General features: G+C 47.0%; 45 protein-coding genes, 2 pseudogenes and 1 riboswitch (1 of these 48 running past the window's edge). Of the genes and pseudogenes, 24 read left to right on the forward strand and 23 right to left on the reverse strand.

What is annotated here, in order from left to right; genetic code table 11:
• The first annotated feature begins 604 nt into the window (after window positions 1–604).
• Complete coding sequence (locus tag QT996_RS01380; protein ID WP_333044103.1) at window positions 605–1,798, forward strand: glycosyltransferase family 2 protein; 1,194 nt, start codon at window positions 605–607, stop codon at window positions 1,796–1,798.
• A gap of 63 nt (window positions 1,799–1,861) precedes the next feature.
• Here QT996_RS01380 and QT996_RS01385 read toward each other — a convergent pair whose 3' ends face one another.
• Window positions 1,862–4,144 (reverse strand): hypothetical protein, encoded by a 2,283-nt coding sequence (locus tag QT996_RS01385; RefSeq protein ID WP_333044104.1) that lies wholly within the window; start codon window positions 4,142–4,144, stop codon window positions 1,862–1,864.
• Between the two features lie 167 nt (window positions 4,145–4,311).
• Window positions 4,312–6,036: a peptidoglycan DD-metalloendopeptidase family protein gene (locus QT996_RS01390; RefSeq protein WP_333044105.1), complete on the reverse strand. Its 1,725-nt coding sequence runs from the start codon at window positions 6,034–6,036 to the stop codon at window positions 4,312–4,314.
• Between the two features lie 569 nt (window positions 6,037–6,605).
• On the opposite strand from QT996_RS01390, the gene pgeF reads away from it, so the two are divergent.
• Together pgeF and QT996_RS01400 are read left to right on the forward strand one after the other, a co-directional pair.
• On the forward strand, window positions 6,606–7,484 hold the full coding sequence (pgeF, locus tag QT996_RS01395) for a peptidoglycan editing factor PgeF (protein WP_333044106.1): 879 nt from the start codon (window positions 6,606–6,608) through the stop codon (window positions 7,482–7,484).
• A 244-nt stretch (window positions 7,485–7,728) separates the two neighbouring features.
• Window positions 7,729–8,340, forward strand: coding sequence for a CPP1-like family protein (locus tag QT996_RS01400; RefSeq protein WP_333044107.1), 612 nt, complete (start codon window positions 7,729–7,731; stop codon window positions 8,338–8,340).
• A 198-nt stretch (window positions 8,341–8,538) separates the two neighbouring features.
• On the opposite strand, the gene QT996_RS01405 is transcribed toward QT996_RS01400, so the two are convergent.
• On the reverse strand, window positions 8,539–9,237 hold the full coding sequence (locus QT996_RS01405; protein ID WP_333044108.1) for an HAD family hydrolase: 699 nt from the start codon (window positions 9,235–9,237) through the stop codon (window positions 8,539–8,541).
• Between the two features lie 496 nt (window positions 9,238–9,733).
• Here QT996_RS01405 and QT996_RS01410 point away from each other — a divergent pair, with 496 nt between their 5' ends.
• Window positions 9,734–11,860: a diguanylate cyclase domain-containing protein gene (locus QT996_RS01410; protein ID WP_333044109.1), complete on the forward strand. Its 2,127-nt coding sequence runs from the start codon at window positions 9,734–9,736 to the stop codon at window positions 11,858–11,860.
• Window positions 11,841–12,374, forward strand: coding sequence for a GNAT family N-acetyltransferase (locus QT996_RS01415; protein WP_333044110.1), 534 nt, complete (start codon window positions 11,841–11,843; stop codon window positions 12,372–12,374). Before QT996_RS01410 ends, QT996_RS01415 begins: the two co-directional genes overlap by 20 nt.
• Before the next feature lie 20 nt (window positions 12,375–12,394).
• Here QT996_RS01415 and hppD read toward each other — a convergent pair whose 3' ends face one another.
• The 8 genes from hppD to pstS form a co-directional block, all read right to left on the reverse strand.
• Window positions 12,395–13,456 carry a 4-hydroxyphenylpyruvate dioxygenase gene (gene hppD / locus QT996_RS01420; RefSeq protein ID WP_333044111.1) on the reverse strand — a complete coding sequence of 354 codons (1,062 nt, stop codon included), beginning with the start codon at window positions 13,454–13,456 and terminating at the stop codon, window positions 12,395–12,397.
• A 400-nt stretch (window positions 13,457–13,856) separates the two neighbouring features.
• Window positions 13,857–14,564, reverse strand: coding sequence for an SDR family oxidoreductase (locus QT996_RS01425; protein ID WP_333044112.1), 708 nt, complete (start codon window positions 14,562–14,564; stop codon window positions 13,857–13,859).
• Window positions 14,565–14,646: 82 nt separating this feature from the next.
• Window positions 14,647–16,056 carry an NYN domain-containing protein gene (locus tag QT996_RS01430; protein WP_333044113.1) on the reverse strand — a complete coding sequence of 470 codons (1,410 nt, stop codon included), beginning with the start codon at window positions 16,054–16,056 and terminating at the stop codon, window positions 14,647–14,649.
• Between the two features lie 42 nt (window positions 16,057–16,098).
• Window positions 16,099–17,370, reverse strand: a complete 1,272-nt coding sequence (locus QT996_RS01435) for an APC family permease (protein ID WP_333044114.1) — start codon at window positions 17,368–17,370, stop codon at window positions 16,099–16,101.
• Window positions 17,371–17,543: 173 nt separating this feature from the next.
• The gene (pstB, locus tag QT996_RS01440) at window positions 17,544–18,395 is read right to left on the reverse strand and encodes a phosphate ABC transporter ATP-binding protein PstB (RefSeq protein WP_333044115.1); all 852 of its coding nucleotides are present in this window, start codon (window positions 18,393–18,395) and stop codon (window positions 17,544–17,546) included.
• 56 nt (window positions 18,396–18,451) lie between these two features.
• Window positions 18,452–19,432, reverse strand: a complete 981-nt coding sequence (pstA, locus tag QT996_RS01445) for a phosphate ABC transporter permease PstA (RefSeq protein ID WP_333044116.1) — start codon at window positions 19,430–19,432, stop codon at window positions 18,452–18,454.
• Window positions 19,433–19,572: 140 nt separating this feature from the next.
• Entirely contained in the window at window positions 19,573–20,574 is a 1,002-nt protein-coding gene (gene pstC / locus QT996_RS01450) for a phosphate ABC transporter permease subunit PstC (protein ID WP_333044117.1), read from the reverse strand.
• A gap of 280 nt (window positions 20,575–20,854) precedes the next feature.
• Window positions 20,855–21,883 (reverse strand): phosphate ABC transporter substrate-binding protein PstS, encoded by a 1,029-nt coding sequence (gene pstS / locus QT996_RS01455; protein WP_333044118.1) that lies wholly within the window; start codon window positions 21,881–21,883, stop codon window positions 20,855–20,857.
• Window positions 21,884–22,169: 286 nt separating this feature from the next.
• Here pstS and QT996_RS01460 point away from each other — a divergent pair, with 286 nt between their 5' ends.
• Window positions 22,170–23,678 carry a UbiD family decarboxylase gene (locus QT996_RS01460; protein ID WP_333044119.1) on the forward strand — a complete coding sequence of 503 codons (1,509 nt, stop codon included), beginning with the start codon at window positions 22,170–22,172 and terminating at the stop codon, window positions 23,676–23,678.
• A 184-nt stretch (window positions 23,679–23,862) separates the two neighbouring features.
• Here the strand turns inward: QT996_RS01460 and QT996_RS01465 are convergent, their stop codons facing one another.
• Entirely contained in the window at window positions 23,863–24,075 is a 213-nt protein-coding gene (locus QT996_RS01465; protein ID WP_172192515.1) for a helix-turn-helix domain-containing protein, read from the reverse strand.
• 129 nt (window positions 24,076–24,204) lie between these two features.
• Between QT996_RS01465 and QT996_RS01470 the strand changes: the two genes are divergently transcribed.
• Both QT996_RS01470 and QT996_RS01475 read left to right on the forward strand, forming a co-directional pair.
• Complete coding sequence (locus tag QT996_RS01470; protein WP_333044120.1) at window positions 24,205–24,447, forward strand: hypothetical protein; 243 nt, start codon at window positions 24,205–24,207, stop codon at window positions 24,445–24,447.
• Window positions 24,448–24,686: 239 nt separating this feature from the next.
• Complete coding sequence (locus QT996_RS01475) at window positions 24,687–25,472, forward strand: DUF4058 family protein (protein ID WP_333044121.1); 786 nt, start codon at window positions 24,687–24,689, stop codon at window positions 25,470–25,472.
• 99 nt (window positions 25,473–25,571) lie between these two features.
• On the opposite strand, the gene QT996_RS01480 is transcribed toward QT996_RS01475, so the two are convergent.
• From QT996_RS01480 to QT996_RS01490, 3 genes are all read right to left on the reverse strand, one after another.
• Window positions 25,572–26,270: an energy-coupling factor ABC transporter ATP-binding protein gene (locus QT996_RS01480; RefSeq protein WP_445304534.1), complete on the reverse strand. Its 699-nt coding sequence runs from the start codon at window positions 26,268–26,270 to the stop codon at window positions 25,572–25,574.
• Window positions 26,267–26,536 (reverse strand): hypothetical protein, encoded by a 270-nt coding sequence (locus tag QT996_RS01485; protein WP_190663726.1) that lies wholly within the window; start codon window positions 26,534–26,536, stop codon window positions 26,267–26,269. Before QT996_RS01485 ends, QT996_RS01480 begins: the two co-directional genes overlap by 4 nt.
• Window positions 26,537–26,610: 74 nt before the next feature.
• Complete coding sequence (locus tag QT996_RS01490; protein WP_333044123.1) at window positions 26,611–26,862, reverse strand: hypothetical protein; 252 nt, start codon at window positions 26,860–26,862, stop codon at window positions 26,611–26,613.
• 89 nt (window positions 26,863–26,951) lie between these two features.
• Here QT996_RS01490 and psbD point away from each other — a divergent pair, with 89 nt between their 5' ends.
• From psbD to QT996_RS01525, 7 genes and pseudogenes are all read left to right on the forward strand, one after another.
• A complete protein-coding gene (psbD, locus tag QT996_RS01495; protein WP_006635450.1) occupies window positions 26,952–28,010 on the forward strand; it encodes a photosystem II D2 protein (photosystem q(a) protein) in 1,059 nt (352 codons plus the stop codon).
• An 880-nt stretch (window positions 28,011–28,890) separates the two neighbouring features.
• Window positions 28,891–29,173: pseudogene (locus tag QT996_RS01500) on the forward strand (4a-hydroxytetrahydrobiopterin dehydratase).
• 160 nt (window positions 29,174–29,333) lie between these two features.
• Complete coding sequence (locus QT996_RS01505) at window positions 29,334–30,983, forward strand: HD domain-containing phosphohydrolase (RefSeq protein WP_333044124.1); 1,650 nt, start codon at window positions 29,334–29,336, stop codon at window positions 30,981–30,983.
• Between the two features lie 292 nt (window positions 30,984–31,275).
• Window positions 31,276–33,474 carry an iron uptake porin gene (locus QT996_RS01510; RefSeq protein ID WP_333044125.1) on the forward strand — a complete coding sequence of 733 codons (2,199 nt, stop codon included), beginning with the start codon at window positions 31,276–31,278 and terminating at the stop codon, window positions 33,472–33,474.
• 403 nt (window positions 33,475–33,877) lie between these two features.
• Entirely contained in the window at window positions 33,878–34,318 is a 441-nt protein-coding gene (locus tag QT996_RS01515; protein WP_333044126.1) for an Rrf2 family transcriptional regulator, read from the forward strand.
• Window positions 34,319–34,372: 54 nt separating this feature from the next.
• Window positions 34,373–35,335 (forward strand): cysteine synthase A, encoded by a 963-nt coding sequence (gene cysK / locus QT996_RS01520; RefSeq protein ID WP_333044127.1) that lies wholly within the window; start codon window positions 34,373–34,375, stop codon window positions 35,333–35,335.
• A 438-nt stretch (window positions 35,336–35,773) separates the two neighbouring features.
• Window positions 35,774–36,454, forward strand: coding sequence for a J domain-containing protein (locus QT996_RS01525; RefSeq protein ID WP_333044128.1), 681 nt, complete (start codon window positions 35,774–35,776; stop codon window positions 36,452–36,454).
• Window positions 36,455–36,466: 12 nt separating this feature from the next.
• On the opposite strand, the gene QT996_RS01530 is transcribed toward QT996_RS01525, so the two are convergent.
• A complete protein-coding gene (locus QT996_RS01530; RefSeq protein ID WP_333044129.1) occupies window positions 36,467–36,640 on the reverse strand; it encodes a hypothetical protein in 174 nt (57 codons plus the stop codon).
• Window positions 36,630–38,129 (reverse strand): cyclic nucleotide-binding domain-containing protein, encoded by a 1,500-nt coding sequence (locus QT996_RS01535; RefSeq protein ID WP_333044130.1) that lies wholly within the window; start codon window positions 38,127–38,129, stop codon window positions 36,630–36,632. Before QT996_RS01535 ends, QT996_RS01530 begins: the two co-directional genes overlap by 11 nt.
• A gap of 433 nt (window positions 38,130–38,562) precedes the next feature.
• Between QT996_RS01535 and QT996_RS01540 the strand changes: the two genes are divergently transcribed.
• The 5 genes and pseudogenes from QT996_RS01540 to thiC all read left to right on the forward strand — a co-directional run bounded on the left by QT996_RS01540 (window position 38,563) and on the right by thiC (window position 45,450).
• Window positions 38,563–39,435: a 6-carboxytetrahydropterin synthase gene (locus QT996_RS01540; protein ID WP_333044131.1), complete on the forward strand. Its 873-nt coding sequence runs from the start codon at window positions 38,563–38,565 to the stop codon at window positions 39,433–39,435.
• Between the two features lie 216 nt (window positions 39,436–39,651).
• On the forward strand, window positions 39,652–41,928 hold the full coding sequence (locus QT996_RS01545) for a tetratricopeptide repeat protein (protein ID WP_333044132.1): 2,277 nt from the start codon (window positions 39,652–39,654) through the stop codon (window positions 41,926–41,928).
• Between the two features lie 326 nt (window positions 41,929–42,254).
• The gene (locus QT996_RS01550) at window positions 42,255–42,815 is read left to right on the forward strand and encodes a Uma2 family endonuclease (RefSeq protein ID WP_333044133.1); all 561 of its coding nucleotides are present in this window, start codon (window positions 42,255–42,257) and stop codon (window positions 42,813–42,815) included.
• Between the two features lie 159 nt (window positions 42,816–42,974).
• Window positions 42,975–43,793: pseudogene (locus QT996_RS01555) on the forward strand (Uma2 family endonuclease).
• 179 nt (window positions 43,794–43,972) lie between these two features.
• Window positions 43,973–44,069: riboswitch (TPP riboswitch) on the forward strand.
• Between the two features lie 7 nt (window positions 44,070–44,076).
• Window positions 44,077–45,450: a phosphomethylpyrimidine synthase ThiC gene (gene thiC, locus QT996_RS01560; RefSeq protein ID WP_190741580.1), complete on the forward strand. Its 1,374-nt coding sequence runs from the start codon at window positions 44,077–44,079 to the stop codon at window positions 45,448–45,450.
• Window positions 45,451–45,577: 127 nt separating this feature from the next.
• Here thiC and QT996_RS01565 read toward each other — a convergent pair whose 3' ends face one another.
• The 3 genes from QT996_RS01565 to pyrE all read right to left on the reverse strand — a co-directional run bounded on the left by QT996_RS01565 (window position 45,578) and on the right by pyrE (window position 47,606).
• Entirely contained in the window at window positions 45,578–45,766 is a 189-nt protein-coding gene (locus QT996_RS01565; RefSeq protein WP_333044134.1) for a hypothetical protein, read from the reverse strand.
• A 418-nt stretch (window positions 45,767–46,184) separates the two neighbouring features.
• Window positions 46,185–46,637, reverse strand: a complete 453-nt coding sequence (locus tag QT996_RS01570) for a hypothetical protein (RefSeq protein ID WP_333044135.1) — start codon at window positions 46,635–46,637, stop codon at window positions 46,185–46,187.
• A gap of 393 nt (window positions 46,638–47,030) precedes the next feature.
• The gene (pyrE, locus tag QT996_RS01575) at window positions 47,031–47,606 is read right to left on the reverse strand and encodes an orotate phosphoribosyltransferase (protein WP_333042585.1); all 576 of its coding nucleotides are present in this window, start codon (window positions 47,604–47,606) and stop codon (window positions 47,031–47,033) included.
• Between the two features lie 84 nt (window positions 47,607–47,690).
• Between pyrE and QT996_RS01580 the strand changes: the two genes are divergently transcribed.
• The gene (locus QT996_RS01580) at window positions 47,691–48,218 is read left to right on the forward strand and encodes a hypothetical protein (RefSeq protein WP_333044136.1); all 528 of its coding nucleotides are present in this window, start codon (window positions 47,691–47,693) and stop codon (window positions 48,216–48,218) included.
• A 178-nt stretch (window positions 48,219–48,396) separates the two neighbouring features.
• On the opposite strand, the gene QT996_RS01585 is transcribed toward QT996_RS01580, so the two are convergent.
• The gene (locus tag QT996_RS01585) at window positions 48,397–49,143 is read right to left on the reverse strand and encodes a pentapeptide repeat-containing protein (RefSeq protein WP_333044137.1); all 747 of its coding nucleotides are present in this window, start codon (window positions 49,141–49,143) and stop codon (window positions 48,397–48,399) included.
• A 20-nt stretch (window positions 49,144–49,163) separates the two neighbouring features.
• Window positions 49,164–49,808, reverse strand: coding sequence for a hypothetical protein (locus tag QT996_RS01590; protein WP_333044259.1), 645 nt, complete (start codon window positions 49,806–49,808; stop codon window positions 49,164–49,166).
• Between the two features lie 322 nt (window positions 49,809–50,130).
• On the opposite strand from QT996_RS01590, the gene QT996_RS01595 reads away from it, so the two are divergent.
• Window positions 50,131–50,460, forward strand: coding sequence for a WGxxGxxG family protein (locus tag QT996_RS01595; protein ID WP_333044138.1), 330 nt, complete (start codon window positions 50,131–50,133; stop codon window positions 50,458–50,460).
• A 385-nt stretch (window positions 50,461–50,845) separates the two neighbouring features.
• Here the strand turns inward: QT996_RS01595 and QT996_RS01600 are convergent, their stop codons facing one another.
• Complete coding sequence (locus tag QT996_RS01600; RefSeq protein ID WP_333044139.1) at window positions 50,846–56,203, reverse strand: PAS domain S-box protein; 5,358 nt, start codon at window positions 56,201–56,203, stop codon at window positions 50,846–50,848.
• Window positions 56,204–56,383: 180 nt separating this feature from the next.
• Here QT996_RS01600 and QT996_RS01605 point away from each other — a divergent pair, with 180 nt between their 5' ends.
• A complete protein-coding gene (locus tag QT996_RS01605) occupies window positions 56,384–57,235 on the forward strand; it encodes a creatininase family protein (protein ID WP_333044140.1) in 852 nt (283 codons plus the stop codon).
• A gap of 234 nt (window positions 57,236–57,469) precedes the next feature.
• Window positions 57,470–57,671: the 5' portion of a DUF561 domain-containing protein gene (locus QT996_RS01610; RefSeq protein WP_333044141.1), read on the forward strand. Its footprint extends 554 nt past the window's final position; only the first 202 of its 756 coding nucleotides appear in the window; it begins with the start codon at window positions 57,470–57,472; the stop codon falls past the right edge of the window.

The raw sequence follows: 57,671 nt of genomic DNA on the forward strand, positions 1-57,671 counted from the left end.
CTGCCATTTTTTCAGAGTGGTTTGAGAGCTATGTCCTTGATTTTATCAGGATTTTGACTCTGTTGTCACCCCGTCAGGTATTGTACTCACATCTTTTCGAGGTATTGACAATAAAAATATTTTGTACGCTTCTAATTTTTAGACTCGATAATTTAAATTATTGACAATTAGTAAAACTAGAGAAATGAGACGAAATAAAATTATATAAAATTAAACTTTTAAAAAATTTAAACATTTAACAGGTTTATAAGCTTAGTTTACAGGTAAGTAAATTTGTGTACTATTAAACAATTATGGTTAAGAACAAATTGTTGTAACTTCGGAAGCTTTTCTGTGTTCTCAGGAATTTTACAAATTGACATTTTTTTATTTCTACGAATATGACTTTTTGTTTGAGTAAATCATCATTATCTTGATTTGCACAACTCATTTAAACGTGCTATCTCCCATTGACGTTTAACTAATAATGCGGTAGAATTATTTATTATTAGCAGCTCTTGGCTGTCTCTTTCACCAACTGTGTAAGTCCTGACTGCGAGGAGGGTAAGGTAGAGCCGCCAATCGAGAAAGCAACAAAAATTTTGAAAAACCTTCTTAAAAGCCAATGCAGCCTGATTCTCAAAAATCCCTCTCTTTGCCTCTCGTCTCAGTCATTATCCCTGCATATAACGCTGAGCCCTTTATTGAAGAAACTCTGAAATCTGTTCTCGCTCAAACTTATTCCGCAATTGAAGTTTTAGTAGTCGATGACGGTTCCCAGGATCGAACCCCTGAAATTGTCGAAAAAATCAGCCAAAAGGATTCTCGCGTCCTGCTTGTGAAACAGCAAAATGCTGGAGTCGCTGCTGCTCGAAACTTCGGAATTCAGAAGTCGAGAGGAGAATATATTGCCCCCATTGATGCCGATGATATTTGGTATCCTGAAAACATAGAAAAACAAGTTAAATGTATGTTGGAGGGAGGGGAAGAAGTAGGGGTCGTCTATTCGTGGACAGTGGACTTGGATGAAAAAGGATTGCTAACAGGAGGATTCCGGTCTTATAGAATTGAAGGTGACGTGTACGCGACCCTCATCTGTCACAACTTTATAGGAAACGCGAGTGCTTCTCTGATCCGTCGCAGTTGTTTGGAAAATGTGGGGGTTTATGACAAGACATTGAAGGAAAGGAATGCTCAAGGCTGTGAAGACTGGGACTTGTACCTGCGGATAGCAGAGATTTATCAATTTCGAGCGGTGCCGGAATTTTCAATTGCCTATCGCAGGATGTATAACACTATGTCTACCAACTATACGGCAATGGCGAATTCTCAATCTTTGATGCTGCAAGCTGCCAAGCAACGGCATCCCGAAATTCCCGATTTCCTGCACCGATTATCTACCAGTAATTTTTTGCTGTACTTAGCGCACCAAAGCAGCCGCAACGGCCGCGATCGCACTGCACTATTTTGGTTATTCCAAGCTTTAAAAACTGAGTGCATCTCACCCTTATTCCGTTCTGGCTTTTACACACTATTGGGAAGGAGCATTTTCAACCTGTTATCCCAGCAGTTTTGGAAACATCAGGATGCTCTAGATGCACCTGTGAGAGGAGAAAATACGCCATCCTCTGATAACCAACTGATCAGCCGGGAGGTGTTGGTAGAGATCCGGCGTAAAAAGATCGAATTAATGGTAACGATAGGGAACATTTTTCACCGCTCAATTTCCCTCCTTGTCAAGCGAAATCAAACAAATATTGACACGCTTCCTCAAGTGAACATTAGCGCCACGCCACCGACAAAGGCAGAGTTGTCTTAATGAAAAAAGAAATTAAGGCTATTAAAACGTAACTACTCACCGCCACTGCGCTGCTGTGAGTAGTTACCAATTTTTCAAGCGATACAACACCGACTCAGTATTAATATTTTTTCCGAAAACTGGTTGCAGCGGGCCCTCGGTACTTGTCAGCCAAGATAGAGCTTTCCTAGTAGCTGCGTCTGTCGCAGTCAGGGGCCCGAATCCCACAGTCCTAATTTTATTTTGTCGCAGGTTGTCAATCCATGCCGAAAGTCGATCGGCTCTAAAAGGCACGTATAAAACTTGTCTGTCCAAATTTCTCCCGTAAAACAGGTAGCTGCGGGAACTCAAAAAGAAGCCTATTCTTTCATCTGGTACTGTATTTTTGTCAATATATTCGTAAATACCGCTATATAGTTCTGTACGTGCAACATCTCGCTTTTCCCTCCAATGACCAATTAATATCAATCCTATACAGACACCAACTATAAGTATGTAAATCGATTTTTTTCGGGTGGCAAATAGGTGATTGATCTCTCCTAATCCCGGATTGATTTTCAACAGTATCGAAGCCAGCGTCAGTGACAAAAGATAAAATATCGGATAGGGTAATATATATTGCCAACTCGGAGCTAATATTTTTCCAATACTCTTAATAGCTTCTACTGGATTAGACTTAAAATTGTCTATCAACAAACTCCCCCAAACAATACTATCTCCCGTGAAAGAAGCATTTTTAATATAATCAAAAATTGTGTTGCTAATAATTCCGAAAAAACCACTAACCAAAACCACGGCCAGAACAACTTGATTTTGAGTTTTCAAGAGACTTGCTGTAGCTGCTGCTGCGATGGCGAGTACGCTTAAAAAGGGAAATCCGTATCTGAGGTTAAAACCGAGTATAGGGCTGAGTTGACCGATCGACTCTCCCGCAGTACCCGACGTGTAAGGTGTAATTAAATACAAAATTCCGGTGCTGGCGAGAACTACAATTAAAATGATATTATTTTGATCGATTATTCGGGTTTTTCCTCTGATAAAAGCCATAGGTGCTGCCAATACCTGAAGTGCGATCGCCAGAAATGGCAGTTGCAATCTAATGATAATTTGTAAGCCGACAGTTTGCCAGTGGGAAATATTGCTGGGATTAAATTGAGCTGCTAAAGTGCTTTGCCAAATTTTTAAAAGTGGCGAAGCGGGTGGCTGCTGTACCGGAGGTGTTTGCCCAGGTATGGGAGACGGTAAGGGAACAGGCTCTAAGGGAATTTTAATATCGCCGACTTCGCCGACAGGATAATTGATTTGCAGCAAGTTTCTCGCATACCAAAAACCTCCTAAAAGCAAGCAACAAGCTATGCCGCACAGTAACACTGGTTTGATAAAGTGGCGAATTCTAAATTTAGCGGGTGTAGATTTTTTATTAACCGCGAATCTTTTAAGTTCTAATATTGCTAATCCTCCTAAAAGTGAGGCAGCATAGACTATTCCCGTAATTTTTATTCCGGCTAGCATTCCTGTGGCTGCCAAAAATAGGGAGAGTTCCGATTGCGATCGGCTGCTATGATATGATAAACCTACATACAAACCGACTGTAAATATTGCAGCTAGCGGTAAGTCGGGGTGAATGGTGTTAACTTGGTTGAGCACCATCGGTACTGTCAATACTAAAGATGCTGCTGCCATACCGTGAATTCGGGTTGCTCCGAATTTTACGCTTAATAGATAGACTGCAATTCCCTCAAGTACCCACGCAATTAGCAGGGGGAAAGCTGCTAGAAAATCTTCTCCAAAGGGAAGCACACACAAAGCAGATAAAACGTGCCAATTGTAGGGATAGACTTTGGCTTGTTCTTGTTCAAAAATCCAATTTCCCGCAGCATCTAATAATGTAAATGAATGGGTTTGATACCATCGGGCGATCGCAGGTAGGTGAAACCACAATGAATCATAATTGGTTGTGGGTTTGGTTGCGAGAGTTTCCAACAGCACAAATCCTGCAACAGCGGTGGCAACAATAATTAGATATTCTGATTTGCTCAGAGGTTGCTTGAGTTGGGGAATCTGCCACTGCGAAAAGGTAAAATTTCTGTGGTTTTTGGTATAAATCAGGATTACGCCGATCGCACAAATCAGCATTTCTGCTATAATCACCGCAGCAATATTTAGGCGATCGGCGCTTCCTAAAATCAAGCCGATACAAACTTGTGCAATGCTCCATCCCGTCAGGAGTACGAGGAGAAAATGGGGAAATGAATAGTTCTTGTTTTCGTTCTGATTCTCGAAGGCAAGAGACAAGCTTAGGGGAACCGGGCCGACTACAATAATCAGAAATAAAATTAATTCCCACAAATGCTGCGCTATTAGCATAAGCTGCAAGTTACCCTTTTTTATAAGTTTTTCCTCGTTACCCGAAACAGCCTGGTAACGAGGAAAAGCAACGAGTTCGCGTGCTGGTTGTACAAAACATTAATTTTCTTGTGGGGTGCGCTTTTCGAGCGTTCCACAAGAAAATTCATCTAGGCAATCCCCAACTTTTACCTGTTAGCTTGCTTCTGAATTTTTGGTTTGACGGCTTCGGCATCTTTGGGCTTAGAAGTATCAGCTTTTAACAGTTCCGGGAATGGCGGCTGGAGGTTGTGAACTTCGATGTCCATTCCCAGCGGCAGAGGTGGAAGCTGAGGCAGATCGTTTTCCAAATCCTTGAGTCCGCTAGCGGTTTGTATTTCGACCATTTTTGGCATTTGCGGTACTTTGGCGGTTTCCAAAGTGCCGATCATTTTTGCCAGAGCGAATTCTAGCTGAGAGCCCGGGTCGATCGCCACCCAACCCTGGTCAGTCATTTGCCGGATCTCGAAGTGGAGGTGAGGCCCTGTAGACATTCCTGTACTACCGACGCGGCCGATCGTCTCTCCCTGTTTGACCCACTCTCCCGGTTTCACAAACAGTTCCGAAAGGTGGCCGTAGAGAGTTTCTTGAGACTTTTTGTTGTGGTCGAGAACCACAGTCAAACCGTAGCCGCCCAACCAATCGGCGATCGCCACTTGACCCGCATAGGCTGCTAGTACGGGCGTTCCCATCGGGGCCCCTAAGTCCGTTCCGGTGTGAAACCTGCCGTAGCCCATAACCGGATGAGTTCGCCACCCAAACGGCGAAGTAATTGCCGAAGCAATAGATAGCGGAAACAGCAAGCTGGTGTTGCCATTTCCGGGCAGGCCTGCGGGACGCGGCGTGAGATTGTAGTAAGCAAAACCGGTATTGCTGTCACTGCTGACACTAACCGCACCGACTTGAACCGGCCCGAGTCCCATACTGGGCGCTGGAGGGCCGCCACCGTAAGATGCAGATCCGGCATAATACCCAGCGTCTGCGGAGTAGCCGACGTTAGCCGAGTATCCACTGTCTGCCGAGTAGCGCGGGGGTACGTAACCAGATTCCGGTGGGTTTGAACCCCCCCAAACCTTGCTGCCTATTTGTTGAACGGCTTGACCGATTTTACTGACAGGATTCCCGCTACTATTTCCGGCTACAGTTTCCCGAACATTGTCTGGAATGCTTTCTGGCAGATTTCGACGAGGAGGGGCTGCAATATAGCCGTCGTCTGCCCTCGGAGTTTCCTGTCTGTAGTTTGGTTCTCCGGCATCTGCCGTCACTGGCTCGGAAACACGAGGAGGCGCGCACACACCGCCTTCTCCTTGGCAGCCGGTCGATCTTTCTGCAAACTCTATTCTGGTTGGCGCTTCGTAGTCGCTGGTAGCGCCAACACTGTAGTCTGTTTTGTCGATTTCAGCGTGGGCTGGGTTAACTGGCGCTTCAAAAGGCGGCTCCTGGGCCGTCGCTTCGGGCAGGGGAATCAGCGCGGGTTCCGGCAGATAATATTGGGTGGGAGGTTGTTCGGTGGCGTACTCCGGCTCCCTGGCCGGTGCGGCATAGGCAGGCTCGGGCGGCGGCACTTCTGCCTGCGGTGCAGGGTCTGTTTGTGGCGACCCTTGGCTGTATGAGGGTTCCGGGGGCGGGAGAGGAGCTTCAAATAAGGGCTGGAGGTCTGCTGCGCCGGGGACGGCTTGTTCTGCTGGCGGAGTTTCGGCTTGAGCCCAAACTACGCCTTTGCTGAGCAGTCCCAGACTGGCAAGGCAACCCAGTCCCACCAGCAGTGAGCGATCGGACAAAAGGCGCGATCGAGTCCGGGCGCCTGTAGGGTTCTTTTTTTGCTGTTTGGTGTTCAAATGGGCTGTTATTTGCTTGTCTGGAACTGGTTTCACGATTTTTTTTCCCAACTCAACAGGGGGCACAAGGATCTCGAAGTCAGGATCGAATGTATGGCAATCCTTGTCTTTATATACAGGCCTAACTGATTTTACCGGGCTTGAGGCAATTTTTTTTGCACATAGAACAAGCTCGAAGGCCTTACACATGCAGTCGCGATCGATATCCGGTTTTTTTGATCCCGATGGCAGTTGCCTAGAAGTCTGTGACGGCCACACTGATGATAGCGCTTTGGCGTTCCTCTATGTTAATTAGTTGCCTATATTTCTCAAATTCTGCAATATTTCGGCGCAGTCGGTCGTCCTGAAATATTGCACCATTCTCAATAATCTTTTCAGGGCGGGCTATCCTGCCCAACCCCTACTCCCCACAAGAAAATCTACTCTTTGTGGAACAGGTCGTCGGGCCTGTTAAGCGAGAATGGTGCAAGATGTGAGTTGTTCTAAAACCGCCAACTCATCGCGATTTTTTCCTGCAACCTGGCCCTGTCTTTAAACTTCGCGGACAAAATTTTTGATTGTTTAGAATACAAGCTAAATGATTCGCTTGGGTAAGGATAGGTTTCATGACTGTAGCTGGCGATCGCTTGACAAATTTTCCTGACTCTGAATGCGCCGGACAACCTGACGGTATCAGTTGGGACTGGCAGAGCTGGCAAGGCTTGCCTTATCTGACTTGTAGCTTGCTTTCTCGATGGTCTCACGGCTTTTTTACTCGCGATTTCTCGCCCCAGGGGCCGATCGATCTGACGGCAGTTCTCGAACCTGGAGCTAAGGTTTACCGACTCCAACAGGTACACGGCAATGGGGTACTCAAAACGAGTGAGTTGTCCCCGGTTGTGGCTCTGGGCCCGGAAACTGCTGCCCCAAGCTATGCTGAGGCTGATGGCTTGGTTGCCGAGCGAGAATTGGAGGCGCTGTGGGTTTGCTCGGCTGACTGTGTGCCGGTGCTGATTGCTGACGATCGCACGGGACTGGTTGCCGCAGTTCACGCGGGTTGGCGCGGGACTGCTGCTAAGATATTACCAGAGGCGATCGCTCAACTTGTGGCACAAGGCAGTCAACTAGAAAATCTGAAGATTGCTATGGGGCCGGCGATCGCTGGAAAGGTTTACCAGGTATCTGTGGAAGTAGCAGCGCAACTGGGAGCCACTATAGCTCCTAAGAGTGCCGTTAGTGCGACAGCCGACGGCATCTGCGAGTTTTTGCACCAACTGCCGGAAACGCCTGTCTTGGCCGATCCAGAACCGGGAAAAGTACGCTTGGATGTTCGCCTCTGCAATGCTCTGCAATTGCAGCAGTTGGGAATAGATTTTTCTCAAGTGGCGATCGCTCCTTTCTGTACTTATTCTGACTCGGCTCGCTTTTTTTCGTACCGCCGCGATCGACTTAAAAAAGTCCAGTGGTCGGGAATTGTGAGTGCCTGCGGGACAAGTTCCTTCTGAGGGCATTTGGCAGAAGGTAAAATTTTAGACGGCAAAGGTAAAAATAAAAATCTTTGGATTCATTATTTTTTATTTACGAATGCCAAATGCCTTCTAGTTTCTATTTTCGTAAGGTTTGCTGGTTCCTGTTTTAAAGCACCAAAAACTAGCAGCAAAACTTTTGGGAAAGCGGCGATCGCCCCCGCCCCGCTTTCCTCTCTTGTTAAGATTACTCTATAACGAGAGTCTTCAGCGGGTTATTACAATGAGTGAGCCAACTCCCTATCAACTGCTTGAAGTCGATGAAGATGCTTCCTTTGATGAAGTGCAAGAGGCCCGCACGCGCCTAGGTGAGCAGTACAGCGGTGACAAGAAACGTTTGGAATTGATCGAAGCAGCTTACGACGCGATCCTTATGGATCGCCTGCGGCAGCGACAGGAAGGCAAAATAAAAGTACCAGAACGCATCCGCTTTCCCGAACGGCTGACTCCCGCACCCCCAAGCTTTACTCCGTCTCCTCCTAGTGGCAGCCCAGCTTGGTTGCAGCGGCTAATCGATACTCCTACTCGATCGGACATTTTGTGGCCGGCTGGGGTGTATGTGGGGTTAGGTGGACTGAGTATTTATCCGGCGGCTAATGATGGTTTACTACAGTTGACTCTGGCTCTTGGGGTCGGGTCTTGTCTTTATTTTGTTAATCGCAAGGAACAAAAATTTGGTCGGGCTGTGCTGCTTACTGTGGCTGGCTTGGTTATAGGCTTGTTGCTGGGAGGCTTTTTGGGTTCTTTGGTCAGTCCGGCATTTATAACAACAGAGAAATTTATCGCTTTGTTTACGTTTTTAATTCTCTGGCTGGTAAGCGGTTTTCTGCGATAGTCAGTTGACTGTTGACAGTTGACTGTTGTCAGTTGTCAACAGTCATCAATCATTAGTCAACCATCAACAGTCATTAGTTATTGGTAATTGTTAAATGGTAATTAGTAATTGGTAATTGGTAACAATCAACTAACTACTAACACCTAAAACTTACGAACCAACCAATAACAATAATTAACCACTGCCAACTGTCAACTGTCAACAGTCAACTGACAACTGACTATCTAAAATAATCTCAACTGCTTCGCTCAAATTGTTGGCAATTAAATCCGGTTGCTGCATTTCTAGTTGGGTGCGATCGCGAATTCCGCACAACACACCAATTACCTTGACACCGTGGGTTTTTGCGGCAACAATGTCCGCCTCCGTATCCCCAACCATCCAAAGGTCAGAAGCCGGCGGCAGTTCGGCGAGAGCTCTCGCCATCAGCAGCGGCTTATCTTTGACATCCCCGGTTTTAACGTAATCGTTGGGGAGGCAATAGCGGCGGTTTTCTGGGAAAAATTGCCCTAAATTACAGCGGTTGAAGGCTTCATCTAGTTCCCTAACGCGACGCATGGTCATCACCGCTAAGTCTACTCCAGCGCGCTGCACCTTTTCGAGAGTTTCCACAGCGGTGGGAACTGGTTGATCGTAAATCATGTAGGGTAGGGTGTGGACGGTTTGACGGCGTTTCTGGGCAAAATCGCGGGCTTGGGCAGCGTCTAATCCTGAGAGGATGGCGATTTCGGTTTCGGGAACCCGCGCACGCTTCAGGTCCCAAAACTCGGCTTTCGGGAGTTCGCGCACTGGTTGGCCCGAACGCTTAGTCTCGGCGAGACACTCCTGGTAAACTCGGTAGTAGCGATCGGACACGTCCATGATCGGGCCGTCAAAGTCGGTAATAAGTCTCAGCATTTAGCAGAGTGTTTTTAAGTTTTTATACAAATTCTTCGATACTATATCATTTAAAGGTAACACTTTCTTTACAAAAATTGACACAAATACCTAGGGGAGGTAAGGTCTATAGGAATGGTGCTAATTAAAGGAAACTTTTGAATTAAACTGTGCTGTTCCTTAACTTTAGCGGTTGTAACCCATATCGGGGAATTTAAAATTAAAATGTGTCGCACAAATAGTGTAAACCGCTACATATTCTTCATAAATCTCAACCTCAATCGAGGCTGATTTTGACTGCGCTTTCTCCAAAAAAGTTGATCCTATTAATATTTGGTCCCATTTTTAAAATAAGCAAAAAACTGCTTGGAGAATCCAAAGTGTACTGTTTGCATAAATTAGCCAGCGGTACCAGGTGAAGACATATGCCAGTATAAAAATTCCCATGATAAATCGCAGCCAAACAACAACTAACTTTACCGGCTAACCTTTGAGAGAGATGCTCTACAATAACGAGATGCTTCCCACATTAACTGTAGAGAGCAGCCCAAGAAGTATTAATATTCTTCTTTATAAGCTGTTATCCTTACGCAGGATTGAATACCTCACAGTCGATCGCGAACTTAAGATTAAAGAAATATCTTTGAAAGTGCAAGATTTTGCCTTTCATGAGGAAGTAGGCGCAGGAAAAGACGTGCGCGATAGTTTTCCCGAACTGATTGGGATTGAAGGACTCCTTGAAGATATTATTGAAGAACGACAGCAAGATTGTCAGTTAAAATCAATTAGCCGAGTTCTCAAAGACGGATCTTATTTGTATCTAAACTTGTACATTTTTGGTTATAAGGGGCAAGCCAATGCTGACAGATTGATTATTTTATGCGAAGATGTGACAGATAGCATTGGCTCTCAGCCAACCATCGTTCTGACTGCCAAGAAAACAAGTATTAAAGGCGATAACTTAGCTGCGGCTGGCGATTATATTGACAAAATTATTAATTCCCTAGGGGATGTTTTGTTCGTAACAGGAACATCGGGCCAAATCAAAAAAGTGAATCAAGCTGCACAGCAATTATTTGGATATACCGAATCGGAATTAATCGGCCAATCCATATCAATGATTACGGCTGAGGAGGAATTGTTACGCAAAGTCAGCCAGCTACCTCCTGCACTTAAAAGCGAATATTGGCCTCAAGTAAAAGTAGCTTGCCAAACGAAAATAGGTTTAAAGGTGATTGTTGCGTTTTCATGCTCTAATTTTGAGACAAGCACAGGAAGCAAGGATGCAGATAGGGAAGTTATACAAGATTTTGTTTATATCGGCAAAGACATTACCAAGCAACAACGCATAAAAAAGTGTCAAGAAGCACAGTATGCTGTGACTCATATCCTGTCAGAATCAACTTCTCTAGATAGCGCAACTCCGAAAATTTTGCAAGCTATTTGCCAAAGTTTTGGGTGGGATTTTGGCGAGCTTTGGACGCCTGCAGAGGGGGAGAAAGAAACTCGATTGGGTGAGGAAATAAAATCTGAAAAAGATCCGCTTTGGTGCCTGCCGCTTTGCTGTCCGATCGAGGAAAATCCTTGTTGGCGGCGGGTGGCAGTTTGGCAGGCAGCGGATGAAGTTAGGGAGTTTGCCGAAAACGATCAGCAGATTATTTTGGCTGCGGGTGAGGGTTTGCCGGGAGCGGTTTCCAGAAGCGGTTCTACGCAGTGGATTACTGATCTTGTGGGCGATCGCAATTTCGTGCGATCGCGCTTGGCCGAGGAAGCGGGACTGCGATCGGGATTCGGTTTCCCCATTCACGCTAGGAACCAAGTTGTAGGAGTAATGACTTTTTTTTGCCGGGAAGAACTGCCACCGGATCAAGATTTACTTCAGATCATAGCTGTGGTAAGTTCTCAATTAGGGGAATTTGTTAAGCGCAAATATGCAGAGAAAGAACTGCAAGAAGCTGAAGCTTCAATCCGATTTTTGTACGAACAAGAAAAACGCCAAAGTGAAGAATTAGCTCGGCAAAATTTAGCTTTAGAACAAGCCAAATTAGAATTACAAGCAGCTAACATGGAATTGCAGCGCCTCGCTTCGGTGGATGGATTGACTCAAATTCCCAACCGCCGCTGTTTTGACAAAAAATTGGAGTTAGAATGGCAGTTGATGGAGCGAGAAAAAGAGTCGCTGTCTTTAATTTTGTGCGATATCGATTTTTTCAAACTTTACAACGATCATTACGGGCATCAAGGAGGCGACGAATGTTTAAAACAAGTAGCCGAAATTTTAGCTAGCAACGCTCAGCGGGCAGGAGATTTAGCCGCACGCTACGGTGGCGAAGAATTTGCGGTAATTTTGTCGCGAACTGATGTACAAGGAGCAAAGCAGATAGCTGAAGCAATTCGCAGGGATTTGAAGACAGCGGCAATTTTTCATGCTGCTTCCAAGGTAAGTAAGTTTATAACTCTTAGTATGGGTATCGCTACTACGGTACCTGCTGCTGGTTTATCGATTGAGGAGTTAATTGGACAGGCTGATCGAGCGCTGTACCGAGCTAAACTAGAAGGGCGCGATCGTATAGTTGGCCTAGACTTGAAAATAGAATTTCAGGACGGGAAAGGAGTATTTTCTGATGATTGTGAGAGAAGCTAAAATCGCTGACGCACCTGCAATCGCACGGGTTAATGTAGATACTTGGCGGACAGCTTACCGAAACATTGTACCGACAGATTACCTCGCGCAACTGTCCTATGAAAAGCGAGAAAGCAATTGGCAAGAAATCCTCGTAAACGCAGAAAAAAGTAAAAATTTTGTGTGCGTTGCTGAGAATGACTCGGGTGAACTTGTGGGTTTTGCTGCGGCTGGTTGCGAGCGCACCGGCAAATATGTTTATCAAGGAGAATTATTTGCCATCTATATTTTGGAGGAATATCAGCGTCAAGGAACCGGACGGCAACTCGTGAGAACAGTTGCCACAAAATTGGCAGAATTAAGTTTGAACTCGATGCTGGTTTGGGTACTAGGAGACAATTCAGCCTATAAATTTTATGAATTATTAGGAGGTGAAAAAGTAGACGAACAGCAAACAAGTAGAGCCGGAGTTGCACTCAAAGAAATTGCCTACGGGTGGAAAGATATCGCAGTGCTGATTAACACGGCTGTATGACTTAAAAACTGGAAGTTTTGTCAATCATCGATCAAACTTCCCCTCTTCATTTGTTCCCGTTCTATCGCCTCAAACAAAGCTCGAAAATTCCCCGCCCCAAAACCTCCAGCTTGCACCTGTTTGCCGTTAACTAAACTAACTCGGCGCTCAATAATCTCGAAAAAGAAAGTCGGTTCTGCAAAAATTGGCTGGGTAAAGATTTGTAGCAGCATCGCTGCGGGAGTATCTTCTTGCCAATCTGCCAAAACTTGACAAGCTGCAATTGCTTGCCAATCTGCGGGCAAATAGTTTTGCCGTTCCTGCAATTCGGAGTAGTATGTTGAAGGAACCGGTAGAAAAGGCAAACCGCACGATCGCAAATCGGCAACAACCCCCACGATATTATTAGTTTGCAAAGCCATGTGCTGAATTCCCGGCCCTCGATTGGCACTCAAAAACTCTTGAATTTGAGAATTAGCTGATGCCGGTTCATTAATCGGGAATTGCACCCCACCTTCAGCGTGCACCATAACTTGACTCCGCAAAGCCGATTTCTGAGTCTGAATGTCAAAATTTTGCTGCGGTTGAAAACCTAATATTTTTTGATACCAACTAACAGCACTCGACAAGTCCCCAGATTCAACATTTAACACTACGTGGTCAATCCGGGTAAACAACGGCAGCTTATCCGAAGCCGATAGCAGTGAATGGCTGCCAATTCGCTCCACGAGAGTATGGCTTAAATCTCCCCAGCCCGCGATTTTTGCCCGCTTAAAATAGCCTCCTGCGTTTAGGTCTTCTTGAATCGGTTCCAGGATTTTAGCGCCTTCAGCAGCCGCTCTAGCTACCGCTAATTCAATATTTTTTATCCGAAAACCCACATCGGCAATCCCTGGAGGATGAAACTTCAACCAACTAGCAACCGGACTAGCGGGTGTCAGGGGCGAAGATAAAACAAAACATACATTGCCACTGCTGACCACTTCAATGTGAGTGTGGCTGTTGGCATAACCTGCTATTGATTGAAAGCCTAAGTGGCTGACAAACCAGTCGCGGGATACTTTAGCGTTTTCAACGTAAAATTGGATGCGATCGAACTCCATAATCAATAATTGAAAATGGAAACTAAAAAATGGAAGATAGTCTTATTTTCACTGCGAAACAGCAAGGGAGGGATTGAGTAATGGATATTTTTCATGTTTTTTATTGTGCTTTGACTTAATAATAACCTAAAGATTGAATATCCTAGATCCCTCTGAAGGCAGAAATAAGTTGGCACTTAAAAGAAACCCGGTCTCTGCGATAACTTAGATTTCACCGCTAGGCCTTCGCCAATAGGACTAAGGCGAAAAAATGGTTTGACGTGCTACTTGTAGGGGTAAGGTGCGCCAGCTCGTGCACCTAAATAATTAAGTGCTGTATAAGTTCTCAAACCTAAAAATATCATAATTTTTTTGGGCTTCAGCTTCCGCTGCCTTCTGCATTCAAATCACCCTTCAATCGCTAAAAGAACAAATGACTTTCCGGCTGAATATTAATCTCCATCGGCACAGCTTGCGGGTCAGCCGAAAGAGCAAACATAATCGCATTGGCGGCAGTTTCGGTACTCAGCATTTTTGACCTGTCTACCTTCAAACTCACATTATCCCAAAACGGAGAATCCACCCCGCCAAAATAGAATAGCGTAAACTTAATGCCGTAGCGTCGCAGTTCATCTGCCATGCACTTGCTGAAACCAACTACCCCAAACTTTGAAGCGCAATAAGCAGTTCCCATCGCCATCGAATGCTTGCCCAAAATCCCGATGACATTGCAAATGTGGCCGGATTTGCGCTCTTTCATCAAATTCGCCGCTGCTTGAGACGTGTAAAAACTGCCTTTTAAGTTCAAGTCAAGCATTGCATCTAAATCAGCGGGCTCTAACTTGTTCCACTGCTTGAGAATTCCGGCACCGGCGGCGTTTATGAGGGCATCAATTTGTCCGAAATGTTCCACAGCTTTGTGCATCAGCGTTTCGACTTGCGGCAAATCGGTTATATCTGTGGGCACGCACAGTACCTCTGTTGCTGAAAGTTCGCCAGCTAAAGCGTCTAACTTGCTGCTGTCTCTGGCGGCGAGCACTAGCCTCGCACCCGCATCAGCGAGTTTGCGGGCCACTGCTGAACCGATGCCGCCAGTCGCACCCACCACAACCACAACTTTGTCCTGCATATCCCTTTACATTTCTTTACGTCCAGATTGTATGATAACTCAAGTTGCTTGTAATGGGACGTTTATATATTTGAAATTTTTATTAATTGAGGGAAACTTGCCAGCCTTTTTCAGCTTTTTTTAGCTGGAGAGAAGTGCAGGATTGCAAAAATTTAGGAAACTTTCTACCGAGATTAAAATCCTTAATTATTTGGGTAATTTGTTTACCGTATTGTCGGTGAAATTCGCTGCCTACATTGGAGAGAAATACAGAATTTTCCGGAGAGTTGCCGGTTAAGTCGCCAACGATTTTGACAAGAGCTCTTTCCAAGTCTTCCAGAGAATTAATATCGGTCAATTTGCCAGGTGCTGCCTGGGAATTATTCAGATTTTCTTTGCTAAGTATTGGGGGCGGGGGGGATAATCTTACTTCAAAAAGAGTGACATAAGTTTGAGAAGTCTCGGAGGGTTTGTGGAGTACAAAATCGGTCGGATATTTGAGAAATATATCCCTGGTTTTAGTGCCTAGCAAATGAGTTGCAACCAGTTGATTGAGGACTAAACCGTAATTTTCCCTAAATAAAGCTGAAATCGTAGAAAGTTTGATCCACTGAGTTGAGGTACGTTGTTGCTCTTTTTTGATTAATTCTTTTAGCTGAATAACTAATTGTTCTAGGGGTGTAATTTCCGGTAGAGTTACGAGGGAATGGGTTTCAATTTGTCCGGTTTTGCTGTTTAAAACTATGATTTTATCTATTTGTTTGCGGACTTGAAATACGGTTAATCCGTGGGCTTGCAGTGTGTTGCTGAGGTGAGTGAGGGCGCGATCGGACGAACAGACAAAAATCTCTTTGGCTGTGGGATAATGTACGAAAATCGATGCGCCCACTGTAGCCATTTTTAAGTCGGCGCTGTCTTTGCCGGGGGGGACGTGAATTAGTTGATAGCCGCGCTGGTGAAATTCGGCATCTTTCTTGCCCATGCTGCGCCAATTGGCAAAGGCAACTTTGATTTGGATGGGATAGTGGCAAATTCCCTCTAGGAATTTTTCGGTTTCGATGGTGAGTTGCAAGTTTTCGACATCTAGCAGCAAGATAGCAATGCCGAGAGGAAGCGGGGCTGGTTGATTGGCTGTTGGAGTTGGAGGTTCTGACGCAACTGAGTTTTGTGATTTAGGTGGTGCTGTTTGAGACTGGGCTAGCTGCTGAATTTTGGCACATAATTTGCTGAATTGAGGTGAATTAACGAATTCTGGAACCAGCAGAATTTGTAGGTATTTTTTCGCAGTCAGCAGCAGGGAATCTGTATCGCTGGCTACTGTGAAACTTTTTGTCAATTTTCCAATCAAAACTGACTGAAAATCAGGTTTGGCCCAGGGGGTTTTCCTGTATTTTTCAGTTATCCATTCGGGATGCTTTTCCTGAATGGTAATTAGGGTTTGAGCTATATAGCGACTGATGACGCTGAGTGCGAGAGATTCTTGAGTCGCCAGCAAGGGAGTTCGATCGGGCATGACCCTCTACAATGCGGGATGCTGTTTCAATTTATCACACTTCTAGTTTCTCGCCGGGAGTCGGACGATCGCCCGCCAAATTAAACCGGCGACAATTAAGGCCAATCCTGTCAGCCAAATATGCCTCTCCACCCAGAAAGCCAGAAACAGACAATTCCCCAAACCCACCCAAGCCAACCACTGTGGATAAAGCCTTTCGGCGGGGGAAAGTTGCAGCGCGGCGAGGTTGGTGATAGCGTAGTAAATCAAAACGCTAAAAGCGCTAAATGACCAAGTGGTTTTGACATCGCCGACGAGGATTAAAAGTGCGATCGTAACTTCGACAACCACCACAGCGACGTAGGGATTTGTCCCCTCTGGATTCAGCCGCGCCAAGACTCTCGGCATATCCAAACGCCGCCCCATCGCCAGCCAGATGCGCGAGAGCCCTAAAATTAAGTTCAGCAAGACTCCCAACATGGCAGTAATTGCGCCGGCGGCTAGCAGTTGAGAAACTCCTGGAATTGGGAAACTGCGGGCGATGACTTCTAAAGGTGCAGCCGTGCCGCCTGGTTGTAAAGACAATTTATCGGCTCCCCCCGCGCCGGCGACAACTACTGCTACCCCCACGTAAAGCAGCATTGTCAGCACCAAAGTGAAAATTATGGCTTTGGGAATGGTTTCCCTCGGTTCCCGCACTTCCTCGCTCATTGTGGTGATGCGGGCGTAACCGCTATAAGCGACAAACATCAGGGCGGTGGCCTGGAAGATGGAGCCGATCGAGCTATCATTCTGTAGGGCAGGCATTTCCCACCTTACCTGTGGCAAACCGACAGCAACAAACACCGCTAAGGATAGAAGTGTAACTGAGACTATGGCAGTATTGGCAATATTCGATCGCCTAATTCCCGTCAATACAATTAAAGTGAGGGTGGCGAGGGCGACTAAAGCTGTTAGGATTACGTAAGTGCGATCGGCTACACCAACTGCATTTAAAAAATACCCCGCAAAACCTAAAGCAGCAGTAGCCGCAGAAGCCGTTTTCGCCAACAGAAACATCCAGCCGGCAGTGAAACCCAGCCAAGGATTGAGATATTTGTAGCCATATTCATAAGTACCCCCGCTAACAGGATGATTTGCCGCTAATTGAGCGCTGCTAAGGCCATTGCAAACAGCCACTAAAGCCGCAATACCGACAGCCAAAATCACCCCCGGCCCAGCAACTTCCGCAGCAATGCCGATACTCACAAATACTCCGGTACCGAGGATTGATCCCAGGCCCATGAGAGTTGCGCCGAAAACACCTAACTCTCGCTTCAGAAGTGGTGAAGACATAAATATAGCAGGCAAAAGGCCAGCTTCACAAAAATGTTGATCTGTTGTGGAACAGGCATCTTGCCTATTCTGAAGACATAACTATAGCAGGCAAGATGCCTGCTTCACAAAAATATTTGTCTGTTGTGGAACAAACATCTTGCCTGTTCTGAAAGAGGCTCAAGATGTAAGTATTAACCGAAACGCCCTTGAATGTAATCTCTCGTACTCGAATTGCCCGCCGAAGTAAAAATCTTACTTGTCGGCCCAAATTCCACCAGGCGGCCGATGCGACTTTCATCAGTATTAAAAAATGCCGTGTAATCAGAAACACGAGCTGCCTGCTGCATATTGTGCGTCACAATCACAATCGTTAACTGCTGCCGCAGAGTCTGAAATAACTCCTCAATCTTCATCGTTGAAATCGGATCTAGAGCAGAACAAGGTTCATCCATTAACAAAATTTTTGGCTTCACCGCCAAAGCGCGAGCAATACAAAGTCGCTGCTGCTGTCCCCCCGAAATCCCCTGAGCAGATTTATTCAAATCGTCTTTCACCTCATCCCAAAGCGCCGCACTTTTGAGTGCAGATTCCACAATTTCATCTAATTCTGCTTTGCTTTTGCGACCAAAAATTCTCACCCCGTAAGCAATATTATCGTAGATGCTCAGCGGAAAAGGATTGGGTCTTTGAAACACCATCCCGATTTGGCGACGCAAACTATTAATGTTTACTTTCGGGCTGTAAATATCTTGTCCAAAAAACTCTACTCTTCCTTTAATTTGAACCTTTCCCTCCAATTCACCAATCCGGTTGAGAGCTTTGAGAAAAGTGGATTTGCCGCAACCTGAAGGGCCAATAATAGCCGTAACTTGCGGGTGAGGGATATTCATCGATAAATTTTCTAATACTTTGTGAGTTCCGTAATAAAAACTTAAGTCCTGAACCCGCAGTGCTGGCATGGCATTGGGGTCAATTTCCGGCGTAGGCTCGTCTAGGAATTGATGTGTAGAGTCTTCGGATTTCAAGTTAGCTTTAGGTTTCATTATTTGCCTCGTTATATTGTTAATATTGGACTGAGAGATGCACTTTTTTTATTGAATTATCGGTTTTGCAAGCGTTTCCGAGTTACTGTACGGGATGCGACGCTAGCAATTAAAACCATGCCCAAAAGGACACAGGCAGCAGTCCACGCCAATTCGTTCTGCTCCTTGTAAGGAGAGCTAGCGTAGCTATATATTAATACCGACATAGAAGGAGTCGGAGTCAGCAGTGTTTCGGGAATTTCTTTTAGTCTTGAGATAGTTTCTGCACCTATCGGGGACTGCATTATCTCCCCTAGTTTATCAACTAGAGGAGGCCAAAATTGACTCGACAAGGCAGTTACAATCAGCGGGGCGGTTTCGCCGGCTGCCCGGGAAGCAGCGAGTAAAATACCTGTGGTAATAGTTGGAAGTGCTGAGGGAATAATAATCCGAAAAATAGTTTGAAAGCGTCCGCCTCCCAAACCAGCCGAAGCGAGACGGTAAGAAGTAGGCACTAATTTTAATGCTTGTTCTGTTGTCAGAGCAACCACAGGAAGCATGATGATGCCGAGGGCAAAACCGCCCGCTAAGGATGAAAATGCTTTGGTGGTAACGACAATTAGGGCGTAGGAAAAGACGCCAACTACGATCGACGGAACACTGCTGAGAATAACCGTAATAAAGCGAATACTATTAGCAATCGCTTTGTTTTCTCTACCAAACTCAGACAAAAATATTCCCGTCATTACACCGATAGGCACGCTGATTAATGTCGCAATTCCCACCATTAAAGCAGTGCCGATAATCGCATTGGCAAAGCCGTTGGGCTGGTCTTCAACTCCGACGGGTGCAGGCAGAGATACTAGCACTTCCCAGCTCAAATGTGTAAGTCCTTCCCCCAAGATTTTGTATAAAATCGCGAACAAAGGTAGCACGGCAAGAGCTGTGAAAATGAAGGCAATAAGTGTCATTCCCCGACTGAACAAATTTCTGCTCAGTGACAGGGGTTTGTAAATTTCTGCATCCAGAATACTGTTTGATTTTTGTGATTGAGTCATGCGATTTTAGATTTTAGACTTTAGATTGATTCGACGGATTTCTCAAGCTTGTTCTCAGGATGTTACACTTTTCTCTTTCTCCGTCCTGAGCGTGGGAAAGAATACATAAAAAAGCTTGTTACCAATTACTTTCGAGCGTGTTAATTTTTAGATCCCTTAACGCTCATTAGCTTAACCAGCAATACTGCCACTGCATTCACCAACAGAGTGATGACAAATAGAATCAAGGCTAAATACATCAAAGCGCCGATGTGCAGCGGTTCGAGAGCTTCCCGAAATTGACTTGCCAAAACAGCAGGAATTGAGTAGCTGGGAGCTAGGAGAGATTTGTTAATTTGAATCGAGTTGCCAATCACCATTGTGACGGCCATTGTTTCGCCTAAAGCGCGTCCCAAGGCCAAGATTGTAGCGCCGATAATTCCTGAACTAGCTGCTGGTAATAACAGCTTAAATATTGTTTCCCAGCGGGTGGCACCGAGGGACATCGAAGCACTTCGCAAATCGACTGGAACTGACAGCAAGACATCGCGGCTGATGGCGGCTACTGTGGGCAGAATCATAATCGATAAAAGTATTCCAGCGGGCAGCATTCCGGGGCCTAAAGGTTCGCTGCTGAACAAGGGAAACCAACTGAAATTATCAAACAATGACTGCTGCAATGGCAACAAAAAGGGAATCAAAACAAAGATTCCCCAAAGGCCAACTATTACGCTGGGAATAGCCGAGATTAATTCAACCATGAATCCCAAGGGCGATCGCACCCAAACGGGTAAGAAGTTCTCGCTAGTAACTATAGCTACTGACAGCCCTAAAGGAAGTGCGATGATTACGGCGATCGCAGAACTAATCACAGTACCGTAAATAAACGGCAAAGCCCCAAACTGCAACTCGCCGATATCCCACTTGGGATTCCACAAGAAAGAGAGTCCAAATTGGCTAATAGCTGGCCAAGCATCTTTAAAAATTACCGCGCTTATCCAGAACAGCGTGCCCGCTGTCGCGAAGGCAAAAGCCCATACAAACAGTGTAAATCCTGACTCGATCCATAAACCTTCACCAGAAGTATCTGTCAAGTCTAATGCTGTGTTTATTTCGGGCGATTTTCCAGTCACTTTTTTACGTTTTTTGGAAGGATTGGTCATAACGGAATTATTGCGTAAAAAGCGAAATATTTGCTTGAGAAACCAGTAATTATAATTAGCTGGCAGGGTGGGCTGCACCTTAAATCAGTAAATGTAGTGCACATTAGCTTGATAATTTATGAGTTTTGAGTCCTACAGCAGATTCCACGTTTATCAAGTACAACCAAGAGTGATAGCTCTCCGTAGGAAAAAAGGCTAAAGCCTTTTTTCCTACACTTAATAAACCTGGAATAGGCTATATATTTAACTCTTAACTCCTAACTCCCTGCGATCGCCTTAATTAACCTTTGGCAACTACACTCTGATTAACTGTTTGAATCACTTTTTGAGCTGTAGCTGAAGGAATTTGAGTAAACTCTAACTGTTTGTTGAGACCTTGACCTGTAGTCATCACCCAATTAACCATCTTTTTAATAGCATCTGCTTTTGCAGCAGGATACTCTTTGTAGATTAACAGCCAAGTCAAACCAACAATCGGATAACCGTCGTTAGGATTTCCTTCTACTAAGCGGAAGTCTGCGGGGAATGTTTCCCCTGCTAAAGCTTTCTCTGCTTCAGCCAAGCTAGGATCTACAAACCTACCAGCTTTATTTTGAATAAACGCTGTTTGAAGATTGTTTTGCCGAGCATAAGTATCTTGAACATAGCCGATCGCACCCGCTGTATTTTTTACCAAAGCAGCGATGCCGGGGTTTCCTTGACCGCTGACAGGGCTTCCGGGCCAACTCGGCTGAGCGGCTGCTTTGATGCTGCTGCCGATCGCCTGCAAGTGATTAGAAAAAATAAAGGTAGTACCGCTGCTTTCTGCCCGCACAGCTACTCGAATTGGAGTATTTGGCAAATTTTTAGCTTGTCCAGAAATTCCGGCTATTTTAGCGTCATTCCAGCGGGTAATTTTGCCTTCAAAGATGCCTTTCATGGCATCGTTATTTAGCCTCAGATTGGTCACTCCGGGCAAGTTGTAGACAACTGCAACAGCGCCGCCAGCAGTCGGAACCGCCATGACGCCGCGCTTTACTTCAGCTATTTGTGCAGAAGTCATCAGCGCATCGCTGCCTGCGAAGTCAACAGTGCCTGAAATTAATGCTTTGATGCCAGCACCGCTGCCTGTTCCTTCGTAGTTTACAGTAATTTGATTTGCACTTCTCATCTGAGAGAAGTAGCGATCGTAAAGAGGTTTAGGGAAAGTTGCTCCCGAACCATTTAGTGTTACCGCAGCTACAGCAGAACTAATCAAAGTCAGCGAAAATGCTGCTGCTGCTAGTGTCACTATAAAACTACGTCGCCAACGTCCCGTGAAAAAATTCATATTCCTCCTCTTCCTTAATACCCGTCTTTGCAAATATCCTCCATAGGATAGACTGAAATTCCCAAGGAAAGGGAGTATATAGAATAAGCTTTGTTTAAATTTTGGTTAAGAGCATTTTAAATAAAAATTAGCTAAAGTCAGTTTTTGATGAATCAGAGAAATACCAAATCATAGAGTAACGATAACAAGAGAAATTTATTTAGCGATCGCCCGATCGCCCCCACCCCGCACTCCATCCCCCGATAGCCGCATAATAGTAGGGGCACTTAACATTTCTTTAACAACAATGGCAAGAGACTTGCGGGGATTCCTAAAACTACTCGAAGAACGGGGACAACTGCGCCGGATTAGCGCCTTAGTCGATTCCGACCTCGAAATTGCCGAAATTTCCAACCAAATGCTGCAAAAAGGCGGCCCGGGACTGCTGTTTGAAAACGTCAAAGGGGCCGAATTCCCCGTCGCGATTAACCTGTTGGGTACGGAAGAGCGCGTTTGCTGGGCGATGAACATGGAAAAGCCGATCGAACTAGAAGAGCTCGGCAAAAAACTGGGAATGCTGCAACAGCCAAAACCGCCGAAAAAGATTTCCCAAGCGATAGAATTCGGCAAAGTGCTGTTTGACGTAGTGAAAGCCAAACCCGGCCGCGACTTTTTCCCAGCTTGTCAGCAAGTGGTATTTGAGGGAGAAGGGGTGGATTTGAACAAAATCCCGATGATTCGCCCTTATTCGGGAGATGCGGGCAAAATTATCACCCTGGGTTTGGTAATTACCAAAGATTGCGAAACGGGTACGCCGAATGTGGGGGTTTATCGGTTGCAGTTGCAGTCAAAAAACACGATGACTGTACACTGGTTATCGGTGCGGGGCGGGGCGCGACACTTGCGGAAAGCGGCGCAGGCTGGTAAAAAGTTGGAAGTTGCGATCGCCCTTGGAGTCGATCCGCTGATTATTCTCGCCGCAGCAACGCCAATTCCTGTAGATTTATCGGAATGGTTATTTGCGGGACTTTACGGCGGTTCCGGCGTGCAATTGGCGAAGTGCAAAACCGTAGATTTGGAAGTACCGGCGGACTCGGAAATTGTGTTAGAAGGAACGATTACGCCGGGGGAAGTTCTGCCCGACGGGCCCTTCGGGGATCACATGGGTTATTACGGCGGCGTGGAAGATTCGCCGCTGGTTCGATTCAACTGCATGACCCACCGCAAAGACCCGATTTATCTGACGACATTTAGCGGGCGGCCACCGAAAGAAGAAGCAATGATGGCGATCGCGCTTAACCGTATTTATACCCCTATTTTGCGGCAGCAAGTATCGGAAATTGTCGATTTCTTCTTACCGATGGAAGCCCTGAGTTATAAAGCGGCAATTATCTCGATTGATAAAGCATATCCCGGTCAAGCGCGCCGGGCTGCTTTAGCATTTTGGAGTGCATTACCGCAGTTTACTTACACTAAGTTTGTGATTGTTGTCGATAAAAGTATCAACATTCGCGACCCGCGTCAAGTAGTTTGGGCAATTAGTTCTAAAGTCGATCCAGTTCGGGATGTATTTATTTTGCCGAATACGCCTTTTGATACGTTAGATTTTGCCAGTGAAAAGATTGGTTTGGGAGGCAGGATGGGGATTGATGCTACTACGAAGATGCCGCCGGAAACCGATCACGAATGGGGGGAAGTTTTGGAGTCCGATCCTGATGTTGCGGCGATGGTAGAAAGGCGTTGGGCTGATTATGGTTTAGCCGATTTGAATTTGGGTGAAGTCGATCCGAATTTGTTTGGATATGAGATGAGGTAGGGAATCGCAACAATGTTGTGTCCTGGCTTTTTTGAGTAAAATACGATTTTTCAATTGCCGACAATACAGTAGGGGCACAACAATGTTGTGTCCTGGTTTTTTTGAGTAAAATACTAGAAACACAACATTGTTATGTCCTTAGACAATCAACTCTCTTTGAATGTTCGCGAGCATTATTTTTTCTTTACTGTTCCAAAATCTCAACTAAATCTTCGATCGCAATATCGAACGCACGAGCCATCTTGTCCAAAGCCGTGTAGTCAACAGTTGCCATACCTGGAGAACTGGCATAGGTGGCGATCGTAGTGTATGGAATACCCGTTCTGTTGGAGACTTCCCTAAGAGTCCAACCCTTCTCTTGAGCAAGTTCTCGAACTCGCAGTCTAATTCGTCCCATTCCGCCCTTGACAATTACGACTACTCGTAATTTAATGAATATACAATTAATAGCGATCGCCCTCGGACCTGAGAAATCTAGAGCGATCGCCTTTCATTCACCACCGACAAAAGTGGGAAGGATTTTCCTATGATACCAAAACAATCGACATATCGCGATCGACTTCAACCTTGGTGCATAATTCGCCACCTCCCCAACTGTCAGCGGTTAACAGTCGCCCGTTTCGCCCGCCGCCCCGATGCCGAATCTTACCTAAATGCACTGCGCCGCTTAATGCCGGCAGTCCCGCATACAATTGTTTTCGTAAATGCGCTGTCTGTCTTAGATGAAAACAGCGTTCCTATTCCGATGCAATTGTCGATCGAAAGTTAATGCGATCGAACTGATATCTTGCATTTGTTGCCATATTCCGGCAGCGGTTTAAACCCCCGACGGAATATGGCAATAAGTGCAATATGTGCGATCGAACCTATTATTGCAAAAGCTCGATTGACCTTTCAGCCTTCATTAGTCACAAGCGAAGCTATGCCCTAAAAGCTATTCCAAAAAGCCAGTTGCGCCAAAAAAATGTTGCTAAACTATAAATAGACTTGAGTCAAGGAGCCAAATCAATGCCATCTCCCTTTCCCGGTGTCGATCCCTATTTAGAACATCCTAACCTATGGCCTGAATTGCATCACTGGTTGATTAGTGAAATTGCCAGATTTTTATCTCCCCAACTGCGTCCTAAATATCGAGTTGCCGTAGAGTTGCGAATGTATGAAACCAGCGGCGAAAATTCATTGCTTGTCGGTATTCCCGATGTGACTATACAGCGTTCTCAAACATCAAATAACCCCGCAGCGAATGTGGCTCTTTTGGCACCTCCAGCACAACCGGTGACGGTGACACTTCCTATGCCTGAAATTATCAAGGAAGGTTATTTAGAGATAAGAGGAGTGGAAACCAAAGAAGTAGTCACAACGATAGAAATACTTTCACCTACTAATAAACGACCAGGAAAAGGTCGGCAAATGTATGAGAAAAAACGCGAAAAAATCCTGGGCAGTCGCACTCATTTGATTGAGATTGATTTGCTGCGACACGGTGAACCAATGCCAGTGTTTGGGAATAATCTTGACAGTCAATATCGGATTTTGGTTTGTAGGGGAAATCGCCTTCCTTCAGGCGATATGTATGCTTTTAATCTTCAAAATTCAATTCCTGTTTTCCCAGTGCCTTTGCGTCCCGAAGACTCGGAACCTATTGTTGATTTGCAAATGCTTTTTAATCAAGTATACGATATTGCGGGTTACGACATGGAAATAGATTACTGCCGGGAGCCAATACCGCCATTGTCTGAAACAGATACAATTTGGGCAGATGCTTGGTTGCGCGATCGAGGATTGCGACATTGATTTGGCGTGCAGCCATCCTCTTAGTCTGCGGAGGCAGACTTCGTTTTTGTAGAAGCGATTTCAATCGCAGAATGACTTAATTCTCAAATTGCTTGACAGCTAAACATCTTGACTTTGCATCAACCGCTGCTTCAAACGCGCCGGATCTCCCCGATCGACAACTTGGCCCTTTTCCAACAAAAAAGCCCCATCACAATAATTCAACTCATCCAAACGGTGAGTCACCCACAAAGCCGTAATCCCGCGATTTTTCACCAACCGCTGCACCGCCGCCACCAAATCCAACTGAGAATCAGGATCTAACAAAGCCGTCGGTTCGTCCAACAGCAGAATTTCGCAGTGACGGGCGATCGCCCCAGCAAGAGCAATTCGCTGCTTCTGGCCCCCACTCAAAGCATAAATCGGCCGCCGCTGCAAATCCAGCAAATTCACAGCCTCCAAAGCCTCCGCCACCCTCTCCCGCACCTGAAGGTTAGAAAGCTTTTCCTCCACCAAACCAAAAGCCACATCCGCACCCACCGTCGGCATAACCAATTGGTGATCGGGGTTTTGAAACACAAACCCCACCCGTCCACTCAGGTCAATTTCTCCCGACTGGGGGTGCAGCAGCCCAGCCATCAGCCTCAACAGCGTAGACTTGCCGCTGCCGTTAGTGCCCAAAAGCATCCAAAACTCGCCCTTCGGTACATCCAGAGAGCAACCTTGCAACACTCGATCGCCCGACGGCCAGCAAAAACCCAAATCCCGCACAGCAACGGCTGACTGGCTCATATCGGCACCAACACCCCCAGCCCTCATTCTGCTGTCATCGAGACAAAGCCAGGAGATCTGCCAGTAGATGACGCCCCCGATTTCTGAGAAACCACCACCCCAGAAATCTCGCTGCTGAGTACAGCCACTTTTTTCTCAGGATTTTTCTCGCAAGTGAGTTCCAAGATTTGCGGTTGGGAGTTGCGAATCGCCGCCAGTACCTGCTGGTAAACAGTCTCAGCGTCCTCCTCCAACTTCCGCTGCACCGACAGCGAGACGGGCGTATTTTTCACAATGATGTCAATGCTGAACATATAGTCTTAAAAACCTAAGTTTGGAGCTCTATCCTCAGTATATATATAGGACTTACCCACGGAAACCCAGTTTCTTAGAAAAATAAGAGGTTGAGGCCGATATATCTACCAAGCCACCGGGCTTCTGAGGCAAAGCGCAGAGACTCCTGTAGAGTAGAAGTTCCCAAATGCAGGGCAAAGACTTTGGCGACTTCGAGGGCTTCGGGGACTTCGCACAAGTCAAAAGTCAAGAGCCAAAAGTTTTTTAAGAAAAACTTGCTCTTGTAAAGAATTACCTCTATAATCGTCAATACGGTAAAGAAAAGTAAAGTCTGTTCATAATCCAACTTGTTTTCTGCTAAGCAGAGGCAACGGTGGAAGACTCATGACTAGAGACAGATCCGTTGTAATTATATCCATTTGGAGATTTGCGTAAATGACAATCGCAGTCGGACGCGCCCAGACCGAAAGAGGCATCTTTGATGTCCTCGACGACTGGCTCAAACGCGATCGCTTCGTCTTCGTAGGCTGGTCTGGCATCCTGCTATTCCCCTGCGCCTACCTAGCCATCGGTGGCTGGTTAACAGGCACCACCTTCGTCACATCCTGGTACACCCACGGTTTGGCAAGCTCCTACCTCGAAGGAGCCAACTTCCTCACCGTAGCAGTCTCCACCCCAGCCAACAGCCTCGGACACTCCCTGTTGTTCCTGTGGGGCCCCGAAGCACAGTGGGACTTCACCCGCTGGTTCCAACTCGGTGGGCTGTGGACATTCGTCGCCCTCCACGGTGCATTCGCACTGATCGGCTTTTGCCTGCGTCAGATTGAAATCGCCCGTTTAGTCGGCATCCGTCCTTACAACGCCCTAGCATTCACCGGCCCCATCGCCGTGTTTGTGTCGGTGTTCCTGCTTTACCCCTTGGGTCAATCAGGCTGGTTCTTCGCCCCCAGTTTCGGCGTCGCAGCAATTTTCCGCTTTTTGTTATTCCTGCAAGGCTTCCACAACTGGACGCTCAACCCCTTCCACATGATGGGCGTTGCAGGCATCTTGGGCGGTGCGCTGTTGTGCGCCATCCACGGTGCAACCGTAGAAAACACCTTGTTTGAAGACGGCGAAGGCTCAAACACCTTCCGCGCCTTCAACCCAACTCAGTCAGAAGAAACCTACTCGATGGTGACAGCCAACCGTTTTTGGTCGCAAATCTTCGGAATTGCCTTCTCCAACAAGCGCTGGTTGCACTTCTTCATGTTGTTCGTACCTGTCACAGGCTTGTGGATGAGCTCCATTGGCATCGTCGGTTTAGCATTAAACCTGCGCGCCTATGACTTCGTATCACAAGAATTACGCGCTGCTGAAGATCCTGAGTTTGAAACGTTCTACACTAAGAACATTCTGCTTAACGAAGGCATTCGTGCTTGGATGGCTCCTACCGACCAACCTCACGAAAACTACATCTTCCCTGAAGAAGTTCTGCCTCGCGGTAACGCTCTGTAATCAGCACGAAATATCAAAATCTCCAGCATTTTAAAAGGGTAAGATAAAGCAGTTTAGGCTTTACCCTTAATGCTTAAAAAGCTCCCGCCACCAGGCAGGAGCTTTTTGTTTCTAGGATTCGATCGAATTAGCGCCCTAAAAAAGTTGATTTCGTACAGAAACAAACTCTGCCTGTGGCTAGAACAACTTGTGTCTTTATATCTGGTTAACTCTGCTATTAGGCAAGAAATCGAGCTGCCTTTCCCCGCCGCCAGAGTTGCCTTGCGCCTGATAACCACACAGCCCGCCCGGATATGGCTGAAACTGCGATCGCCCGATTGCTGTAAAGATCGATCAAAGACCTTGCTGCAGCAGTAATTTCACCCTATTTTGCAAAAATCTCAATTTGCATCCCCCCACTTCTAATTCCTTGTGTTATTCTAATAATTGTGAATACTAGAACGATACTCAGAACGCAGGTTCTTCTGGTAACGCTAGCAATTGCTAGCGCACAAATCATCACCTTAAATCTTGTATTTAGGTGATGTGCGTTCCAATATTAAGCCATTTAGCTAAACCTGGAGGTGATGCCCATGATAGAAAGTAGTAAACGCATGGGTCATCAGATTGGAAACTACCGGCTGTGCGCCGGGGCCGCTCACTAGCAGTCAGCCGTCGTCTCCAACGGGAAACGACTTCCACGGGGAACCAGGCTAAGCTAGGGATTCTCCCGGCAGTCAGGTTCTAATCTGAAGACCCGCTAGACCGCTCTCACCTCAAATAGTGTTAAATCTTGAGTATTAAAACTTGAGAATAAACGCTATTGGTGAGAGCGGATAGTTTTTGGTAAGGGTTTCTACAGGTAGGCAGTTAATATGCCATTGCTAATCAAAAAAAAATTATGGCTGACCTACTTAAAAATACTGAAATTCAAGAGCGCGCCAGTCAATAGTCAGGCTGGACGGTTGAAGGCAAACAACTGCGCTGTACCCGTTTATTCAAAGATTTTACCCTTAGCGATCGCCTTTGTGAATAAGTTGGTCGGCCCCTCAGAAGCCGCAGCACATCACCCAGAGCTAGAAATCTCCTACAACAAAGTTACAGTTAACTTGACAACCCACGATGCCGGAGGCTTAACTGACCAAGACTTTGCCCTAGCCCCAGAGATTTCTACGCTAGATTAAAAGAGTACCCGTTGGCCCAACAAGAGCCACTGCATCTAGCGACAGTCGCCGATCAGGGAAAGCTCGCAAATAAAAAATCGACTTGGGGTTAAAATCGGGTGTGAAAAAGTCGAGAGGCAAAACGTTCAATGTATAAAAGGCTATTCCCCATCATCCGAACATGATCGTATTTGAAAAGCCAGAGTTCAAGAACGAGTCTGCTGCAGAAAAAACCGATCTGATAGAAAAGCTTTTAGATATTGGCGCAGCTTTGTCGAGCGCCCAAGATTTGGGCGAGTTGTTAAACTTAATTTTATCCAAAAGTAGGGAAATTACCTACAGCGATGCAGGCAGCGTTTACTTAGTAGATCACAGCGACGAAACATCTAAGCTTCTGTTCAAGGTAGCCCAAAACGCTTCTAAACCGAGCCTGTCGTTTAAAGAGTTTGCTCTGCCGCTGACAGACAAAAGTTTGGCAGGATACGTGGCAATTACAGGTCAAAGTTTGAACCTGTCTGATGCGTACGACTTACCATCGGGCGTACCCTACCGGCTAGATACCAGTTTTGACAGGGATATTAATTACCGGACTTGCTCGGTAATGGTACTGCCCATGCAAAACCGACAAGGGGAGACAATAGGTGTACTGCAATTGATCAACCGCAAAACAAAGGCAGATACGGTGCTGACAGCAGACAATGCCTGGGAATCGACGCAGCAGTATTCCGAGTGGGAAGAAAGGATAGTTCGATCGCTCGCTTCTCAAGCCGCAATCTCGATCGAGCGCAATCAACTCCAAGACAGCATAGAACATTTGTTCGAGGGCTTCGTCAAAGCCTCGGTGCAAGTCATAGAAGCCAGAGACCCCTGTACATACGGCCATTCAGAACGAGTAGCAGCCCTCACAGTACGCCTTTCCGAAGAAGTAAACACCGTCAGCAGCGGAGAACTCCGCTCTATTTACTTTAACAACCGCCAAATTCAAGAACTTCGCTACGCCGCCCTGCTGCACGATTTTGGCAAAATAGGAGTCTCCGAAGCAGTTTTGACCAAACAGAAAAAGCTCTACCCCGCACAGCTAGAAATTATTCGCCACCGCTTTGGCTTAGCTCAACGGACGATGGAAATGGAATGCGTCCAGTCTAAATATAAATACTTGCTGGAGCATTCAGCCTACCGAAAACACCCGCTCCAGGAGCTAGAGTGCGCTCAATGCCAGGAAATTGAACAGCTAGACACTAAGCTAGCAGAGGCGAAAACCAGATTAGCAGAATACTGGGAAGTGCTGCTAGAGGCAAACGAGCCTCACATTTTGGCAGCAGAACCCCTAGCTCAACTGCGAGAGATTTCTCGACAAACTTACAGAGATATAGATGGGGCAAAGAAACCCCTGCTGAACCCAGACGAGATCGTGCAATTGATGGTGTCGAGGGGCAACCTGACGCCGGAAGAACGATCTGCAATAGAATTTCATGTAACTCACACTTACGAGTTTCTCAAGCAAATTCCTTGGACAAAGGATTTGAAAAATGTTCCAAATATTGCTTACGGACATCACGAAAAACTGGACGGCACAGGCTATCCGCGAGGTTTAAACAAGTCAGAAATTCCAATTCAAGCGCAATTGATGACGATCGCCGATATTTACGACGCGCTGACAGCAGGCGATCGCCCCTACAAGCGAGCTCTGCGAACAGAGGCAGCGATGAAAATTTTGTGGCAAGAAGCAGCTCACAACAAAATCAACGCTGATTTGTTAGAATTGTTCGATCATCGCCAAGTCTTTAGCGTTCTCGGACACAGCTTGGAGGTTAAAGTCGAATCAGCATAGACGAGTCGAGCGTGCTGTGCTAAAAAATAAATAGGCGATCGGGCGCTATCAAGTGTCACCCGTCAAATCAATCCACAACCCAAGCGGGGTCGGATTTGGACGCAGTTGAGTACAGGTTAAAAAACAGGCTCTCTGCAGGCGTCAGTCACATCTATATACTCGGTCAGCCCGAAAGAATCAAAAGAAAAAGTGAATTTTAGGTTTCTTTTTAGAGTATGCTAGTGGAGCAACGACTGACCACATAGAAGACTAGAAAAGTTTCTCTGTAATCGGTGTGAGGATGAGAGTGAATATGTCGAAATTTTTGTGGAGTTACTTACTAATCAGCCCAGCAGTCTTAGGAGCTACCCTAGTAGTTTCTTCGAGCGCGATGGCAGCAGACGCTCAGCAGGCTGCTGATGCGCTCAATCCCGCTGTCGCAAAAGCTGAAACCGCTGAAACCTCCGAAGCGAAACTAAATGCTTTAGCTGCTATTTCCGAAACAACAGCAGCCTCCGAGCCAGTAGAAGAAATTTCCCAAGCCGCTGGCAGCGAAACCCACGCAGCGATTGCCGATTCGGCCACGGCTGCAACTGAAAGTGCGATCGTCGGAGCCAACATAGCCCCCGCCGACGCAAATCCCCAAGCGGCATCACAACCTACAAGTGAATCTTTAGCTGCCGCCGGGCCAACAGTCGCTCAACCAGTTGAAAATTCTGCCCCTGCAGCCCAACTAGAAACTCCAGCCCCGGCAGCTACCGCTCTCCCAGAGCAAATCGGTGCAGTTCAATTAGAAACTCCAGCCCCGGCAGTGGCAAAGTCGGCAGAACAAAGTTTGCCAAAACCGGCTGAATCTGTAGCCCAAACTGCAGCGCCACAACAGCAAAACCCAGCCACCACATTAGAACAGCTCAACCAGTACAGCACCGAAGGTGCTGCAGGCAGCGAAACTGAAGGTCAAGTTACCTCAGTATCTCAACTTTCCGACGTGCGGCCCACAGACTGGGCCTTCCAAGCACTGCAATCCCTAGTCGAGCGCTACGGCTGTATTGCCGGTTATCCCGACGGCACCTTCCGCGGCAACCGCGCAATGACTCGCTACGAATTCGCAGCCGGTTTAAATGCTTGCTTAGACAAGGTGAGCGAGCTAATTAGAGGCGGCACTGGCAACTTCGCTACCAGAGATGACTTGGCAGCCCTCCAACGGCTCCAAGAAGAATTTGCAGCGGAACTGGCAACCCTGCGCGGTCGCGTAGATGCTCTGGAAGCTCGGACATCCGAACTCGAAGCCAACCAATTCTCGACCACTACTAAGCTGACTGGGGAAGCAATTTTCGCTCTCAGCGATGACTTTGGTGGCAACGTTGGCTTGTTTGGCAGAGACGAAAGAAGAGTAGGCAGCGACAACAACGAAGCTGTCTTCCAACAACGGGTGCGCCTGAATTTAAATACGAGCTTCACCGGCAGAGACTTACTGCTGACACGGCTTCAAGTCGGCAACGGTCGCAACTTCAACCTTGGTGCTACCAGTGAAGGCACTCAAACTTGGAATTTTGTCGGCAGAACCGACAACGTTGTTGCCCTCGACACCTTGCTATATAAGTTCCCCGTCGGTCAGCGACTGAACGTTACCCTTGCAGCCAACTCTGTCCTCTGGGACGACATTCTGCCGACTGTCAACCCTTACTTTGAAGACTTTGACGGCGGCAACGGAGCACTGAGCACCTTTGGACAGCGGAACCCGATTTATCGCTTGGGCGGTGGCTCAGGTATCGGCTTTGACTATGCCTTCGGTGGCAGGGGCTTGCTGGGTGGCGTGTTCGGCCCGACTTCTTTGTCCTTCGGTTATTTGGCGTCAAATGCAGCCAGTCCGGCTAAAGGTGCAGGCTTGACGAACGGCGACTACGCGGCGATGGGTCAGTTGACTTTTACCCCCGGACGTAACTTGCAAGTTGCTTTCAACTACAACCACGGTTACTTTAGCAGAGGTAACTTTGGGTTTGACAATGGTTTATCGAATGGACCAGGTAGTCTCGGCGGTTTCACAGGTACCGGCGTGGCTAATTCTCTCAACGGTTTGAGCGAAGGCTTTGACGGCTTCCGCGCTCGCAAAGTTGTCAGCGACTCCTACGGTGCTGAGGCTTCGTTGCGACTAAACCCGAGGTTTATCCTTGGTGGCTGGGCAGGTTTAACCAATGCCCGCATTCTCGGCATCGGCGATGCGAGAATCTGGAACTACGCTGTCACCTTGGCTTTACCCGATTTAGGGAAAGAAGGCAACTTGTTAGGGTTCGTGGTAGGTCGTGAGCCTTACTTGGATAAACTTGAAGCTCCGAGAAGTTTGCGTAGCTTCCGCAACGATAATTCGTATCACGTTGAAGGGTTCTACAAGTTTCAGCTCTCGGACAACATTTCTGTTACTCCGGGCGTGATTTGGGTGACAAATCCTAATCAAGATGACCGTAATGATGACATCATCATTGGTACTCTGAGAACTACTTTCACCTTCTAAGAGCGGGTTAGAGGAGGCAGGGCGGGTCATACCCTCTCTGCTGGCAACTCTAGATGCCATGTTTAGCCCTGCCGCAGGCAGGGCTTTTTTGTGGGCGGGACGAATGGGGCGCCCAGCATCTATTAAAAATTAAAAATTATTAGTCATAGACGCAGAAACCCAGTTTCTTGAGGTAAGGCCGTCGTGGAGGCGGAGAGAGTCGAAACTAGCAACTGGGTTTCAAACCAGCGAGAGTGCCGATCGTCCTAATGATGAAGTGATGAAGTGATGAAAGTCGATTAAGTTCAGTGGAAAACCGGGGTATAATAAAAGGTAAAGCGAGGAGTTAGAATTGGGAACTCAACATTGAGGAGAATTTTAACATCTGACTTCGGAGTTGATAATTCTGGTATGGGAAGCAATTATGGTAGAACTCTCCTGTAAAAGCGAATACGCAATCTTAGCTTTGCTGGAGCTTGCCGATTGCTACGAAGAAGGCGAGCCTCTGCAAATTCGACAGATAGCGGCTCAGCAAAATATTCCCGATCGATATTTGGAACAGTTGCTAGCTACAATGAGACGCTGCGGGTTGATTCGCAGCCAGCGAGGAGCTAAGGGAGGTTATATATTGGCGAGGGAACCCTGGAAAATTACACTCCTAGAAATTATCAACTGCCTCGAAGGCTCAGAGTTCGATCGAGCTGAAAAAGACTCGCCTGCTCAAACTGTAGAAAGTGCGGTGATTTGGGAAGTTTGGCAAGAAGCCCGATCGATTGCCAACTCAGTGTTGCAAAAATACACGCTACAGGATCTGTGCGAAAAACGCAATGGCAGACGGCAGCTCGATATCATGTATTACATCTAGTTAATATTGCCAACTAGGAATTAACATTTACTTAATTACAAACTGACAAAGATTATGCGTATTGCTGGCGACATTACAGAATTGGTAGGGCGGACGCCTCTGGTGCAACTCAACCGCATTCCCCAAGCCGAAGGCTGCGTGGCTCGGATTGTGGTAAAACTCGAAGGCATGAATCCGGCATCATCGGTGAAAGACCGCATCGGTGTCAGTATGGTCAATCAAGCCGAGGCCGAAGGGCTGATTAGTCCAGGCAAAACGGTTTTAGTGGAACCGACTTCGGGTAATACCGGAATTGCTCTGGCAATGGTGGCAGCGGCTAAGGGCTACCAGTTGATTTTGACGATGCCGGATACGATGAGCACGGAACGCCGATCGATGCTGCGAGCTTACGGAGCGCAACTAGAACTGACTCCCGGAATTGAGGGCATGAGCGGCTGCATCCGCCGCGCTCAAGAGATTGTGGACAAAACTCCCAATGCGTATATGTTGCAGCAGTTTCGGAATCCAGCGAACCCGCAGGTTCACCGTTCGACAACGGCTGAGGAAATTTGGGAAGATACAGACGGCGAGGTGGATTTCCTGATTTCGGGAGTCGGCACGGGCGGTACGATTACGGGTGTCGCAGAGGTGATTAAGTCGCGGAAACCCGAGTTTAAGGCGATCGCCGTTGAGCCGGCCAACAGTCAGGTACTCTCGGGCGGAAAGCCAGGGCCTCACAAAATTCAAGGTATCGGTGCTGGTTTTGTGCCGCCGGTGCTGAATGTGAAATCGATCGACGAAATTATAGTTGTTACGGATGACGAGTCGATCGCCTACAGCCGCCGCTTGGCCAGAGAAGAAGGACTTTTGTCGGGTATTTCCAGCGGTGCGGCACTATGTGCGGCGGTGAAAGTCGGCAAGCGTCCCGAAAATGCCGGAAAATTGATTGTGATGATTCAGCCTAGCTTCGGCGAACGCTATCTGAGCACTCCCTTGTTCCAAGATCCAGAACTGAATTTGGCGATGGCCCTCAACTAGGTCAGCCTCCCGCCAAGTCGCAGAAACAGAGAGCAGGGCGTACAGTGTACGCCCTGCTTGGCTTTTTAGATTAAAGAATGGCGATAGATTGTAGCTTCCTCGATCGCGAGCGAGACCGAATTTCTGAAGGCGTTTTTTTTGAACTGCTTTAGGCACGTTAGCGAAGCCGCCAGTAAGCGCTCTTGTCGCGAAGGAAAAGAAGAGAAAGAGCTAACTGTTGCCGGGAGAACCGCTATAGAAGTCCCCAATGTCGATCGGTTTGCCCCTTCAAAAGCCTCAATGTTTTTCTAAAATAGATTTATGATAAGTTGAAAACTGAGGTTTTTTACTTACAATTTTTGACATTTATATCATATAAATACTTAAAAAATTAGCAAAAAATGATATTTTTGTCAAGCACTTTTTCACAGATTATCCAGATTTCAAGGAAATAAGAGCGTGTCTTCCGTTACCAATCACTACAAAACCCTAAAGATTAGCCCAACCGCCACACAAGCCGAGATTAAACAAGCATACCGCCGTTTAGTCAAATTATTTCATCCAGACAGCCGCAGCGACACAGCGGGTCACGAAGAGATTGTCCGCCTCAATGCAGCCTATGAAATATTAGGAGACGCCCAGCGCAGACAATCTTACGATCGCCAAATTTCCGAGAAAAGCGAACAGCAATCACCCTGCACGCCAAACGTCAGCCGCCAGCAAAAACAAACAGCCAGGGAAGCCGATGAACAAATGGAACAGTGGCTGATTAAAGTATACAAACCAGTCAATAAAATGCTCAACAGCATCTTGAAGCCGCTTAAAAAAGAAATAGACGAATTGTCAGCAGATCCGTTTGATGACGAACTGATAGAAAAGTTTCAACTTTATATCGAAACCAGCCGCGACTTTCTCAAAAAAGCTCATAACTTTCTGACATCAATGCCCAATCCATCTAATGTAGCCGGAGTTGCAGCCCATCTTTACTACTGTATCAATCAAGTCGGAGACGGCATAGAAGAATTGTATTTATTTACCCTCAATTATGACGATCGCCACTTGCATACCGGTCAAGAACTGTTTAGAATTGCCGCTAGACTGCGGCGGGAAGCACAGGATGAATTAAAAATTAAAAGTTAAAAAAGCAGATTCTTACCTCTTACCTCTTCCCTCTTCCCTCTTCCCTCTTCCTTCTTCCCTCTTCCTTCTTCCCTCTTCCCTCTTCCTTCTTCCTTCTTCCTTCTTCCTTCTTTCTTCTTCCCTCTTCCCTCTTCCTTCTTCCCTCTTCCTTCTTCCTTCTTCCCTCTTCCTTCTTTCAAATTCCAAAAAGAACTTGAATTCGCTTGCGAATTTTAATAAAAGGAGTTTGTTCCAGAGAGTCGTCATCTAACAATCCCAAATCTCTCAAAGCTTGCTGGCGTTCCGACAATTTTTGAGCAATCTGATCTGCTAAATCGGGTTGTTCTCTTAAAAGTTTTTGCAAATCGTGACGTTCCACCACAAACAAAATTGCATCTTCGCTAGTTTTGACAGTCGCCGTTCTCGGAGTTCCCAATAGCAAAGATATTTCCCCAAAAAACTCGCCCTCGTGAAGCGTAGCAATATACTGATCGGCTTTTTGAGAAAGAACTTCTACAGTACCCGAAAGAATAATATAAAAAGAATCGCCAGGGTCATTTTCTTTACATACAACCTGTCCCGCTGGAAAAAGTTGTCGGTAGCCGTATTCAATTAACTGTCGCAGTTCTAAATCCGTACACTGTTCAAAATAAGTTACTCGCCGTAACAAATCTCGCAGCGTCCAATTATTAGGCGATTTAGGCCCGGGATTTTTATGTTCAGAAACAGTGGAATTTGATTTGAACTCTGCTGAATGTTTGGCATTGTGAGGAAAAACTTTTCCGTTGGAATTCTCGTCTTTGCGATCGTGAAAAAGTTTAGTTATCTCTTGCGGGTTTCGCAGCCACAAATCCCGCTGGGGAAATGGAATTTCTATATTTCGGTGGCGCAATTCGTAATCTATTAAAAAATTGACCGCGCTTTTAATAGCATCGCTTTCCTGCGGCTGGTCAATCCAAACTAAAAGTTCAAAATTTAAAGCGTTATCTCCAAAACCGCGAAACCATACTTTAGGAGAAGGATGGGACAAGACATTCGATTCCATCCGCGCCGCAATTAACAGCGCTTCCGTAACTATTACTGGGTCTGATCCGTAAGCAACGCCGATGGGGAGGTGGAGGCGGCATCTGGGATCTCTGTAACTCCAGTTAATAATGTTAGTTTCTACAAACTTAATATTTGGTATAATTACAAAGAGTCCGTCAATGGTTTTAATAATAGTCGAGCGAATAGAAATTGTTTCTACTGTTCCTAATAAATTGTCTATTTCAATAAAGTCTCCGACTCGAATTTGGTGTTCGAATAGCAGAGTGAGACCGCTGATAAAATTGCTGGCGAGATTTTGTAACCCGAAGCCGAAACCAATGCCGACAACCCCTGCTAAGACGGCGAGAGAAGTGAGGTTGATTCCGGCACCTTGTATGACGAATATACAGCCAAGAGTGGCTAAGATATAGCTAATGATGGTGGAAATTGCTTCTCTACTGCCGCGATCTAATCCCATCCGGACTAGCAGGCTGCGCTTGATTCCTTCACTGATAATCTTAGCTATAATCAAGGCAAATATAGCTAAGATTATCAGTTTGACGATCGCACTAATGGACAGATGAGTTTCCCCGACATAAAATAGCGGGGTTGTCATCGCACCTGACAAATTTTCCCAAAGATGTTCGGCTCGTGTAGTAATCCAATTCATTAATATTTGGTAATGGGTAATTGGTGATTGATCATGGGTGATGAGTTTTGAGCGCAACTGAACCGCCCACTGCTAACTATTGCAGAGCTTAGGCGAAAAACTCGAACTGTGGAGTGTCCTGTGTGGCAAAAAAGGTGGATTCCCTTCGGGATAAATCCGCACGCGCGTACTTTCTCAAAGGCTGGTAACTGATGGGTTAGTAACAGATGGCGAAAAACTATTTTGTAGCGGTATTTTCTGCCAGATATCTGTATCGTGGCCTAAAATGGGCCCTGCGGCTCGATCGAGCGACGACGTGTTGCCAATATTTGCAAAATTGGTAGAAATTCATTTACAGCACCCTCAAATAATCGAAAAATTCCAGCAAAAATTAGTTTATCCTTAAGAAGCGAGTCCTTTACAGAACTTAACAAGCTTACCCTACTTGACTTTTATGCAGTGCATCATCAATCGTCGGGCACAGTTTTCGGCGAGTCACCGGTACTGGCTGCCGGAGTTAAGCGAAGCCGAGAACTTTGAGCGGTTTGGCCCAACTGCCCGCGCACCGGGACACGGACACAATTACGTCCTTTACGTTTCCATGATAGGCGAACTCGACGAGTACGGCATGGTGCTCAACCTGTCTGATGTCAAGCACGTCATCAAGCGGGAAGTAACCAAGGATCTCGATTTTTCCTACCTTAACGAAGCGTGGCCCGAATTTGAGCAGACTCTGCCAACTACTGAAAACATAGCACGGCAAATTTGGCTGCGGCTAGCCCCTCATTTGCCTGTGAGCAAAATTCAATTGTTTGAACATCCCGAACTTTGGGCTGAATATTTAGGAAACGGAATGGAAGCTTATCTAACTTTGTCCACTCATTTTAGTGCGGCCCATCGGTTGGCTCGTCCCGATTTGAGTTTTGAAGAAAACTCGGAAATTTACGGCAAATGTGCTCGGCCTAACGGTCACGGTCACAACTATCATTTAGAGGTGACTGTTAAAGGGGAAATTGATGCGCGGACTGGCATGATTGCTGATTTGGGAGCTTTGCAAAAAGCCGTTGACGATTATGTTGTTGAACCCTTCGATCACACTTTTTTAAATAAGGATATTGCTTATTTTGAGAACGTTGTGCCGACTGCGGAGAATATTGCTGTTCGGATCGGGCAATTGTTGCGATCGCCCGTGCGGGAATTGGGCGCCGAGTTGCACAAAATTAAGCTGATTGAAAGTCCGAATAATAGCTGTGAAATTTTTGGCGCTGATTTAGAAGAAGTGGCGGTTGAACATCAGCAGCCGGAAGCGGTTTTAGCTGGGGTTTAGAGCTAAAAATCGGGTCTGGTTCACCCGGATCTTTGGCTAATTGTGCAGATTGGTGAACCCGGCCCTACCAGCCTAATCATGATTCCGAGGGTTATCCAACCGGATTAGGCGCGAGAATATATTCTTTCACCAAAGTTTCCAATGCAGAATTACTGGCAGTTTTCCTGAAAAGTCAGACTCCGCGCGTATTTTGGAGATAGTAAGTCAGCCTTCCTCATGTCAGCTATTCTAACTGCTGAGACTATGAGGTCGATCGCCCGATCGCTGACAACCAAGCACCAATTTCTCCTAAATGATTTGACGTTTATGCGCGTCTCAAATGTAGCTCTCTTGACTCTGGCTGCCCTCGCATCCCACAATTTAACTGCTAATACTAGCGCCAATCCTGCTGCACATCCTGTTTCTCCTGAGACACCGCAGGCTAGCAACTTTGTTGATGCCGTAAATAATACTGAATCGCGTCGGGCTGAGTCAATTAGCGAGCCTGAGACGATCGCCTATGAAAAATTTTCCCCAAATAATACTGAATCGCGTCGGGCTGAGTCAATTAGCGAGCCTGAGACGATCGCCCACGAACAATTTTTCCCAAATAGTACCGCATCCCGTCCGGCTGAGTCAATTAGCGAGCCTGAGACGATCGCTCACGAACAATTTTCCCCACGAATTGCTGTAAAATCGCCGACAGCTTTGCTGGTAGCAGCCGCTCAACCCGATTTATCTGCTACTGCAAAAACCAAGCCGAATACTCCTGCTCGATCCGGCGATGAACTAACAAAATCTTTACAAGAAACCTGGCTGTCTAAATTAATCGAAACTGGGGTTGAAAGCAATCCTCAAGTTCGCGATGTTTTCGCTTTTATATCCCCGTCTAGTGGCAGTTCAGAATCTGGGTACGGTTTTAATAGTACCCTAACTTTGCTCAATATTTTACTAATTCTTGGGACTGTATTTCCACCAGTGACAATTGCCTTTTTTTGGATGATGCGACGGCTGATCATCAAACACTTGGTGGCTGATGCCAATAAACGATTGCAAGGCATTGGTGTATGGGAATCTGAACTCATAAATTCTAGCCAAGTGACTCAAAAGTTGAGGAAGGAATTAGAAGCGCAAATGGGTGCAGCTAAACAATCTATTGATTTTTTAACTAGAGAAACTGAACTTTCCAAATCTTCCGTCGAGCAAATTGAGACTCTCAAATCTCAATTTATCATGCACCTGCAAGTTTTGCGGACAGAAGTTGACGAGAAAAAATCTCAAATTGTTCAAGAAATTTCCCAAGTTCCTGCCGTTGTTGCCAAAGAAGCTCTCAAAGTCGCACCTCAACCGGCCTTAAACAATTCCCAAAATTCGCCAACCGCACCTGCTAGCAACGAAAATTTGATTGCTGACGATTATATCAAGCAAGCCGAAGGGCTTTATTTTCAAGGCAATTATGATGAGGCATTAGGCTGCTTGGAAAAAGCTATTTTAGCGAATAAGAATTTGGATGAGGCGTGGTATTGGCGCGGAAACGTGTTAATAAGATTGCAGCGCCCGGAAGAGGCACTAGCCTGTTATGACCAAGCAATATCGATTAAACCGGATAACTACGAATTGTGGTATAATAAAGCGTATTTGCTGGGAAAATTGCAGAGGTACGAAGAGGCGATCGCCTGTTACGAGCGAGCAAGTTTGAGCGAATCTAGAAAATACGGTTGTTGGCACAGTATAGCGGCTTTGTTGGGTCAATTGCAGCATTACGAAGAAGCGATCGCCAGTTACGATCGCGCCCTTGCTATCAAAGCAACCGACAGCGAAATTTGGCACAACCGAGGTGCGATGCTGGCAAAAGTACAGCAGCACGCAGCAGCAGTGGATTCTTACGATCGCGCTCTAGAACTCAATCCGAAGAGATACGAAACTTGGTACAATCGAGGCAATATGCTGTGGAGACTGCTCCGCTACAGCGATGCTATTGCTTCTTACGATCGGGCGATCGGCATCCAGCCCGATAAATACGAAGTTTGGTACAATAGAGGCGCTGTGCTGGGAAAAATGCAGCGATATCAAGAATCGATCGAATCCTACGACAAAGCAATCGCCCTTAAACCGCAGGATTTTGAAGTCTGGCACAACCGAGGCGCAGCTTTCGACAAACTGTCGCAGCACGAAGCAGCAATTGCCTCTTACGAATCAGCAATTACCCTTAATTCGGAGTGTTACGAAGCTTGGTTTGCCAAAGGGGAATCTTTAGCAAAATTGCAGCGCAATGAAGAAGCGATCGCAGCTTATGAGAAAGCGATTGCTATTAAGCCCGATTCTTACGATGCTTGGCACCACTTGGGTACAGCTTTGTCAGAATTAAAGCGCTATGAGGAAGCAATGGCAGCTTACGATCGAGCTATTGCCATCAAACCAGAAAATGCAGAAGCTTGGCGCGAGCGAGGCGCAATTGTATCAGAATTAAAACAGGATACAGAAGGAAAGGAATCGGTTGAACAAGAGACTTAAATTCCGCCAAAATCCCGTTATTTAGAATCCATAGGTGTCACGCCCTCGGAAATCGCACCCTAATTTTAAGTTAGTAAGGGATGAGAATAAACCGCCTGTATATCGAGAGCAAGTTTTGCAAACACCATCAGATTTAACTGTATTAAGAGTTGGCTATCAACCATCCCTACAGTTATTGACGAGTATTTAACCCGAATTGATAGGAGTCAGTTAAATGCTTGTTGTATAAAGTTTGTTATCTAAAGTTTTCCTCTTTTGGCCGCTCCGTTTGGGGCGGTTTTTTTTATGGTAAATTTAGGTAAGCTACAAACAAGGAGAATAGTTATATGTCTGTTCAGCTTCAAAAACGGTTATTTACAGTAAAAGAATATCATTTGATGACTGAGGCGGGTATTCTCTCGGAGGGCGATCGAGTAGAACTCATAGAAGGAGAGATTGTTAAAATGGCTGCAATTGGTACTCGTCACGCAAGTTCCGTTAAGCGTCTCACCAGGCGCTTCAGCCTCATTCCAGAAGATCGGGCCACTCTGGGTGTCCAAGACCCTATCCAGTTGACGGAGCGCACTGAACCTCAACCGGATGTTGTATTGCTGCAACCTCGCGCTGATTACTACGCCACAGCCCATCCAATACCGTCTGAAGTTTTGCTGCTAGTGGAGGTTTCAGATAGTACGGTTGATTATGACAGAGATGTGAAAGTATCCATTTACGCTCGATCGCTCATTCAGGAAGTTTGGCTGGTAGATTTAGTTGAAAATTGTTTGGAAGTCTACCGTCAGCCCGGCCCAAACGGTTATAGTTTAATGCTCAAGTTTTGGCGCGGTCAACAAGTTGCGCCACTGGCTTTTCCCGATTTAGAAGTGAGCGTTGATTTTATATTGGGTTAATAAAATTTTTTATTGTTAAACTTTAATAATTTAGGGGCAAATTCCAATCGCAAAATTTCGGCTTTTTCCTTCTTCCTTCCTTCCTTCCTTCCTTCTTTTTTATGGTTCCTTATTCCTTATACTATAATAACTTTAATTCCTCAACTCCTCGCAAGTTTTATGACTATTGCCAAATCATTTGAATTGGAAGTCAGACATCTCCCAGAGCACACTGAATTACCAGAGTCGGACGGTACTTTTGTGAAAAACTTTCAAGAACTTCCTCAAAGCATTATTCTCACTGATTCACTCCGACCAATATTGCAACGAATTCATCCTGACGGACGCTATCGCATCGGTCAAAATTGTGGGATTTATTGGCGTTTAACTGACCCTCTCGAACGCGGTGCCGAAGCGCCGGATTGGTTTTATGTGCCGAATGTTCCCCCACTATTAAATGGTGAGGTGCGACGTTCTTATGTATTGTGGAAAGAATACGTTGCACCGCTGATTGTACTGGAATTTGTGTCGGGCAATGGTGCAGAAGAGCGAGATAGAACGCCGCCGCCCTAACCAGGTCAAGCGGAAGAACAAAAGGTGGGCAAATTTTGGGTTTACGAACAGGCGATTCGCGTGCCTTACTACGGCATTTATGAAGTGAAAAAAGCTTCTGTAGAAATGTATCATTTAGAGGATAATCGCTATCAGCTAATGAGTGCAAATGAGCGAGGTCACTATCCGATTCCTCAGCTTGGAGTTGAGTTGGGAATTTGGCAAGGTGAATATGATGAGATGAATTTGCCTTGGTTGCGCTGGTGGGATAGTGAAGGGAATTTGTTGTTAATTGGGGAGGAACGTGCTCAACAAGAAAGCCTGCGGGCGGAACGAGAATGCCTTCGCGCTGGACAAGAATACCTTCGCGCTGAAGAAGAAAAACAACGGGCCGATCGCCTAGCAGCAAAATTGCGCGAAATGGGGATTAATCCTGATGAGGTGTGATTGTTTTTAGGTTGTTAAATGGGGTGCGATTCCCTTCGGGATAGCTTCGCTCGCGTGTACTTTTTAAACAGCAGAAATATCAGAAGCCCCAAAAGGGCGCTCGCTCCCCTCATCTATCTCTCAATATTAAGATTTCCTTACTTGCTGCCGTCGCACCCAGAAATCGGTGATACAATCAACAGCTTAGCTAGGGGTGCCCGAATATCCGGGCTGAGAAAACACCCTTAGAACCTGAGTCTGGGTAATACCAGCGGAGGGAAGCTGTTTATCAAGGAAATTAAATATGCGTACCGAATGGATCGCTAAGCGTCAGGGCCAGAGCAATGTATCTCAAATGCACTACGCCCGCCAAGGTGTAATTACTGAGGAAATGCACTTTGTTGCTAAGCGAGAAAATCTCCCGCCAGAACTTATCCGCGCCGAAGTAGCGCGGGGACGGATGATTATTCCCGCTAACATCAATCACCCGAATTTGGAACCGATGGCGATCGGCATTGCCTCTAAATGCAAAGTCAATGCTAATATCGGTGCATCTCCCAACTCTTCCAATATGGAAGAAGAAGTTGACAAGCTTAAACTAGCAGTGAAATACGGCGCTGATACCGTGATGGACTTGTCCACCGGCGGCGGGAATTTGGATGAAATTCGTACTACAATTATCAAAGCTTCACCGGTACCGATCGGTACTGTACCAATTTACCAAGCACTAGAAAGCGTTCACGGTAATATGGAAAGTCTGACGCCGAATGACTTTCTTCACATCATTGACAAACACGCTCAACAAGGTGTTGATTACCAAACAATTCACGCCGGAATTTTGATTGAGCATTTGCCGTTGGTAAAAAATAGACTAACTGGAATCGTCTCTCGCGGCGGTGGCATTTTGGCCAGGTGGATGCTGCATCACCACAAACAAAATCCCCTCTACACTCACTTTAACGACATCATTGAAATCTTCAAAAAATACGATGTTTCGTTTAGTTTGGGAGATTCCCTCCGCCCCGGTTGCACTCACGATGCGTCGGATGAAGCTCAATTAGCTGAGCTCAAAACTTTGGGACAATTAACTCGCAAAGCTTGGGAACATGACGTGCAGGTAATGGTGGAAGGCCCGGGCCACGTTCCGATGGATCAAATTGAGTTTAATGTCAAGAAACAAATGGAGGAGTGTTCCGAAGCACCCTTCTATGTTTTGGGGCCGTTGGTGACAGATATTGCGCCTGGATACGACCACATTACCTCAGCAATTGGGGCCGCGATGGCTGGTTGGTACGGTACTGCAATGCTGTGTTACGTGACACCGAAGGAACACTTAGGATTGCCGAATGCTGAGGATGTCCGAAACGGGCTGATTGCTTACAAAATCGCGGCTCACGCTGCAGATATTGCACGGGGCCGTCCGGGTGCGCGCGATCGCGATGATGAACTCTCGAAAGCGCGTTACAATTTCGATTGGAACCGTCAATTTGAGCTGTCATTAGATCCAGAACGCGCAAAGGAATATCACGACGAAACTTTGCCGGCGGATATCTACAAAACTGCTGAATTCTGTTCGATGTGCGGCCCTAAATTCTGTCCGATGCAGACTAAGGTTGATGCCGATGCTTTGACGGAATTAGAAAAGTTTTTGGCTAAGGAACCTGTAGCCCAAAGCTAATTGGATTAATTCGTAGGGTGGGCATTGTCCACCTTACTTAATCGTAAAGCTGTTTCGTTTCTTGTGGGGCGGGCATCCTGCTCGCCCAAAAATATGGTGCTGATGGAACACCTTAGTTAAGGTTATATTAAAAGGAGTTTCCGAAAAGGAGAATTGCGCTGTTCCCTTGCAGGTACTTTTTTGTGATCAAGGAATTCAAAATTTTATCGATATTGGCACGAGCAAAAAAAGTAGCTATTTGCTCTTTAGTTAATAGCTTGCCATCTGGGTCTTGCCCAAATTCTTTATTTAAACTTGTCAAGATAAAAGTTTTCATAAACTCAATTTCGTCTACACTCAACTCGCCTCGCAAACCCAGTTCCCAAGAATGAAGAGAATTGCCACCGCCATAGTCAATTAGCTGCCTACCCTCTCCTGGTAAACTAACTGAGCGTCGGGATTGATTTCGCTGCTTAAGAGGCATTCCGTTTTCAGATTCAGGGAACGAGCGGCGGATTCAAACGCTCATTTCATGCCGCCTATTCCTGAGAATAAGTCAATAAAACGGATTTTTTTCAGGGCCATTAAGTTGGGGGTAAAAGCTCATATTTTGTACTATTTTTCAATCGAGGCATAGCCTCTAGATATTTATTACCAGGCAAATCCTGGTAAGCAGAAATTTTCAATTCGTAGGGTGCGTTAACGCAGTGTAACGCACCGCCAGCCTAATGCAGCACTTGAGCTAAGTAAAAGATTTACCTGGATATGTTAGCTCGCGCTGTCTGTTGGCACGTTGAAAGAATCCGCCGATCGTTTGAGCTAATTGTGCGAATAGAATGCAGATTGGTTAGCTGAGTATTGACTTCAACTGCTTGAATTTTTCCGGCCGAGATTGCCTTCCCGGACAGTGTATTTCCCTGAATTTTACCAGTGAAACACGCAAAGTCCGATCGCGGCGCGTAGATTGCACCAACTACGCGATCGTTCTGGCGTTGAAACACAATATAGTTTTGAAGAACTTGGTTGGGCTGTGGCGAATCTCCGTACAGGTAAATACCATCTGGCAAAGCAGCAACATTCGTCTTAGATGGATTTTGTTGTGCTTGAAGCGGTTGTTGCTGAATGCCAACACCAATTAGTGTCAGAGGACAAATAAAGGCTGTTGCCAGTAGTTTCCATTTCTGTTTAATAGATGCAGGTAAAATCATTACTGCTTCTCCTTGCGCCAGGTCATCTCACATCTTAAAACAGTCTTCTCTAGTTAATCTATCACTCAGGTTATAAGTTCCCTCTGCTAAAATTAGCCGATTGGTATAGATTCTGAACCTGAAAGCTTGCGCTTGTTTAGCACAGAAAACTTGATTTTCCATTGGGCTGCAAGTACCTGAGCTGATTTTGATAAAATTAGAGCGGGCCTAGTTTCTAATCCCACCCAATAAAACACCGATTTCCTCACTTCAAATGGAGGAAGAGCCTCTAGATATTCATTACCAGGCTCTGCCTGGTAACGAGAAAAAAACATCTTGAAAACTCTTGTGGAAGAGGCCCGAAAGCCTGTTCATGAAAAAGGTGATCTTCGGTCAGTTCGATCGCACTTTTCCCTATTTTTTGCTAGCCATCCACTTTTGAAGATCATTAATCGTAAAAACTGTTTCAAAGTCCAATCCAACAGAACGATAAAACTCCGCACCACCTTGCTCTCTGTCAATCAGCGACAACACGCGATCGACTTTATAACCCGCACCCCGCAACCGTTCCACCGCCTGCATCGCCGACTTACCCGTCGTCACCACATCCTCCAAAACCGCCACATTCGTCCCCTCTGGCAACAGTGGCCCCTCAATATACGCCATTGTCCCGTGTCCCTTCGTCTCCTTTCTGACAATTAGCGCCGGAATCGATCGACCTTCCAGAGCCGAAACCACACTCACCGCAGTTACAATCGGATCAGCGCCCAAAGTCAAACCGCCCACAGCTTGCACATCCGACGACAGCATGGACAACAGCAAACGTCCCGTTGCCAAAGCACCTTCAGCGTGCAGCGTCACAGGTTTGCAGTTAATGTAATAAGAACTTTTCTGCCCCGAAGACAGTACAAAGTCGCCTTCACGATAGGCAAACTCGCACAACAAATCTAGAAGTCGATCGCGCAACACCTTTAAATCCGCAGCATTCATAACTCACACCGTGTAAAAAACACAAATAATCCGTCGATAATCAGTTTATATTGGAATCGGAATTAATTAAGGAGGCCCAAATATATGAGTCAAAAGTTAAAAAGCCTGAGCGGCGCGTTGATTCTCGCTGTCGCCTCTGCCGCCACGGCATACGTCAAGCCAGCTCAAGCACAAACAGAGCGATTTCACCCAATTGCCGACGACTTCAACCGACAATTTTTTCAAGCTTCAGGAGACTTTTACCACAACGTCAGTTTGCAAGGTTACTTGGGCGACTATTTAGGCATCGGTTCCCCCAGCGGCGTCGTTGCCTTTCCCGAAAAAGAAATTGAGCGGGATGCCAGTCGCGTCAACGGCTTCTACCGACGAGTAATGCAGCGGCAAGTTTCCAGCGATCCGATTCTCCGCGTCCCAGATGCCGTCAATCCCTTCGATTCCTCAGTCATGGCACTGCCTCCAGCTTGTCAGCTAGCACCTCAGCCCAGTGGCTGTTTCGCCACTCCCCCCGGACTCCAAGATCAGTTTACACTTCCAGCACAGCAGGAAAATTCACAGCCAGATCAAGGTCCCGTCAGAGGACTTTATCAAGTATCACCGACCCGCAAAAATTAATCGATCGACAGTTGCGAGTTTTGAGCCGAGGCGGGTTTACTCAATCTCGGATTTGTATTAGAGAGAAAGCCTCGACCCGCCCCAAAAGCTCATATTTTGGCAATCCTTTCGGTAAACGCGCAACTGGCTTTTTTTAAACTATCGCGGTTATTTTACAGGACCAAATATTATCCAACATTTATGAAACCATGCTGCCGTCAGGCATGATTGTTCCTTTCAAAATAGCTTCGCCCAGATTAGCTCCCGCCAAGTTCGCTCCCCTGAGATTTGCCCCGGTCAAATTAGCCCCTGTCAAATCAGCTTTGCCAAGGTTTGCCCACCGGAAATCGGCAGCGATCAACTCCGCAAAACAGAGAGTTGCCCTGAAAAGATATGCTCCAGTGAAGTGAGCTTCCCCGAGGTTAGCCTTAGAGAAATTGGCTCCATAGCAATGTGCTTCAATCAATTCGGCTTGACTGAGATTGGCTTGACTGAGATTGGCAAAGTTGAGGTTGGCACCCATCGCATTAACTTGCGACATCACCGCACCGATTAAATTCGCATCTCCGAAATCGGTTTGTTGGAGATTGGCAGCGGTGAGGTCAGCCCCAATTAAATTAGCACCGCTCAAATCAGCTCCCTTCATGTCGGCCGCTCGGAGGTTTGTACCCGTTAAATTAGCTTTAATTAAATTAGCTTCGAGCAGTTGCGCTCCGGCAAGATTTGCTAAACTAAGGTTGGATTCAGCGAGGTTTGCGGCAATTAATTTAGCCTTAAACAAATCGGTTTTAAAAAGGTTCGATCGCCCAAGATCAGCACCTCGGAAATTTGCTTCGGCGAGGTTAGCTTCGCCCAGATCCGGTTCTAGATTTGGGTTGAGACTTCTCCATTCAATCCAAGTAACTGCACCTTTTTTTAACAGCGCTAAATGCTGTGCGTTTGCCATAATTACATCTCCTTTAACGGCTATTCCTTGCGGCCAAAAATTGCTGGATTTTCTCGACCCGTCACGCTTTCCACCGCCGCAATTGCTGCCTGGGAACCTGCTATAATATCTCGTTCTGCGCCGCCGAGGTAAAGCCGTCCGAAACTACCGACAGCCTGAACCTCTAAGATGTTAATAGATGCGCCTTTTTCTGCTTCATTGGCCGCCAGCGCTGCATAGGCTGCCGGTTCTACTTCTAAGACGTAAAGCGTTTGTCCCGCCAGCAGCAACTGTCCGCGGCGGGTGCGGTTGATTAATTGTGTTTGGTGGGGGTCAATGTTGCGAATAATTTGACTGGAAATCACTCGCGGTTTGATACCTTCTTCTCTGCGGACTCCCATGAATTCTAGAATTGCTTTGCCTGCGGCCCGCGTTTCCCCCTGCTGACTTGAGTGTACTTCCAGAAGGCCGTACAAGCGTTCGACTATCTGGACTCCGGGGCGTACGGAGGCAGATTTGAGGGCGACATCGGTAATTCGGTTAATTTCGATACCGGGCGAGATTTCTATCCACAGCGACGCATCCCCAGGCAGCGGCAAGAATCCGGCGGCGATTGTGCCAATGTATGCTGCGTGCTGCGGCTGCAAGTTGTCTAGAAATACGTAGCTGCGTAACTCTATACCCAAAAGTTTTGATCTCCGTCGATCGAGTTCCAACAGTTGTCTGTGCAATATCTGAGTTTACCTTTTTTTGTCAACAACACCTTGTCTGTGGTCGGGAGTGCCGGAGTGCCTCACAACCGAGTGAGGTGTCAGACCCGCGATTTCTAGTGCCGGAGTGCCTCCGCGAGCAATCTTTAATTTTGTGCGCCTGCTAAAAATTGGATATCAATCTGTAGTTATACGTGGAACATAACAATCTTTACTGCTAGAGGTGGATTTAACTTTAAAAGCCAATCGATATAGTTTTAATAGTTAAAGATTTTTCCCAACAGAGAGCATTTGAATTATGAAACGTTCTGATTTATCCAAAGCAATCGGTGCAGGTATTATAGCTGCTGGTTTAGCCCTAGCACCAGCTCATCTCCCTGCTTCAGCTCAGACAGGTACAACTGGCGGTACTACGAGCGGTACTAACAGCACTACCACCACCACAAGTCCTCGCTCCGATGTCTACAGTGCTGATAACGATCGCGACTTTGATTGGGGATGGTTGGGCTTGCTCGGCTTGTCCGGTTTGTTAGGTTTGATTCCCAAAAAACGCGAAGAAAATGTCCGCTACACTACTACAACCGCAGATCGTGACCGTGACCCCGCCGTTCGCACCGACTACCGCTAAGAATAGAGTCTTAGGGCTGTGGGCATGATGCAGGGACAGGATGTTTTAACCTGTCCGATCAGCACCAATAATGATCAAAAAACCTCCCTTGGCGGGGTTTTTTTGTTTGAGAGGATGCCCGCTCGAACCACGATAAAAGTAGTTACATCTGACATATTGCACCATTTTCATGAACAGGCTTTCCGCCCTGTGCCACAACAGATGAATTTTCTTGTGGGCCGTTGCTCCTAGCGAGTCAATAAAATCCTTATTGAGAATGGTGCAATATTTCAGACATAACCGGACTTGACATTACTAACATCTTCCTTTCTTCTTCCCTTCTTCCTTCGCGTTCTTTGCGTCTTCGCGGTTCATTAAATAAAGACTTTTGAGACACAAAAAGACCTTAAACAATGTTTGGGCCCGATCGATCGAGCAAATCCCAAATCGCCTGCACCAACTTCTCGGGGTCTAAAGGCTTAGAAAGATGCCGCTGGAACCCTGCAGCCAGCGCCTGTTGATAGTCCATTTCTCCAGCATAAGCGGTGAGGGCGATCGCCGGAACCAGTCCCCCTTTCTCTGGCGCCCGAGCCCGAACCTGCCGCAGCAACATATAACCGTCGGTGTCGGGCATTCCAATATCGCTCAACAGCAAATCAGGAACAGACTGGGTTAAAACCGCCAAGGCATCGGCGGCGTTAGCAACTGCTGTAACACTTGCCCCACACTCCTCAAGCAGAAAAACCACCAAATCTCGCGCATCGGCATCATCATCCACCGCTAACACCCTGATACCACTCAAATCGAAGGATTCCTCCGGTGGCGTAGTTCCCGCAGAACTTGTCTGAGGTTGCACGGGCATCAGAGGTATCCAGACGGTCAAGGTTGCGCCTTTTCCTTCGCCGGCACTGTCGCATTTCACCGTGCCGCCGTGGAGTTCGACGAGATGGCGGACGATCGCCAATCCTAAACCCAATCCGCCAAACTTGCGCGTCATCGTGCTGTCAGCTTGCCGGAAGTAGTCGAAGACATAGGGCAGAAAATCTGGTTCGATACCTTTTCCAGTATCACTTACAGTAATTTGGGCGTTCGTGTCAACCCGATCGAGAACGACATCAATTTTGCCTCCCGGCGGGGTGAACTTGACGGCATTTGACAGCAAATTCCAGACTACCTGCTGAAGTCGGCCCGCATCGCCCAAAACCGAGCCGAGATTCAGTGCAAATTGAGTGCTGATTGGAATCGACTTGACTTCCGCCGCCAGACGGACCGTTTCAATAGCAGCGCCGATGACCCAGGCTAAATCCACAGGTGCAATATTCAAGCTGACCTTGCCTTGCAGAATCCCCGACACGTCGAGCAAATCTTCGATAAGCTGGGTTTGCAGTTTGGCGTTGCGCTCGATCGTCTCTAAGGCATAACGTTGCTTTTGGGGTGTCAGAAGGTTCGATTGAAGCAGCTTCGCCCAGCCCAAAATCGGGTTTAAGGGAGTCCGCAATTCGTGGGACAAAACAGCCAAAAATTCGTCTTTGACGCGGTTAGCCTGTTCTGCTTCTTGCCGCGCTGCCTTTTCCCGCGCTAGAAGGCGTTCCCGTTCCGCTTCTGCAAGTTTTCGATCGGTAATGTCAGTGTTGGTGCCACACCAGCGCAGCAGCTTGTTTTGCTCGTCGCGAATCGGCACGGCGCGGGAGAGAAACCAGCGGTACGAGCCGTCTTTGCCGCGCAAGGGGAAAGTATCTTCCCAGGCTTGGCCTGTTTCAATGCAGCGCCTAAATTTTGCGACAACGCGATCGACGTGTTCCGGGTGGTGCACCCGCTGCCAGCCCCAGCCCTGCATTTCCTCTAGGGTTGTGCCCGTGTAGTCAAACCAGCGCTGGTTGTACCAGAAAATCCCCCCAGCAGCATCTGTCATCCAGGCTAACTGAGCGATGTTGTCAGCTAGAGCGCGGAACCGAGCCTCGCTTTCGTGCAGCTCCTGCAGGGCTCGCGCGTGCAGAATTACCGTCCAGAGGCGAGCCACCACTTCTTGCATCAGCGAAACTTCATCGGCCCGCCAGTGCCGCACAGCCTTTGATGCCACCAACAAAAGAGCCACCCAGCGCCCTTCCTGAAGGCAGGGAACATCGACTAAAGCGCGAATGGACACGGCACCGTAGTTATCGACCAAATTCGCTGTATGGGGGTGATTAGCGATATCTGAGATGACAACTGTTTGACCTGCGATAGAGAGAGCTTTAAGTTCTGGCATCTTAAAGTCTGAGATTTTATAGATGCCGACCGTGCTGGCAAGGTCGGACTGGTGCCAGTCTTGCTCGACAATTGCCCGATCGGCTTCTAAATCGATTTCGTGCCAAATGCAGCGATCGACCTGTAAATACTCTCCCAGACTATTCATGGCTTCCCACAACATTTCTGCGGGGTTGGAACACTGGCGCAAGCGGAGTTCGAGATCGGAGAGAAACTGCTCATTGAGTTGGGCTTGTTTGCGATCGTGAATATCGGTATTCGAGCCGATCCACTCGACAATTTCGCCCCCTGCGTCGCGAATGGGGATGGCCCGGGACAAATGCCAGCGTTCCATTTGATCTGCTGCCCGCCGCAGGCGCAGCTCAAGTTGATAAACTTCTCCGGTGATTCGACATTCTTCCCAGCGGGCAAAAGCTTGTGCCACATCGGACGGTGGCATCACGGACTCCCAATTATTTTGAGCTGCTTCCTCGTAAGACATCCCCAGATATTCCGACCACTTTTGTTGATTGGTAAAGCGAGTTTCCCCGGCGGAATCTACGTTCCAAATCAGGTGGGGCAACGACTCAGCCAGGAAGCGGAAGCGGCGATCGCTTTCTGCTAAGCTTTCTTCTGCTCGTTTGCGATCGTCAATATCAATGCCGATCCCGGCCCATTGCACCACCTGTCCCCTCCTGTCTTTGATGGGAACTAGCCGTGCTAGATGCCAGCGGTAGGTGCTGTCAAACCTGCGTACCCGACACTCAAATTCGTAGGATTCCCCTGTTTCTATCGCCTTGGTGCGCGTGGCGACAACTGTTGGCAGATCGTCAGGATGAAATAATTGCAGCACCGGTGCAGCCAGCGGAAATTCTGCTGGCCTCATGCCCGTGTAGCTTTTCCAGTGCTCGTTGCAAAACTCTAACCTGCCGTCGGCGGTGTTGATCCACATTAATTGCGGGACGGCATCGGCGAGGGTGCGGTAGCGATTTTCGCTTTGCCGCAGTGCTTCTTCTATTTGCTGGCGCTCGGTTTTGTCCTGCATGATTTTCAGGAAACCTTGCACCTCGCCGGCTGCGTCGCGCAGGGGCATCACCAGCCCGCTGCCCCAAAAGCGGCTGCCATCTTTGCGGAGGTGCCAGCGTTCGTTTTTTCCTTTTCCCTGAGTCAGGGCGGTGTGCATTTCTGCTTCGGGCATTCGGGAAGCAGAGTCTTCTGGGGTGAAGATGATTCGTCCGTGCTGCCCGACGATTTCAGCTTCGGAATAGCCCAGCACTCTCTCGGCGCCTGCGTTCCAACTGGTAAAGTGTCCGTCGGTGTCGAGGGTGAAGATGGCGTAGTCTTTGGCGCTGTCGAGAATCAACTGCAGGTGGGTTTCACGATCGCGCAGTGCTTCTTCTGTTTGTTTTCGCTTGGTAATGTCGCTGGTGAAGCCGACTATTTTGGTCAGTTCACCTTGCTGGTTGCGGATCGAACAGCCGCGCTCCCAAACATCGATCCAGCGCCCGTCTTCGTGCCGGACTCGGTACTCGCCTTGGTAGCGATCGCCAGCAGTCAAGATTGATTCCCGCGTGGACTGGAGGCGCGCCAAATCTTGGGGATGGATGCGTTCTCTCCACCACTCTGGTGTGGCGGGTGCGTCCTCTGGGCGGACACCGACGAGAGAGTGCAGTCCCTCGGAACGGTAAACTGAATTAGCTGCCAAATCCCACTCAAACAGGATGCCGTCGATCGCCCTTGTAGCTAACTCAAAGCGGTTATTGCTTTCTTGCAAGGCGAGTTCGGCCATTTTGCGATCGGTAATTTCCTGCACCACGACATTAATTCCGACAATCTCCCCGCCCGTGTCTTTGAGCGGCAACCAATTTAGCAGCCAAGTGCGAACAACACCGGGTTGAGCTTTGGTTTCACCGCTGATTTCAAAATTTCGCTTTGGTTCTCCGGTTTCGAGAATGCGGCTCAACACAGGTTCGGCTGTGTCTGCCAAGTCGGGGACAATTTCGCGTAGGGTGCGGCCGATGTGCATTTCGACGGGCAAGCCGTTGATTTGGGCCAACCCCTGGTTGAGCCGCACGTACCGCAAATCTGTGTCTAAAACTGCCAAACCCACGGGCGTTGTTTGATAGAGCCACTCTATCTCTAGAAGTTGACGGCGCACGGTTTGCTCGCTCTTTTGCAAGGCGTGTTCGGCATTTTTGCGATCGGTAGCATCAAATAATACTCCGATAAACCGCACTGCTTCGCCTGCGGTGTCGTAGAGATAGCGTCCGAACGCGCTCAACCAACGGATTTCTCCGTTGTCTGCCCTGATGATCCGGTATTCGGGGGAGTAAAGTGATCCTGTTTGCCGAGCTGTTTTAGCTGCTTGCATGACTTGCTCTAAGTCGTCTGGATGCACGCAGTTTTGCCACACAGCCGCGCTTGCTTCGCCGCCTGGTACCGGTTCGCAGCCCAAAATGGTGAAATGGGTCGCCGACCAAATTACTCGATTTGTTCGCACGTCAAAATCCCAGGTTGCCATGCCTGAGCCTTCGATGGCGACGCTCAAACGTTCTTCGCTTTGTTTTAAGGCAATTTCAGTTTGTTTGCGATCGGTGATATCTGTGAGGGAGCCCACGGCCCGCAAGGGATTGCCTGACTCGTCCCAAATTGCTCGCCCTCTGGCTAAAATCCATTTGTAGCGCCCGTCAAAACAGCGAATGCGGTACTCGCAGCAGTAATGTGAGGTTTCTCGATTTAAGTGCTGCTGCCAATTGCTTTGCATTATCTCCAAATCATCGGGATGAATGTAGCTCAAAAATTGGCTGAAGTTCTTGACTTCTTCGGGCCGACGTTCCAAAATCTCTAAACCGCGATCGCTCAGGAAATGGCAATTTGTTTGCAGGTTCTGATCCCAAATGCCGTCATTGTTTCCCTGCAAGGCTAGCTGCCAGCGTTCTTCGTGATCGAACAAAGCTTCTTTGGTTCGATGGGCGCGATCGATTTGTACGGCGGCAACGGCAAAGTCTGCTAGGGCGATCGCGATCCGCAAGTCTTCGGCATCGAATTCGCGATCGGCATCGTGAGATACAATCCATATTGCCCCCAGCGATTGATTTTCTGCTTGTAGCGGCACAACTAACGCTTCGGCGATCTGCCTTTCTAGTTGCTGCAAGTCGGTAAAATATTTTTCTGGAGCGAAGTAAAGCTGTGGAGTTTGGCGATCGAGACCTGCTCCGGACAAACACAATGTGCCCGGTATATTTCTGTGTTCTGCGACTTCCCACGCGCCCGCCAATGCCACCCACCGAAAGATTTGTTTTGATGTGGCATTTTCTTCTAGCAAGCAGACTCCGACGCTGCCTGCGCCGCACAAATCTTGAGCGATCGCAACCAGCGTTTTGAGCAGCGTGCGGGGGGAGGCTGCCAGTTGTCTCGCCAGCGTTTGCAGCGCTAGGTTTTCAGCTTTGAGATCGTGCGAGCGAGGGGTGCGGCGCGACAGTTCCTCGGCGATCGGAATGTCGGTTAAATTAGTTTGTGGGGTTTGCCAAGCTTCCATCAATTAGTCGTCTCTACGTCTTTCGGTATGAGCTGGCGAGCGTATATCAGCGCGCTTTTAAAGCATCTGTTATATTATATAATCTACCGACAGACAGAAGATGTGATATGTCGGGGAAATTACTTTTTAGTTTTTAGGCTAGTTGATGGTCTTGGTTGCCTATGCTCTTGCCACCACAATATGCACAACTTTATTCCCGAATCACGCTTTTTTCCCTATCTAACTTGGACAGAAATTCACTCTATGCCGGATAAGGAAAATACAGTTATAATTCAGCCGCTAGGTGCGATCGAACAACACGGCCCTCATTTGCCTTTAATTGTAGATGCGGCAATTAGTGCGGCGGTGACAGGCAAAGCGCTGGCAAAGTTAGAGGCAAATATTCCCGCTTATGCTTTGCCGCCTTTGTACTACGGCAAGTCAAACGAACACTGCCATTTTCCCGGTACAATTATGCTCAGTGCTCAGACACTTTTAGCAGTAATCGGCGAAATTGCTGACAGTATTTACCGGGCAGGATTTCGGAAATTAGTGTTAATGAATGGTCACGGCGGACAGCCGCAGGTGGTGGAAATTGCGGCTCGGGATATTCATCAAAAATATCAGGATTTTTCGGTTTTTCCACTGTTTGTTTGGCGGGTTCCGAATGTAGCTGCTGAATTATTAACTGCGAAAGAGTTGCAGTTTGGGATTCACGCGGGTGATGCAGAAACGAGTTTGATGTTGTCAATTTTGCCGTCGCAGGTGAAAATGGAACTGGCTGTTACTGAATATCCGAAAAATTTGCCGATCGACAGTTTGCTGAGTATGGAAGGAAATTTGCCTTTTGCTTGGCTGACGCGAGAGTTGACTGAAAGTGGTGTGTTGGGCGATGCGACGGCGGCGACGAAAGAAAAGGGATCTCGGATTCTGGAATCTCTCTCTGACGGCTGGGCACAAGTTATCAAAGATGTACACAAATTTCGCCAGCCGGGAAGTTCGGCAACGGATTGTGTAACGGATGTAACGGATGTCAGGAAGAGGGAAGAATGAAGAGGGAAGAAGATCGATGTGGAAATGCAGTCACAACAATAGTTGCACCAATTAAGAACGTTCTAACTGTCTTGGCGGTTGCTATAAAAATCAAAAATATAGTCCTGGAGGCATAATCGACCTATTTAGGGTGCTTAGGTTGCACCTAACCGCTATTAAGAATTAAAAATTAAAATTTGTTCTAAATTTGTGTCAAAATGAGTCTAAGAAATTTTTTGAATTGGAAAACTAACGATGAGTGTAAATTCTAAATTGCAGCGCGCATTTGAGCAAGGTCGCGCCCTGAAAATTATCAGCGGTTTAAATAATTTTGATGCCGCGAACGTTGCGGCTGTCGTCAAAGCAGCGGATCTTGGCGGTGCTTCGTTTGTCGATATTGCTGCCGATCGAGATTTGGTATTGATGGCAAAAGAGTTGACAAATTTGCCAATTTGTG

It is taken from the genome of Microcoleus sp. S13C4 (assembly GCF_036700865.1).
Classification (GTDB): domain Bacteria; phylum Cyanobacteriota; class Cyanobacteriia; order Cyanobacteriales; family Microcoleaceae; genus Microcoleus.

Excerpts from the sequence above, each read along its gene's own strand:
- QT996_RS01545 (WP_333044132.1), top strand. The coding sequence starts at position 39,652 with ATGTCAGCTATTCTAACTGCTGAGACTATGAGGTCGATCGCCCGATCG.
- QT996_RS01460 (WP_333044119.1), top strand. The coding sequence starts at position 22,170 with ATGGCAAGAGACTTGCGGGGATTCCTAAAACTACTCGAAGAACGGGGA.
- QT996_RS01550 (WP_333044133.1), top strand. The coding sequence starts at position 42,255 with ATGTCTGTTCAGCTTCAAAAACGGTTATTTACAGTAAAAGAATATCAT.
- QT996_RS01600 (WP_333044139.1), bottom strand. The coding sequence starts at position 56,203 with ATGGAAGCTTGGCAAACCCCACAAACTAATTTAACCGACATTCCGATC.
- QT996_RS01415 (WP_333044110.1), top strand. The coding sequence starts at position 11,841 with ATGATTGTGAGAGAAGCTAAAATCGCTGACGCACCTGCAATCGCACGG.
- cysK (WP_333044127.1), top strand. The coding sequence starts at position 34,373 with ATGCGTATTGCTGGCGACATTACAGAATTGGTAGGGCGGACGCCTCTG.
- QT996_RS01570 (WP_333044135.1), bottom strand. The coding sequence starts at position 46,637 with ATGATTTTACCTGCATCTATTAAACAGAAATGGAAACTACTGGCAACA.
- QT996_RS01585 (WP_333044137.1), bottom strand. The coding sequence starts at position 49,143 with ATGGCAAACGCACAGCATTTAGCGCTGTTAAAAAAAGGTGCAGTTACT.
- QT996_RS01605 (WP_333044140.1), top strand. The coding sequence starts at position 56,384 with ATGCACAACTTTATTCCCGAATCACGCTTTTTTCCCTATCTAACTTGG.
- QT996_RS01425 (WP_333044112.1), bottom strand. The coding sequence starts at position 14,564 with ATGCAGGACAAAGTTGTGGTTGTGGTGGGTGCGACTGGCGGCATCGGT.
- pyrE (WP_333042585.1), bottom strand. The coding sequence starts at position 47,606 with ATGAATGCTGCGGATTTAAAGGTGTTGCGCGATCGACTTCTAGATTTG.
- pstA (WP_333044116.1), bottom strand. The coding sequence starts at position 19,432 with ATGACTCAATCACAAAAATCAAACAGTATTCTGGATGCAGAAATTTAC.
- pstB (WP_333044115.1), bottom strand. The coding sequence starts at position 18,395 with ATGAAACCTAAAGCTAACTTGAAATCCGAAGACTCTACACATCAATTC.
- QT996_RS01485 (WP_190663726.1), bottom strand. The coding sequence starts at position 26,536 with ATGTTCAGCATTGACATCATTGTGAAAAATACGCCCGTCTCGCTGTCG.
- psbD (WP_006635450.1), top strand. The coding sequence starts at position 26,952 with ATGACAATCGCAGTCGGACGCGCCCAGACCGAAAGAGGCATCTTTGAT.
- QT996_RS01410 (WP_333044109.1), top strand. The coding sequence starts at position 9,734 with ATGCTTCCCACATTAACTGTAGAGAGCAGCCCAAGAAGTATTAATATT.
- thiC (WP_190741580.1), top strand. The coding sequence starts at position 44,077 with ATGCGTACCGAATGGATCGCTAAGCGTCAGGGCCAGAGCAATGTATCT.
- QT996_RS01595 (WP_333044138.1), top strand. The coding sequence starts at position 50,131 with ATGAAACGTTCTGATTTATCCAAAGCAATCGGTGCAGGTATTATAGCT.
- QT996_RS01510 (WP_333044125.1), top strand. The coding sequence starts at position 31,276 with ATGTCGAAATTTTTGTGGAGTTACTTACTAATCAGCCCAGCAGTCTTA.
- hppD (WP_333044111.1), bottom strand. The coding sequence starts at position 13,456 with ATGGAGTTCGATCGCATCCAATTTTACGTTGAAAACGCTAAAGTATCC.
- QT996_RS01540 (WP_333044131.1), top strand. The coding sequence starts at position 38,563 with ATGCAGTGCATCATCAATCGTCGGGCACAGTTTTCGGCGAGTCACCGG.
- QT996_RS01480 (WP_445304534.1), bottom strand. The coding sequence starts at position 26,270 with ATGAGGGCTGGGGGTGTTGGTGCCGATATGAGCCAGTCAGCCGTTGCT.
- QT996_RS01515 (WP_333044126.1), top strand. The coding sequence starts at position 33,878 with ATGGTAGAACTCTCCTGTAAAAGCGAATACGCAATCTTAGCTTTGCTG.
- QT996_RS01470 (WP_333044120.1), top strand. The coding sequence starts at position 24,205 with ATGATACCAAAACAATCGACATATCGCGATCGACTTCAACCTTGGTGC.
- QT996_RS01465 (WP_172192515.1), bottom strand. The coding sequence starts at position 24,075 with ATGGGACGAATTAGACTGCGAGTTCGAGAACTTGCTCAAGAGAAGGGT.
- QT996_RS01430 (WP_333044113.1), bottom strand. The coding sequence starts at position 16,056 with ATGCCCGATCGAACTCCCTTGCTGGCGACTCAAGAATCTCTCGCACTC.
- QT996_RS01380 (WP_333044103.1), top strand. The coding sequence starts at position 605 with ATGCAGCCTGATTCTCAAAAATCCCTCTCTTTGCCTCTCGTCTCAGTC.
- QT996_RS01565 (WP_333044134.1), bottom strand. The coding sequence starts at position 45,766 with ATGAAAACTTTTATCTTGACAAGTTTAAATAAAGAATTTGGGCAAGAC.
- QT996_RS01400 (WP_333044107.1), top strand. The coding sequence starts at position 7,729 with ATGAGTGAGCCAACTCCCTATCAACTGCTTGAAGTCGATGAAGATGCT.
- QT996_RS01505 (WP_333044124.1), top strand. The coding sequence starts at position 29,334 with ATGATCGTATTTGAAAAGCCAGAGTTCAAGAACGAGTCTGCTGCAGAA.
- pgeF (WP_333044106.1), top strand. The coding sequence starts at position 6,606 with ATGACTGTAGCTGGCGATCGCTTGACAAATTTTCCTGACTCTGAATGC.
- pstS (WP_333044118.1), bottom strand. The coding sequence starts at position 21,883 with ATGAATTTTTTCACGGGACGTTGGCGACGTAGTTTTATAGTGACACTA.
- QT996_RS01435 (WP_333044114.1), bottom strand. The coding sequence starts at position 17,370 with ATGTCTTCACCACTTCTGAAGCGAGAGTTAGGTGTTTTCGGCGCAACT.
- QT996_RS01475 (WP_333044121.1), top strand. The coding sequence starts at position 24,687 with ATGCCATCTCCCTTTCCCGGTGTCGATCCCTATTTAGAACATCCTAAC.
- QT996_RS01580 (WP_333044136.1), top strand. The coding sequence starts at position 47,691 with ATGAGTCAAAAGTTAAAAAGCCTGAGCGGCGCGTTGATTCTCGCTGTC.
- QT996_RS01405 (WP_333044108.1), bottom strand. The coding sequence starts at position 9,237 with ATGCTGAGACTTATTACCGACTTTGACGGCCCGATCATGGACGTGTCC.
- QT996_RS01385 (WP_333044104.1), bottom strand. The coding sequence starts at position 4,144 with ATGCTAATAGCGCAGCATTTGTGGGAATTAATTTTATTTCTGATTATT.
- QT996_RS01535 (WP_333044130.1), bottom strand. The coding sequence starts at position 38,129 with ATGAATTGGATTACTACACGAGCCGAACATCTTTGGGAAAATTTGTCA.
- pstC (WP_333044117.1), bottom strand. The coding sequence starts at position 20,574 with ATGACCAATCCTTCCAAAAAACGTAAAAAAGTGACTGGAAAATCGCCC.